A 57,671-nucleotide genomic window follows, 5' to 3' on the forward strand; every position below is an offset into this window, starting at 1 on the left:
TAGAGGACTACATACACTACTACAATCATTCGCGAATCAGGCTGAAGCTAAGTGGCCTGAGCCCTGTGGAATACAGGACTCAAGCACGGCGGGCATAGAAGGCGTCCAACATTTCGGGGTCAGATCAAAATTAGGTGGACACCATCGCCTTTGGCGTCGGGGTCAGGAAGGTGAGTTGGCCGGACGGTTACGATGCATCGTCCCACAAGCTGATGGACGGTGGGACGATGGTCGGCCGGGTGCTGAACGCAAGACCGATGGGCAAACCTGCGCATGGCAATTTCCGGGTGTAGTCACAGCAGTTTGGCGGTTGCATCTTCCACTGACATGAGTGGTGCCTGACTCATCCCCGACCCCTGCAGAGTTGCACAGATTTGAGATGAGGGTCTATGACGCGCGTCCAACTGTTCTGTCAGGATTCCTTCCCAAGCAGTTCTACACGCGCCTGTCGAGCCGGGCAAACAGCAGACCAGTGTGCCATTTGCTAGTCCAGCCAACGCTCGACTCGACTCTGCACGGTAGAAGTGCAAATACTGAGGATGGATATCACCCTAAACAACTCACCAAAACCATCGATTTGCTTATCTAGCAAACAGCTCAATGCTTCAGGCGTACTATCGCGGCGAGTTAAGCCAGTTCCCCCAGTAATCAACACAACCTGAATCTGATCGTCAGCGATCCACGTCGCGACCTGAGCACGGATTTTGTACAGATCATCTTTGAGCAGGTTACGCTCACTCAGAATATGAGCCGCCTCCGGCAATCGACCAACAAGCAACTGTCCAGAAGTATCGTTGGGATATTATCGAGTATCACTGACAGTCAGCACCGCTATACTTAACGGTGTAAACAACGCATCCGATTTCACACTAACTTCATTCTCCGCCAGGCGGCAATGAAAACAATTCCCACAGAATAAAGCGCTAAAGCAGTCGCTGTCTAATCGTTCTGACCAACCATTCCATCGAACGCATCTATCGAGATATTTTTTCAGAAAATGACTGAGCCATAAGCGATTTTTCACTGATAGGGCCAACTGATTGATTGGTCGAGACTTACTATTGGACGGACACGAAAGGCAGTGAGATCCTCTACAAACCTAATTATCCGTACTCTAAACAATGATACTTACGCACTCCATCGCAGCATCATGTGCTCCCTGCTCAGTGTTACTACTTGCTGGTGGGCGTGGGGCGCGTATGGGCGGGCAAGATAAAGGGCTGCTGCCTTGGAAAGGCAAACCGCTCATCGAGCATGTACAGGCTATCGTTCGCCCCTTCACCGATGATTTGATCATCTCCTGCAACCGTAATGACATTACGTATCGGACCTATGCCGATCAATTGGTCAAGGACTCACAGAAGAACTTCCCAGGACCTCTGGCTGGTGTCCTGGCAGGTCTGGCTGCTGCGCATCATGGCTGGCTATTGGTTCTCGCCTGCGATGCACCGAAAATAGACGCTCCCCTAATCAAGGCCCTGCTTGAAGCCCGCTCTGCATTCGCCTCACCGCTGATGGTGCAGCAGGGCGAAAAATGGCAACCCATGTTTAGTATGATCCCCAAGGTATTATTGGCGGGGCTACAGCAAGACTGGAATGATGGCGAACGAAGCTTATTACGTGCTCTTTTGAGGCGCTACCCAAAGGCGTTGAGATGTGCCGAGGACGATCCACGCCTGAGTAATTTCAACACCCCCGAGCTACTTAGTTAAGCTCTATCTGTGCCCATCAAAAATTGCACACTATTTCCCTAAGAGGGGTCGGCTCACGCTTTTCAAGCACTCCGTAGGCCCTGAACACCTGAGTCAACACTGAAATTATTTTTATCCCTCAGCAGATGCTATTTTGGACATCAAACAGCTCAAGTTTCTCATCGCATTGAAATAGACTCGTCACTTCGGACAGGCTGCTACGCGTTGCACACTACTCAGCCGACACTGCAATGCGCCTGTACAATCTTGAGGACTAACTAGGTCTGAAACTTGTCACTTGAGGTCAGCGCCTTGATGGTTTCACCAAGGCTGGTGAACGAGTATTAGCACGGGTAAGAACACTGCTGGCGGCCCACGATGCCTTGTTCGCCGAAGCCGCTGCGTGCCGTGGCCAGTTAGTAGGTAATTTACGCCTACGTCACGCCCCACTTAGCGGTTTTAATTCCAATACGTTTACCGAGCTCAAGTTCAGTCTGTCATCTATTAGTTCAGACCGCCTCATCGAGGGCGTTGGCAATAATCGATTAGATCTTGGTATCTGTTATATTGAACATGTGAGCCCGGCCTATTTTGACTGTTCTTGAAATAGGAAAGACTCACCTAGGCTTGCTGTATGACAATCGCCACTTCCATTTCGAAGGAACAGAAATGAGCTGGCGGGGATTCCACCGAGTTGCCACTGGGGACGATCAGCAATGGGATGCACTATCGAAGATTCGTCGACCTGAGTTTCCGAAGTTGCGAGCTTAACCTACAACCAATGCTCGAAATCGACTCGTCCTTTCAGTTGTTCCAAGCAGCTCACGAAGGCTTTTGCTGTGCCAGCATGCCACTAGACACGGGCTAGGCAAGCCCTCTTCAGAGCTTAGCTTTCATCGATCTGCCAGATGCAAGTGCTCTCGTACCATTGGGCGTCGTTATGCGTAAAACCGAGCCTCGCTCAGTAATCGCCGAGAAGTGTTTTGCCGAAGCAAGAATGCTTTTCACACTAAAGAACTGACAGAAGGTGAATTTGGTTTTATTTATACGCTGCTGCCTGGCAGCCAGCGGCGTAATTTTTAACGTTCAGATTGAAAAAATGGCACTATAATTTCTTTAAAATTAATGACTTATGAATACTTTCGATGCTTGATAGATAACAACAATCACTATATCAAAACAAGCGATTGGACGCGATGCTCGGCTGTTCATAACGTGATCAGAATCTAGGGTATCGAGTGTTTTGACATGCCTTACCGAATCGATGAGCCTTCTGATCAGAACGATGCAAATGCACCGGCACCTAAGCCTCTGACCGTGAGGTATCATGAGTATGGTTCGCCCGCACTTGTCTTAGACGCGGCCTTAGAATCTGAAATCGCTTTAGCCATCACTTATAATGGTCTGAATCAGGCCGTAATGATGGTGTCCCCTGGCAACATCGAGGATTTCATCCGAGGTTTCAGCGTTAGCAACGACTTCGTTGAAGGTCTGAACGAAATCTACGATATCCGTCTCTCTCATTTTGATCAGGGTTGTCAGGCAGATGTACAGATCTTAAGTCGCGCGTTCTGGGCACTGAAAGACCACCGGCGGCAATTGGCGGGCACTAGTGGCTGTGGATTATGCGGAGTTGAGGCGCTGGAGCAAGGACTTCCAAAACTTGATATTCTCCCCCTCACCACCCGTCCTCCTGCAGCACACTTCATAGGCCTACGTGCGCGTATAGAGAAAGCGCAGATAGTGGGTAAAAGCAGTGGCGCTCTGCATGCGGCGCTATACTTCGATGCTAACGGCCTAGCACTTTTATGTAGAGAAGATATCGGACGCCATAACGCTCTGGATAAATTGATAGGTGCTGTACAACATACGCAAATCGATGCTCGTTGCGGTTTCATTGTAGTGACATGCCGATGCAGCCTTGAGCTAATTCACAAAGCGGCAAGGGTTAAATTTGGAACCTTGGTCAGCTTGTCAGCACCAACGTCATTAACCGTGCAATGGGCTCTAAAGTACCGCCTCAATTTAATTCATGTCCCTTATCGAAGCGTACCTCGGATTCATAGCCCAATAGAATTTGGGTCCGCCAATAATAAACGCAGACTTAAATTTAACTTTCAGCATACCTAACCAAGCTCAGTCTGATGATTTTGACATGACCTGAGTATATTCAACTGGTGATTGGTGAAAGGTTTTCGATCCGTTTGAATGCATCAACCTAGTCGTTGGCCTCATCAGGAAAGGGGTGTTTATGCTTATCAGTAGTTATAACAGCGTTTTAGTCGCTTTTTCTCTGATTGTTGCCATTCTTGCCTCTTACACGGCTCTCAACATGGCGAGTCGCGTATCCAGTTCAACCGGAGGCTCATCAGTTTTATGGCTGATCGGCGGATCGTTCGCGATGGGGTTTGGTATCTGGTCGATGCATTTTATCGGAATGCTCGCATTTAATCTGCCAATATCCTTAGGGTATGACGTACCACTTACACTGCTGTCGTTACTGATTGCCATAGCCTCATCAGCTTTTGCCCTCTGGCTGGTCTGTCTGGAGGATCTACCTTGGGCTCGGCTCTGCTTAGGTGGTTTGCTTATGGGAATCGGCATTGCTGCCATGCATTACACCGGGATGGCAGCAATGTTGATGACGCCGAGTGTGATCTATGTACCCTGGATATTTTTCCTATCTATTGCTATTGCGATTCTTGCTTCGGGGGCCGCCCTTTGGATTGCTTTCCGTCTACGTAAAATGTCAAAAGGGACTGCGTATGCACGTATAGGTGCGTCACTCTTAATGGGTTGCGCCATTGTCGGTATGCATTACACCGGGATGGCGGCTGCGCAGTTTCCTACTGGCAGTTTCTGTGGCGCGTCGAACAACGGGATCGATACTAAGTGGTTAGCAGTACTGGTGATCGTAGTAAGCCTGGCGGTATTCGCCATCGCGCTGATAATTTCCATGTTGGATGTACGCACTAATCTGTTAGCAACCTCACTCGATAATGCCAACAGTGAACTGATTCAGCTAGCATTGCATGACAATCTTACCAAGTTACCCAATCGTGTCCTGCTGAATGATCGATTAGGACAAACTATTCAAAAAGCTGGGCGAGAAAATCGCTATTTCTCAGTGTTATTCATGGATTTGGATGGTTTCAAGACCATCAATGATGTGTACGGACATCACGTTGGCGACCTGCTCCTGATAGAAGTCTCACGGCGAATTTTACACACCAAACGCTGCGAGGATACCGTCGCACGCTTAGGTGGCGACGAGTTCGTGCTATTGATTGATCCGGGGGATCCTGAAGATACAGCGGCGCTGGCACAAAGGCTGATTGAGAACATTGGCACCCCCTATAATATCTCTCATCATACCCTACACATATCAGCGAGCATTGGTATTGCATTGTTCCCTAATGATGGACTTACCGCGCACGAGTTAATGATCAGTGCAGATGCTGCGATGTACCACGCCAAGGAAATGGGTCGGAACGGTTACTGCTTCTTCGAAAGCGCGATGAACATCAACGCCCATGAGCAGATGCAACTTCAACATGACATGCGCAAGGCACTTGAGCAAGACGAATTCCTGCTGTACTACCAACCTAAAATGCTCGCCCCCAACGGTCCGATGATCGGCGTCGAAGCTTTGTTACGTTGGCGAAGTCCTGAACTCGGCCTAATCCCGCCCGATCGATTTCTACCACTTGCGGAAAGAACCGGTTTGATTATTCCCATTGGAAATTGGGTAATTGACGAAGCCTGTCGACAAATACGTGAATGGCACGACGAAGGCCATCAGGACTGGAGTATTGCGATAAATTTATCCACAGTTCAGCTGGGGTATCCCGGTCTAGTGAAAGTCGTGCGTGAAGCACTGGAGCGTCATTCGCTTAATCCCCAACACCTGATTCTTGAGGTTACAGAATCTACGGCCATGCGGGATGCTGAGGCTAACCTGGTGATATTAGAGCAACTATCAGCATTGGGACTGAGCATTTCCATCGACGATTTTGGGACTGGCTACTCAAGCCTGCTCTATTTGAAACGATTACCCGCCGATGAACTGAAAATCGACCGCGGATTTATAACCGAGTTGGCTCAAGGTAATGATGACGCAGCGATTGTTTCAGCAATTATTGCACTTGGGCATACGCTAGGACTGAAAATTGTGGCTGAGGGTGTGGAGACAGTAGAGCAACAGGAGTTACTTACCCGTTTAGGTTGCAATACGTTACAAGGATTTTTGCTTGGCAGTCCTTTACCAGCTGATCTGCTGCTCAAAAGCCTGACTGTAGCGACACGTGCCGACCACGCGGTGAAAGATTGAACTGCTTCAAACTAGTTTTCACTTCAAATCGCTTAGGGGCTAGCCCAACATAACGCTATACCATTTGGGACTGCCCCCATCCATTACCCAGCGCTGCAGTAGGAGCGGCAGTTACCTACTCCACATAGATCCTTAAGTGCGAAACTGCCGCATACTGCCTCTGCTTAGAGCTTGTGACGCGACATCTTCCTCTGGGTACGGGGTGTCTTGGGATTTAGATTAACCGGTAGGCAAGTCATCGCCTGTGCAGAGTCACAGCCTAGCGTTAGGCTACCGCCGCTGACCAGTCGTCGTAGCCCCAGCAGGACTGGGCTCCCTGCAAAACCACTAAAAGGAGACACATCTGCAACCGTTCTAGACTAAAGAAAGAGCGCACCAACCAATCATGGACGCTTGACCAGAAATACTACGTACGAACACAGGAGAGCGTTATGCCTTGGTATGCCTGGTTGATTATTGCCATTGCGTTTTTATCGATCATCGGAGGTTTGCTGATTCTGCGAGATACCGCGCATAGGATTGAGTTGACCGTTGAACAGCGTAAACGAGTGGAGGAGCGTAATGCCGAAATGGACGCTAGGGACGCTGAAAGCGTCGAAAAGCGCTAACGAATCTTGAGCCGTCGAACCTGGAATACCGTGCCGTTTGACGCCTCTCGGACACCTGCCTATGCTTAAATTTCACCCCTTCCTCTCCTAGATTGGCTCCAAAGCATGCTTTCGCCTCGACACCGATAATCACAATGAAAAGGTACGGCAAAAGTGGACATACCAAACAATGAGCTAGTCGACAGCTTCAATCGCAAAATCACGTACCTCAGGATGTCGGTGACTGATCGCTGTGATTTTCGTTGTGTTTACTGCATGGCAGAAGACATGCAATTTCTACCTCGTCAGAGCATTTTGACGCTGGAAGAACTATTCCAAATAGCACAGCAATTCGTGGCTTTGGGCGTGCAGAAAATTCGACTGACGGGCGGAGAGCCACTGGTACGAAACGGTATTGTTAAATTGAGTGGTCAGATCGCCGCGTTACCAGGTTTGAGAGAGCTGTGCATGAGTACTAATGGCTCACAACTCCCCCACATGGCGAAGCCCTTGCGTGATGCTGGCGTATCTCGCCTGAACATCAGCTTGGACAGCTTAAATAGCCAGCTTTTCAAATCACTGACAAGAACAGGCGATCTGAGCCGCGTGATTGCTGGAATCGACGCCGCCCTTGCCGCCGACTTTCGCCACACCAAACTTAACTGTGTAGTGCTCAAGGGGCGTAATGATACGGAAGTGGTCGACCTGGTGCGATTTGCCATCGATAGACAGCTAGACATTTCCTTCATTGAAGAAATGCCACTGGGCGTCATCACTGAACACCAACGCAATGAGTCCTACTGTTCAAGTGACGAGGTTCGAGCGCGTCTGAGCGAAGTCTTCACTTTGATCGAGTCAGCCGAATCCACCCAAGGCCCATCCAGTTACTGGCGGATCGCAGAAGCACCCAATATCAGAATTGGCTTCATTTCACCCCATAGCCATAACTTTTGCGGGAGCTGTAATCGAGTGAGAGTAACGGTCGAGGGGCGACTGCTGCTGTGCCTGGGTAACGAACACTCAAGCGATCTGAAACAGATTCTTCGCAGCTACCCCGCAGATGGCGAACGGCTCGACAGAGCCATCCGTGACGCTATGAAGCTGAAGCCCTACAGCCATCATTTCGAGACCAATGGCGACGTGCAGATTCTGCGCTTCATGAACATGACGGGTGGTTAACTTCCAATCCTTTCATTCGCTTGCGGGGCAACCATGATCGTTCATCCCAAACCAAACATGCTAAACGTTCTGGTTACGTTGAAAGGATCTATCGCTAAACGTATCGTTCGGCGAAGCATCATGGTCACCGTCCTGGCTTCCATCATCGTATTGATTGAAAGCATGCATCCTGCTTTCTTCTCAGGCGTCAACGCCACACCTTTCACTCTGCTAGGCCTGTCACTGTCCATCTTCATGAGCTTTCGCAATTCCGCTTGTTACGATCGGTGGTGGGAGGGACGCAAGGAATGGGGAAGAATCATCATCGAAGTACGCTCTTTCATCCGCGAGAGTTTTGTCATTCAGGACACTGAGTTAAGGGAAAGGATGCTGTTGGGATTGTGTGGGTTCGCTCATGCGCTTAACGCAAGGCTTCGCAATGAAGATGAGCTGAAAGCTGCTCGACCTTGGGTACCAGGCCTTCTGATCAAGATCACCCCGACCTTCAACATCAGCGATGGCATTTTGCAAGAAACCGGAAGGGAGTGTTCACGCCTGGCTCAAGAAAACATAATCAGTGAATGGCGATATGTGACGCTGGAGCAGCGATTAACCGGCTTGTGTGAGGCCCAGGCAATTTGCGAGCGTATAAAAAATACCCCCCTTCCCTTTCCATACACATTGCTCCTGCACCGCACTATCTATCTCTTTTGCATACTGCTGCCCTTTGCGCTGGCCGAACCTTTGGGGTGGATTGCGCCAATTTTCACTGCGATAGTCAGCTATACATTTTTTGGACTCGATGCCATCGGAGATGAGTTGGAGGATCCTTTTGGACGGGATGAAAACGATCTCCCCACTGATGCCCTCGTTCGAGCGATTGAACGAGATATCTTGAGTGCCATTGGCCGTACCCATGTCCCCCCTCCACTCCAACCTGTTGACTATGTCCTAAGCTAAAAGGCGGTCTGTGAACCACCTGAACTTTTCGGCTAGCAATACCTTGATGAAAAGCGAAGCAGGCCTGTGATCAATACATCCTCAGGCCCGCTCCTCAGTCGATATTGGTTTTACGTCAAGTTCCAGTGCCCGCCGTAGAAGCTAAATCATCGGGTTGCTTTGGCTGATCTGCCGGCGGGCTAGTCTTTTCAGAAGCCTTCGGTTCATCAACCTGCACCTTGTTGAAGATCACTTCATCGCGCCCCTTGTCATAACCCAGCTCAACGCTGTCGCCGGCTTTGAGCTTGTCAGCAAGCATCTCTTTGGCAAGTCGCGTTTCGACGGTTTGGCGAATCTGCCGTTTCAATTCGCGTGCGCCAAATTCGGGCTGGTAGCCAACATCGGCCAGGTGGTCAACAAGCGAGTCATTGATTTTCAACGTGATGTCCTGCGCTGCGGCGGTTCGAGTCACACGGTCGAGCTGGATGCCCACGATGGCCCGGATATTGTCGCGGCTCAAGGCATGGAACACGATGATGTCGTCGATACGATTCAGGAACTCGGGACGGAAATGCCCTTTGAGCACGTCCATCAGCTCATCGCGCAAGGCTTTATCAGTGAGACGCTCATCCTCCGGACGTTCCAGGTTCTGCATGATTACAGAAGAACCCAGGTTGCTGGTGGCAATGATGATGGTGTTGCTGAAATCCACGACGCGCCCCTTGCCATCGGTCAATCGACCATCATCGAACACCTGCAGCAGTACGTTGCTGACATCGGGATGCGCTTTTTCGATTTCGTCGAGCAGAATCACGCTGTAGGGCTTGCGGCGTACGCGCTCGGTCAACTGCCCGCCCTCGTCGTAACCGACGTATCCGGGTGGTGCACCGATCAGCCGGGCCACCGCATGCTTCTCCATGTACTCGGACATATCGATACGAATAATCGACTGTTCGTCGCCAAATACAGTCTCTGCCAGCGCCTTGGCCAACTCGGTTTTACCGACCCCGGTAGGGCCGAGGAAAAGAAACGTTGCAATCGGCCGATTGGCTTGCCCCAACCCGGCACGCGATAGACGTACGGCGTCACTGACGGCGAGAACAGCGTCCTCCTGACCCACCAGGCGATCACGCAGAGTGTCTTCCATCTTGAGCAGCTTTTGCCGCTCTTCTTGCGTCAGCTCGCTGACAGGGATGCCCGTAAGGCGCGAAACAACATCAGCAATCGAGGCCATCGTGACCTCCAGGGTTTCAGACCCGGTCTTGCGCTGCCAAGCCTCGGTTTCCTCCTCCAGCTGTGCTTGTTTCTGGTTGATGCGCTCCTCAAAACCCTTAGCCTCATCAAAGCGTTTGCGCGAAGTCGAATAATCCTGCTCGCGTTTCAACTGGGTGATTTCAGCTTCGAGTTCCTGGATGCTCGCGGGTCTTGAGCTGGAGCTGATGCGAACACGCGCAGCCGCCTGATCGATCAGATCAATCGCCTTGTCCGGCAAGAAGCGCGAAGTGATGTAACGATCCGATAGTTCTGCCGCAGCGACGAAGGCTTCATCCGCAAACGTGACCTGATGGTGCGCCTCAAGCTTGTCGCGCAGGCCACGCAAGATAATGATGGTTTGATCGACCGTAGGCTCTGGTACCAGCACCGGTTGAAAGCGTCGTTCAAGCGCGGCATCTTTTTCGATGTGCTTTTGGTACTCATTGAGCGTCGTCGCGCCGATAAGGCTGAGCTCGCCTCGAGCCAATGCAGGCTTCAGAACGTTGGCAATGTCCAGGCCGCCCTCTTCTGCCCCAGCCCCGACGATGGTGTGCAGCTCGTCGATAAACAAAACCAGCTCCGAGCTTTTCGCAGTTACCTCATCCAGCAGTTGCTTGGCCCGTTCCTCGAACTCCCCACGGTATTTGGAGCCCGCCACCATTGAGTTCAGATTCACCTCAACCAGTCGTCGACCACGCAGAATCTCAGGAACATCACCTTTTACGATGCGCTGTGCGAGGCCTTCTACAATTGCTGTCTTACCGACTCCGGGTTCTCCAATGAGCACCGGATTGTTCTTCCTACGGCGGGCGAGCACCTCAATGGTGTTTTCGATTTCCTGCGCACGCCCAAGTACCGGATCAAGCTTGCCCTCACGGGCCAACGCCGTTAGGTCTCGACCGAACTTGTCGAGCGTCGGCGTCCCAGTCGGGGTATCTACCCGGCCATCCTCGGCGCCTTTGCCCACGACCTTGACCACTTTCTGCCGCAAGGCTTCGGGGGTGACTCCATATTTTTTTAACAGTGTGCCGGCGATACTCTCCGGTACCGCCGACAACCCAATCAACAAATGCTCCGGGCCTACGTATGAATGTCCGAGGTCTCGGGACGCCTGGAACGCAAAATTGAAGACTTTCTTCAGACGTGGTGAAACGGTCATCTGATCGACTGGCGACTCGGCACTGCCGCGCTGCGCGTGTTGGTCGATGTAGCCCTTGATTTCGTCGGGAGAGAGCTTCAACTCCTTGAGCAATGCCGTGCCCACATCGGTATCCGCCAACACATACAGCAGGTGCTCGGTGTCGAGTTCGCTGCGGTTGAGTTCCTGGGCCTTCTCTGCAGCGCGCTGGAGGATTTCCATCGTCTGGGAGCTGAAGGCGTCGGTTGCGTCTACGGACTCTCTGGGCACCTGTGCAGAAAGCCTTAGATCATCATCTCCTTGATCCGAGCGGCCGCCCACGCTGTCAAAGAAACGGGACATACCACCGCCCAGCAATGAGTCAAACGGATTCAGCATGCTTTGATGACGGACGAGTTGGCGGTAATCGTGATCGCAAATGGACATTGTTTTTGCTTGGCCATTTTGCGATACCGTCACCCGCGCAACGGCTGGTCTCGCATTACATATTTCGCAGAGTGTAGCCATGATGAGTTGTCTCCAAGGGTGGATAACACGGGCTCAATCAAATGGATCTACTTCCTTGTAAAGGTACCTACCGAATCCAGGTATGAAATCCGCGTTGCAGTGAGATTATTCATAAACCCTTTGCAGGGAGTGGTTGCATCATTTCTTGAGGAGCAGCCACCCGATCAAGATAGTAGGGTTCTCATCAAAGCGCTCTATGAGTCATCAGCGATGCCGACGAACGAGATTTTTAGACGTTTTAGCTCTCCCCGCACGTTGAGGGTCAGATACGCGATTGACCCGCCTTGGAGCGAGCAACGCTAAAAAGGAAAGAAGGTTTTCCGTCGAACCTATTTTCAAGCATCAGTTCGAGTGGCTCAGGTGAGCGCGTGTAACCGATGAAAAGAGTCCCAAACTCACCTGCACCAGGCCGTCCAAACGCCATGTTGTCACGCAAGATTTTCACCTCCTCGCCCTCCTTCGTAATCGTCGTCAAAGAGCTGTGCGAATTGCTCACACACCACATAGTCCCAGCTACTCTTGTCAAGTAAGGTGCGGGCCTGCTTTTTTGCGCGCCTGAATCCATAGAAGTGAAAGGCATTCGAATTGCATTTTTTAACCTCTATTAATAGATATTGAGGCCAGACTCGGATCAGATCATTCGCCTTACCAGCATCATGGATACTCCCCTGGCAACCCAATACCCGTTATCGAGACAGAAAGCTCACCCAGCGATCAGCAGCATCTTGCGCCTCTTTAAACGCCTGCTCATAACTCTCCCAATGAGCTCCCTCGACAAAGGCTTCGGGGGAAGTTGACCCTGTCAGGGTCAGCGTAGCCCCGACAGGTATATCGAGCGGCGGACTCCAACTGAAGCCAATCTGTACCACAATTCCTTTTTTTGTCTTGTATTCAACGGGATGTGTTTTATCAATACGTTCCGACATGTTGCTCTCCTTGATCCGGCGCCACCTTGAGCGCCGGACTTTTATGGGGTGAAATGCCCTCTTAATGGCTGGTCATACCGGCCATGTGCATCATCCAGCGAAAACCACTGGCTACGATGCCGAGTGCGACCACACTGGCGAACCAAATAGCGATCAGCCAAAACACCCGCTGGTACCAGGGGCCTGGCTTATGTTGGTTTTGCGACACTTCAGAGCGTTCCATGGGTCAACTCCATCGTCAGGGCCGTCGTGGCGGCCAACATGATCAGCCCACCTAAAAACAGCAGGCTCAACTGCGCCACCTGTTTGTAAAAAGGCAGCGGTTTTTCAGCCTTAATGGTAGCCATCGCCAATCCTCACTTTTCCGCGGAACACGTAGTAACTCCAGCAGGTGTACATCAGGATGATCGGCAAGATGAACAGGGTACCGATCAGGATGAACAACTGACTGGAAGGTGGCGATGCGGCATCCCACAGGCTGATGGACGGCGGCACGATGTTCGGCCAGATGCTGAAGGCCAGGCCGATGTAACCCAGGAAGACCAGCACCAGGGTGAATACGAACGGCCAGTGGGAGTGATGTTGACGCAACGTCTTCAGCAGCCCGACCAGCGCGAGTACGCCCAGTAGCATCAGCCCTCCGAAGACCACGATGTGCGCATGGGAGAACCAGCGCGTGGCGATTTCTGGATGCAGCCAGGGTGTCCACACGCACAGCACGGCCACCACTGCCATCAGGGCGAACGCCAAATAGCGGCTGAACAGGCGCATCCGCGATTCAAGCATGCCTTCGGTCTTGACCAGCAACCAGGTGCTGCCCAGCAGTGCGTAGGCCACTACAAGCCCCACGCCGCAGAACAGCGGGAATGGCGACAGCCAGTCCAGCGTGCCTCCGGCAAACTGGCGATTCAGTACCGGGATGCCGGCAATGTAGGTGCCGATCACCACGCCCTGGCAAAAGGTTGCCAGGAACGAGCCGCCGATGAACGCCATGTCCCAGATGTGCCGCTTCTGCGGGCTGGCCTTGAAGCGAAATTCAAACGCCACACCGCGAAAGATCAGCCCCGCCAGCATGAAGATCAGCGGCAGGTACAGCGCCTCCAGGATCACCGAATACGCCAGTGGAAACGCACCGTACAACGCTGCCCCGCCGAGGATCAGCCAGGTCTCGTTGCCGTCCCACACCGGCGCAACGGTGTTCATCATCACGTCGCGCTCCTGCTCGTCCGGGATCAACGGAAAAAGAATGCCCAACCCCAGGTCGAAGCCATCCATGATCACGTACATCATCACCCCGAAGGCAATGATCACGCCCCAGATCAACGACAGGTCTATACCTTGAATGCCCATGTGTAATCCCCTTGATCAGTTGATGTGGTCGCCGGACGCCAGCGTCTCGGTGACAGCGGACAGGGGACGGCGTGGCGTGCGCTCCTGGCCGGGGCCGCCCTGAGGCGGATGGTCGTGATGGGGCTGCGGGCCCTTGCGTACCAGCTTCATCATGTAGCCGATACCCACGGCAAATACCGAGAAGTAGATCACCACAAACAACGCCAGCGAGATGCTCAACTGCGTGACGGTGTGATTGGACGCTGCATCGGCAGTGCGCAGCAGCCCGTAGACCACCCACGGCTGGCGACCGACCTCGGTGGTGATCCACCCGGCCAGCATTGCGATAAGACCGGTTGGCCCCATGAACAACACCAGGCGCAGGAACAGGCGGTTGCGATACAGCGCGCCATTTCGACGCAATGCAAGCCCCAGCAATCCGGTGAAGATCATCAACATCCCGAGCCCGGCCATGATCCGGAAGCTAAAGAAAATGATCGTTGAGTTCGGCCGATCCTCTTTAGGGAAGCTCTTGAGCGCCGGGATCTGTTTATCCAGGCTGTGGGTCAGGATGAGGCTGCCCAGGTAAGGGACTTCGATCGCATAACGGGTCTTTTCGGCGTCCATGTCGGGAATGCCGAACAGCACCAGCGGCGTCGCCTCGTTACCGACGTTCTCCCAGTGCCCTTCGATAGCGGCAATTTTCGCCGGTTGATGCTCCAGGGTGTTCAGGCCATGGGCGTCACCGACCACCGCCTGGATTGGCGCCACGATCAACGCCATCCACATCGCCATCGAAAGCATCTTGCGCACCGGTGGCGTGTCGTTCTTGCGCAGCAGATGCCAGGCGGCCGACGAACCGACAAAGAACGCGGTGGCGACAAACGCCGCAATGGCCATGTGCGCCAAACGGAACGGGAACGACGGGTTGAAGACGATGGCGAACCAGTCCAACGGCATGACCCGTCCGTCAACGATGGAAAACCCCTGTGGTGTCTGCATCCAGCTGTTGGAGGCCAGAATCCAGAACGTGGAGATCAACGTACCGATGGCAACCATGACCGTGGAAAAGAAGTGCAACCCACGCCCTACTCGGTTCCAGCCAAACAGCATTACGCCCAGGAAGCCCGCCTCTAGGAAGAATGCAGTCAACACTTCATAGGTAAGCAACGGCCCGGTGATGCTCCCGGCAAAGTCAGAAAACCGACTCCAGTTGGTGCCGAACTCGTAAGCCATGACCAGGCCCGACACCACGCCCATGCCGAAGTTGACGGCGAAGATTTTCGACCAGAAGTGATACAGGTCCTTGTAGACCGAGTTGTTGGTTTTCAGCCACAACCCTTCAAGCACGGCCAGGAAACTGGCCAGGCCGATGGTGATGGCGGGGAAGATAATGTGAAACGAGACCGTGAACGCGAATTGAATTCGCGCCAGGTCCAGCGCCTCAAGATTGAACATGACGATACCCTCATAGTGGTCAAGCCCGGTTGCCTTGGGCCTCGCGGCCCGTGACGCACGGTGTCCAGTGATCAGCAAAACCCGGGGCGACGCTCAGGCCACCCCGGTCCGGCTCAAGCGCCGAGGGACTGAATCAGGTTGCTGGCCGGCGCAGGTTCAAGCCGAATGGCGATGAACTTCGACGTCGGGGTATAGGTGCGGTCGCCATAGCTTTCCAACGGCACCAACGGGTTGGTTTCCGGGTAATAGGCAGCGGCCTGGCCGGCTGGAATATCGTAGGCAATCAACGTGAAGCCGCTGACCCGACGCTCCCGGCCATCGCCCCACAGCGACACCATGTCGACCTTTTGCCCTGGCTCGTAGCCCAGCTTGCGAATGTCCTGCTCATTGACGAACACCACATCGCGCATGCCATAAACGCCGCGATAGCGGTCATCGAGCCCGTACAACGTGGTGTTGTACTGGTCGTGGGAACGCATGGTCTGCAGGATCAGGTCCGGCTTGACGTCGAGGTTGCGTACGCCTTCGCTGACCAAGTGAGCGGGCAGCACGCTAGAGGCGAACTGGGCTTTACCGCTGGCGGTTTTCCAAATGCGTTGCGCCGCGTTGTTGCCCAGGTGGAAGCCGCCAGGGTGCAGCAGTTTTTTGTTGAAGTTTTTGAAGCCGGGAATGGTGTCGGCGATTAAGTCACGGATACGGCTGTAGTCAGCCACCGCCCAAAGCCAGTCGATCGGATGTTTGCCCAGCGTTGCATTGGCGATCCCGGCGATAATGGCCGGCTCCGAGCGCATCAATGAAGACTTGGGTTTGAGCTGGCCATGGGAAATGTGCACCATGCTGAAGGTGTCTTCCACCGTCACGCCTTGCGGCCCCTCTTCCTGCATGTCGATATCGGTACGGCCCAGGCACGGCAGGATCAGGGCTTCGCGACCGGTCACCAAATGGCTGCGGTTGAGCTTGGTGGCGATATGCACGGTCAGGTCGCAATTGCGCAACGCGGCATGGGTGCGTGGGGTGTCCGGCGTCGCCTGCGCGAAGTTGCCGCCCAGGCCAATGAACACTTTGGAGCGCCCATCTTCCATGGCTGCAATCGCCATTACCGTGTTGTGGCCATGGCGACGTGGCACCTTGAAATCAAAGCGTGCTTCCAGCGCATTGATCAACTCCGGTGGCGCCAGCTCGTTGATTCCCATGGTGCGGTCGCCCTGCACATTACTGTGCCCACGCACTGGCGACAGCCCTGCCCCCGGCCGGCCGATATTGCCGCGCAACAGCTGCACGTTGATGATTTCCTGCACGGTCACCACCGAGTGCGTGTGCTGGGTCACGCCCATCGCCCAGCACATGATGACGCGTTTGGCGCGGCGGTACATGCGCGCAGCGAGCTCGATGTCGGCGAGGCTCAGGCCGGATTGCTCGACAATGTGTTCCCACGAAGTGGCGTCCACTTCCGCCAGGTAGCTCTCGAGGCCCGAGGTGTGTTCGGCAATGAATGCACGGTCGAATACGGCCTCGCCATTGTTCTCCAGCGCATCACGCTCCCATTCCAGCAGGAACTTGGCGATGCCACGAAACGCGGCCATGTCGCCCCCCAGGGCCGGACGGAAGTACGCCGACGAGGTGGGTTCGGAGCCGTTGGTGAGCATCTCCAGCGGATGCTGCGGGTGCTGGAAACGTTCCAGACCACGCTCTTTGAGCGGGTTGAAACAAATCACCTGGGCGCCCCGCTTCACCGCCTCGCGCAGTGGTTCGAGCATGCGTGGGTGATTGGTGCCCGGGTTCTGCCCGATGACGAAAATCGCATCAGCCTCCTCCAGGTCATCAAACGTCACCGTGCCTTTGCCTACGCCGACGCTGTCGTCCATGCCCAGGCCGCTGGCCTCATGGCACATGTTCGAGCAATCGGGAAAGTTGTTGGTACCGTAGGCGCGAACGAACAGTTGATACAGATAAGCGGCTTCGTTACTGGCGCGGCCCGAGGTATAGAACTCTGCCTGATCCGGCGACGTCAGCTCCTTGAGGTGCTTGGCGATCAAGGCAAAGGCGTCGTCCCAACTGGTTTCGACATAACGGTCCAGCGAGGCGTCGTAACGCATCGGGTGCGTCAGGCGCCCCTGATATTCAAGCCAATAATCACTTTGCGCCGCCAACTGCGACACGGTGTATTTATTGAAGAATGCCGGGTTGACCAGGCGCCCGGTGGCTTCCCAGTTAACCGCCTTGGCGCCGTTCTCGCAGAACTTGACCATACCGTTTTCCGGCGACTCGCCCCACGCACAACCCGGGCAGTCAAAGCCGCCATTCTGGTTGGTCTTGAGCATCGCGCGGATGTTCTTGAACGCGTTTTCACTGCCCAGCCAGTTTTTCGTCACCGCAATCAGTGCGCCCCAACCTGCAGCCGCCCCCTTGTACGGTTTATAACGCTCAACTTCGCTCATGGTATTTCTCCAAGACTTCACACGTAGGCGGCGGCCTAACTTAAAGCCCTTATTAATGGTTTTTTTTCAGGCATCGCAAAACGCAAAAATATTTATAAATAACTAAACATCATTTGCGCCGACCCGTTTCACGGGCTCTACTTCGGGTTACGCGTTCAGACTATGCGCGCCTAAATTCCCTGTCTAATCATAAATAATGACCACATCATCGAAACCATCTATCAATATGAATAGTCTGTTTTTTCAACAAGATACAACCATAAAACCGCAGCAAAAATACAAATAAATCCTCATAGATTTCGTCGATCAGCCGGTTACTAATAGTGATTAGACGAACTTCAAAAACAACATTAGCCTCAACACAAACAAGGCTCTTATTCCTATCGAGCCCCCAAAAAACCAGCGCCCTGACTACGCTCAATGAGTCGCTGCCGGAGGTTTTAATGACCGACCAGATCTTGATGGATAGTTTTTCTCGCCGGGTCGACTACCTCAGGATGTCGGTGACCGACCGCTGCGATTTCCGCTGTGTGTATTGCATGGCTGAAGACATGGAATTCCTGCCGCGCCAGCGCATCCTCACGTTGGAAGAGCTTTATCAGTTAGCTGAAAGTTTTGTGACGCTTGGCACGCGAAAAATCCGCCTGACCGGCGGCGAACCCTTGATCCGCCCGGGCGTGGTTGAGCTGTGCCGGCGCATCGCGGCGCTTCCCGGCCTTCGCGAGTTGTGCATGACCACCAACGGCTCACAGCTGGGCAAGCTGGCCGCACCGTTGTTCGATGCCGGGCTCAAACGCCTGAACATCAGCCTCGACAGCCTGGACCCAAAGCGCTTTCGCGAACTGACGCGCACCGGTGACTTGGCCAAGGTGATCGCCGGTATCGACGCGGCGAATGCGGCGGGTTTTCAACGCACCAAACTCAATTGCGTGGTGATGAAGGGGCGTAACGATCACGAAATCAACGACCTCGTGGCGTTCGCCATCGACCGGGGCGTGGATATTTCGTTTATCGAAGAAATGCCCTTGGGCGTCATCAGCGAACACAGCCGTGCCGAGGCGTTCTACTCCAGCGCGCAAGTGCGCGAGCGTATCGCCGAGCGCTATACCCTGATCGACTCTGCGGAATCGACCCAAGGCCCTTCACGTTACTGGCGCCTGGCCGAGGCGCCGCATATTCGCCTGGGCTTCATTTCCCCGCACAGCCACAACTTCTGCGGCACGTGCAACCGCGTGCGACTGACCGTTGAAGGCCGGCTGCTACTGTGCCTGGGCAACGAGCATTCGGTCGATCTCAAGGAGGTCCTGCGCCGTTATCCAGGTGAGCCGCAACGACTGGAGAGTGCCATTCTCGACTCGATGAAACTCAAGCCCTACCGGCATAACTTCGAGCTCAACGATGAGGTGCAGGTTGTCCGTTTCATGAACATGACGGGCGGTTAACCGCCCGGTTTTCCCTCTTTTTGCAGAAGGCTGTAGCGCATGATCGTCCGAGCCAAACCCAACCTGATCGGTGTCTTGATTTCGCTAAAGGGCTCCGTCGCCCGGCGCATCGCACAACGCAGCCTGCTGGTGACACTGCTGGCCTCGGCGATCGTGCTGGTCGAGACCCTGCACCCAGCCTACTTTTCCAGGGTCAACGCCACACCGTTCACGCTGTTGGGCTTGTCACTGTCGATCTTCATGAGCTTTCGCAACAATGCCTGCTATGACCGCTGGTACGAAGGGCGCAAAGCGCTCGGCGTGATGGTGACGCAGGTGCGCGCAATGATTCGCGAAACCCAAGTCATTAAGGATGCCAGCCAGCGCCGTGACATCCTGCGCAACCTGTGTGGATTCGCCCACGCGTTGAATGCCAGGCTGCGTCATGAAGACGAGTTGAGCGTGGCGGAGCCTTGGCTGGACCGGCTGCCCTCAGTCAACACGCCCAACATTCCTGAAAGCATCATTGGCCGCGTCACCCAGCAATGCTCGACGCTGGCCGAGTCGGGGAACATCAGCGAATGGCGCTACCAGGTGATGGCCGGGCACTTGAGCGACCTGACCCGTACACAAACGGTTTGCGAGCGCATCAAAAGTACCCCGCTGCCCTTCCCCTACACGCTGTTGTTGCACCGCACCAGCTACATGTTTTGCATCTTGCTGCCCTTCGCAATGGCCGAGCCATTGGGTTGGCTGACGCCACTCTTCACCGCGATCGTGAGCTACACGTTTTTTGGCCTGGATGCGATTGGCGATGAGCTGGAAGACCCCTTTGGTTATGACGAAAACGACCTGCCGACCAATGCCATCGTGCGCACTATTGAACGCGAAGTCCTCCACGCCAATGGCGCGACAGAACTGCCTCCCGTGCTGCAACCCATCGATTTCATTCTGAACTGATCCGAGGTCCCCCATGCACGAACACCCACACTCACTGACACATCTGGACGCTGCCGGCCGGGCTAGCATGGTCGACGTCACTGACAAGATAGCCACCACCCGTGAAGCCCAGGCCCAGGCTTGGGTGCGTATGCAGCCGTCGACCTTGGAGTTGATCCAGCACAATGGACACCCCAAGGGCGACGTTTTTGCGGTCGCGCGTATCGCCGGGATCATGGCGGCAAAGAAAACCCATGAACTGATCCCGCTCTGCCACCCGTTGATGCTCAGTTCGATTCACCTCGAACTGCAGGCCGTCGAACCCGACCGTGTGAGGATCGTCAGTACCTGCCGGCTCACCGGCCAGACCGGCGTCGAACTCGAAGCCCTGACCGCAGCCAGCGTGGCAGCCTTGACGATCTATGACATGTGCAAGGCGGTGGACCGGGGGATGATCATTGACCGTATCCAGTTGCTGAAGAAAGAGGGCGGCAAGTCGGGGACTTTTATCGCCGGTGAAGCCCAATGATCCTGGTCAGCTACTTTGCGCGTTATCGCGATCAACTGGGCAGCGGTGGCGAAAAAATCACGCTGGATGAGTCTTTGCGCACCATTGAGGACGTCAGGCAACGACTGTGTGCCCGAGGTGAGATCTGGCAGCAAGTGCTGGGTGAGTCCAGCCTGATGTGCGCGCTGAATCAAGAACTGTGTACGCCAAACGCGGTGATAGAAGACTTCGACGAAATTGCGTTCTTCCCACCCGTGACCGGAGGTTGATCCATGCCTGTGCAGGTTCAGACGGCGCTTTTCGATCTGGGTGAACTGACCCGCAGCGTCCACGCCGAAGACCCAGGCGTCGGCGCCGTGGCCACGTTCGTGGGTTATGTGCGCGATATCAACCAAGGGGACCAGGTCAGCGAATTATTCCTTGAACATTACCCGGGCATGACCGAGCGCTCCTTGCAATTGATCGTCGATCAAGCCCATGAGCGCTGGCCATTGCAACGGGTGAGCATCGTGCACCGTGTAGGCGCGTTGAAGGTCGGTGAGCCCATTGTCTTTGTCGGCGTGGCAAGTGAACATCGGCAGGCCGCCTTTGACGCCTGTGCATTCCTGATGGACTACCTAAAGACTCGCGCGCCGTTCTGGAAGCGTGAACAGACGCCGGCGGGTGAGCGTTGGGTCGAGGAAAGGGAAAGTGATCGGTTGGCGCAGGAGCGCTGGGCGGTCTAGAGGCTTGTTGTGGCGAGGGAGCTTGCTCGCCACAGTCAGCGCACCTGACTCGCCTTAGAACAAGTCGCAGAACGGAATAAAGCGTGCCGTGTCACCCGCTTGCAGCGTTTGGCCTTCAGGAATTTCAACCAGCCCATCTGCCCACGAAGCGCCCAGCAACACGCCTGAACTCTGGTTGGGATATAACACTGCCTTGCCCTCCTCCAGCCTGGCCCGCAGGTATTCCCGGCGATTGCCAGCTTTAGGCCAGTCAAAAGTGATGCTAACCATGAAGCTCAGTGGCGTGACGTCCTCGACCCCCTGGATACGCAACAGGTATGCCCGCGCCAGTAGCCCGAATGTCACCAACGCCGAGGTCGGGTTACCGGGCAGGCCGATCATGGGCACATTGCCAAAGTAGCCCACGGTCAAGGGTTTGCCCGGCTTGATCGCGAGTTTCCAGAATAATGGCTTGCCGCATTCGCGCAGCACCTGACCGAGGCAATCGGCATCCCCGGCCGAGACGCCACCGGTGGTGAGGATCAAATCGGTGGCATGTTGCAGTTGTTCCAGCTTGAGCCGGGTGCGTTGCGGCTGGTCGGGAAGAATGCCGCCATCGATGACCTCGCATCCCAACGCACCCAGCCAATGGCTGAGCAAGGTGCGATTGCTGTTGTAGATGCAGCCGGGCTTCAGGGGCGTACCCGGCTCGGCCAGTTCGTCGCCCGTAGACAGCAATGCCACCCGTGGCCGCCGTACCACCGGCACATGGGTACAGCCCTGCGCCGCCGCGATGGCCAACTCGAAAGGCCCGAGCCGCTTGCCGGCCGCGAGCAACACCTGGCCTGCCCGGTTCTCCTGGCCTTGCGGGCGGATGTTCTGGCCCACGCTCAGCGGCTGCGTGAAGCGCACGCGGCCATCTTCCAGCACTTGGGCGTTTTCCTGCATCTGGACGCAATTAGCCCCGGCAGGCACCGGTGCGCCGGTGAAGATGCGAGCGCAGGTGCCAGGCAGCAGCGCCTCAGGTGCAACGCCGGCGAAAATCTGTTGCGACACCGCCAGCGGCTCGCCCGTCCAATCGCCGACGTTCAGGGCATAGCCATCCATGGCACTGTTCGGCCACGGCGGCAGATCCAGGGTCGCAATCAGGTCATTGGCCAGCACGCGTTGCCGTGCTTCGCTCAACACCACCAGTTCGCTGTCTTGCAGACGTTGCACCTGCGCCATGGCCAGCAGCGAGGCAATAGCCTCCTCCACCGACATCAGCGGCGAACGGCTCACCCTCGTGTCCCGCACAATGCCACCGACTTGAGGTGCGGCACGAAATTGCACGGCCGGTGGCGCGCATCTAGTTGCTCGGCGAGAATGCCTTCCCATGCCGTCCGGCAGGCACCCGTCGAGCCTGGCAGGCAGCACACCAGCGTGCCGTTGGCCAGCCCGGCCAAGGCACGGCTCTGTACCGTGGAAGTGCCGATATCGAGGATTGAGATTGCGCGGAACAACTCACCAAAACCATCAATCTGCTTATCCAGCAAACAGCTCACCGCCTCGGGCGTGCTGTCGCGGCCGGTGAAGCCGGTGCCGCCGGTAATCAACACCACTTGAATCTGCTCGCTGGCGATCCAAGTCGCGACCTGCGCGCGGATCTTGTACAGGTCATCCTTGAGCAGGTTGCGCTCACTGAGGCTGTGCCCGGCTTCCAGCAGCCGGCTGACCAGCAGTTGCCCTGAGGTATCATTGGCATATTCCCGGGTATCACTGACAGTCAACACCGCAATATTCAACGGTACAAACAATGCATCCGACGTTACGCTCATGTCATTCTCCGGCAGGCCATCATCAAAATAATTGCCTGAGGCTAAAGCGCTCAAACGATGACTGTCTAATCGTTACGGCTTACCGGGTTATCGAGCCTCTCTATCGCTGGTTTTTCTGCGTGCCTTTGGTTGGTTATCGAGTGAATCGATCATGCCTTCAATACGGGTTATTGGACGCGCTGGCCCTACAATGAGATCGTCTGCGTATCTCTTTCGCTGTGGTCCGTGAATATCGACACTGGCACTCATTAGGACCTCTTACTTTTTCCCAGGCAGGTGCCTTAAATGGACATAAAGCAACTCAAATTCCTGATCGCGTTGGAACAGACCCGCCACTTCGGCCAGGCCGCTGCGCGTTGTCACATCACCCAGCCGACCCTGTCGATGCGCTTGCGCAACCTGGAGGATGAATTGGGCCTGGAGTTGGTCAGCCGAGGCCAACGGTTCGAAGGTTTCACCCAAGCCGGTGATCGTGTGTTGGCCTGGGCCCGCACCTTGCTCGCCGCCCATGACGGGTTGTTCGCTGAAGCCGCTGCGTGTCGTGGCCAGTTAGTGGGTAACTTGCGCCTGGGTCTGGTGCCGCTTAGCGGCTTCAACCCGATCAGTTACATCCAAAGGCTCTCTCACACCTTCCCGGAACTCAAGTTCAGCCTGTCGTCCATGAGCTCTGACAAGATCATCGAAGCCTTGGGCACCAACCAGCTGGACTTGGGCGTGTGTTACCTGGACCACGTCAACCCCAATTACCTGGACTTTTTCGAACTGGGCGAGACTCGCGTCGGCCTGCTATACGACACCCGCCACTTCCATTTTGAAGGCACGGAAATGAGCTGGGAAGACGCCGCCGAATTGCCTCTGGGGATGATCAGCAACGGCATGCACTATCGAAAATCCATTGACCTGAGTTTTCGCAGCCGCGGCCTCGACCCCCAGCCCATACTCGAAAGCGATTCGACGTACCAACTGTTCCAGGCGATCCACGAAGGTTTTTGCTGCGCGATCATGCCGTTGGGCAGCGGCCTGAAAAACCCCATCGAGAATCTAGCGTTTATCAACCTGCCGGATGCGAGTGTGCTCGCACCACTGGGCATGGTGATGCGTAAAACCGAACCGCGCTCGGCCATCGCCGAAAAGTGTTTTGCAGAAGCTAAACAGCTGTTTGCCACCCAGGGCTCAAACTAGCGTATCGGAGGTTTACTCATGATTTGCCGAATCGAGCAGTCCGTTGAACCAAGCGATGCCAATGCCCCGGCCCCACAGCCGGTCAACGTGTCCTATCGAGAATATGACGAAGACGCCCAGGTTGCCCAAGCGGCGCTGGCGGCGGAAATCGCCCTGGCCATTATCTACAACGGCTTGAGCCAGGCGGTGATGATGGTTTCACCCGGCAATATCGAAGACTTCATCCGGGGCTTCAGCGTGAGCAACGCAATCGTCGATAGCCTGGATGAAATCTACGACATTCAACTCACGCACTTTGACCAAGCTTGCCAGGCCGACGTACAGATCTCGAGCCGGGCGTTCTGGGCGTTGAAAGATCATCGACGGCAAATGGCGGGCACCAGCGGTTGCGGTTTGTGTGGAGTGGAGGCGCTGGAGCAGGCCCTGCCGCAACTGGAGAGTCTGCAGCCGGCGCCCCTGCCGCCAAAGCAACACCTCAAGGGCCTGCGGGAGCGTATCGAAGAAGCCCAGATAATGGGAAAAAGCACGGGCGCCCTGCACGCGGCCTTGCACTTCGGTGCTGAAGGCACAGCCCTGCTGTGCCGTGAGGATATCGGTCGCCACAATGCGCTGGATAAATTGATCGGGGCCATGCAACACGCCGGAGTCGATGCCCGCAGCGGCTTCACGGTGGTCACCAGCCGTTGCAGTCTGGAGCTGATTCACAAAGCGGTCAGGGCCCGCTTCGGCACCCTGGTCAGCTTGTCGGCGCCCACCGTGTTAACGGTGCAGTGGGCGCGCAAGCACCACCTCAACCTGATCCATGTGCCTCACCGAAACGCGCCGCGGATCTACAGCCCGGCCTAACTCAATTGTGCTGCGAACACACCACCCTCACCGGTATCGATTTGTAGGACGGCGTACCACTGCCCACGTCGATTTAGTCCAGCGGCACCTTGGTTGGCCTACGGGTTTACGGACACCAGGTACCTTGCGCTTAATCTCCAGGATCACTCCACAGACAAACTCATCACCGAAGGGCGGGAGCCGATAGATGCCTAGGTGCTGCCACGACAGAGCAGCCTTCTACGGAGTATTGACTCACGTCTGATGATGCGTGTTCTAGAACCTAGGCCGCTTGCAACAAGGCGTCAAGGCAGACCCTGAAGCATACGCCTGGCATCGGTTTCACTCAGGGTGTAGTCGAAGAATTGCTGATAGAAGGTGATCGTCCTTTGGACCATGTCGATGTCACTGAACAGATCAGGGTGAAGCTGTTGCGCCGCCCATTCGATTTGCAGCGCCACTTCGGTGCCATAGCGGTCCCACGGGAATACCCCTGCCGGGTTGCGCAGCACGCGGCGTTGCTGAACGGCCGTCAATTGAGCCAATAGTGAGGCTTGCGCGGCTTGCTTGAGTTCCCCCGCGCCGGCCGCCACTATCACCACATCCGGTTGCCAGGCCAGCAGTTGCTCAGCCGATACCACTTGCAGGTTGCCCTTGAGCCCAACTGCCGCATTCCGCCCTCCGGCCAGCTTGATCCAGTCGTCGATCAACGTGTCGCTGCCGTCCACTTTCAGCGGGTTGATCGAATTGATGTGCAACACCCGCGGGCGCTGCTCGGTGGCAAGGCCTGCGACCTTGCGCCCTACTCTGCCAAGTTCGGCATCGAGGTAGGCGTTGTACGCCTTGGCGCGCGCGAGGGGCCGGGCACCACCGAGCGCCTGAGCAGTCGTCAGGAGCGAGTGCTGCAAGCCAGGCAAATCGGTGAACCCCATGCGCATGACAGGCAGGCCAGCCTGCTCGTAAGCCCGCGCCTGTGGATCGCTGGCCAAGGTGAAGACCAGGTCGACACGCTCGGCCAACAGGCTCTCTACGTTGAATGCCGTGGCGTCTACGCTAAGCGCGTGGTTCAGGCTCGGCAGTAGCCTGAACATCCAGGGCTGGCTGCGCGCATGGTTGACGGTGGCGACGATGCGGTCACCGGCGCCCAGTGTCATCAGTAACACGTGATGGGCGTACCAGGCATCGGCAATACGCCGGGGCTTGCCCGACAGGCTGACGGACCGACCACTGTCATCGATGACCTGCCGGGCCTGTGTATCGGCTTGTTGGGCTTCAGGTGCAGGCGCCGCGCGAGCCATCAGGCTGGTCATTAGCAGCCCGATAACCAGCGTTTTGCACCGCGCCATGCCCCTCAATTACAGATCCACCTGAATAGAGGCTTGTACCATTCGTGGTAGACCGGGTGAAGCGCTGGACTGCCCTGCCCCGGTGTAGCCGTTTAAACCGCCAGGGACGATGTTGGTCCAATAATGCTCATTGCCGACGTTGGTCATTTCCAGGCGATAGACGGTATCGCGCTGCATGAAACGCGTGCTGTAACTGGTACCGATGTCAAACGTCTGATAACTGCCAACCCAATGATCGTTGCTATCATCGGTTGGGCGGGCACCGGCGTAGCGGGCGTTGAGGTTGACGGCCAGCCCGGGCACCTGATCAATACGGTATTCGGTCAACAGGCTGGCGGTTACTCGTGACAACCCGACGATACGAGTATTTTCCGTATTGGCATCCCCCGTTGATAGCAGCTTGGGGTCCAGCCAGGTGATACCGCCATACATCTTCAAATCGGTGGTGATGTTACCGTCGGCCAGGAATTCAAGACCACGATTGCGCTGCTCACCGGCAACGGCATAAACGTTATCCGCTTGCGTGTAGGCAAAAGGACGCTTGATCTGAAACGCCGCGAGCGACAGGTTGACGCCACTGACCACCCATTTTCCGCCCACCTCCCACATCCGGCTGCGATACGGAGCCAAAATACTGCCGACGTTGCTACTGCCCGCGGCTGCACTGTCGCCTTGTTGCAGGCTGTCAGCGTAAGTGAGGTAGAGCGTGAGGTCGTCGATGGGTTTGTAGATCAGGCTGCTGGCGCTGCTGATGCCCGAGTCTTCGGAAGACGTGTGCACCCCTTTCAACGTGTAGTTATCCGCCGTCAAATGGCTTTGGCTACCGCTGAGCATCAGGCTCCATTGGGGAGTGAACGTCAGGGTGTCGGCGACGATGAGCGAGCGTTGTTGAGTGTTGGCCGAATGATAACGTTGAGTGAAATCCGGGTAGTCGGGCTCGGCAAAGTTAGCGGGGTTGCTCAGGGAGCCTGTGCCCAGCGTCTGGGCGCTACCGGCGACCGGGTTGTAGTTGTCCCAGTCGAACCCGGTCAGGCCAAAGGTCAGTTCATGCCGGACCGGCCCGGTATTCACGCTGCCGTTGAGGCTGGCCAGGTAACTGTTGATCGTGAAGCGGCTGGCGGTGATGCTCGAGACCGAGGTGCGGTAAACACCGCTGTTATTGATCAGGGTGTTGGTCACCCCGGTCGATTCACGGTCGGCGATCTGGCGCAGTGCGCCAACATCGAGCTTCCAGTTGCCATCGAAGTCGTGCTTGAAGTGTGCGCTGGCGGTGTCGGTGGTGTTGTTGTCACCTGCGTAGCTCTGCCCCAGATTGTTGCGCGTAGGGTCAGGTGCGTTGGGCAATGTCACACCGGAAGCCACGGCGAACTTCCCCGGAAAACCTTTGGCGAGGTAGTTGTAGTGACTGAAGTTAGTCTCGATAACGCTGTCGTCGCTGAGCTGGAAATCCGTCGCCAAACTCACCAACTGCCGCCGCAAGGTACTACCAGGCGCGTAGCCATGGCCTTGTTCGTCGACAAGATTGACGCGGTATTTGATCTTGCCAGCGGGGTCGAACGGGCCACTGAGGTCGGCGGTTTTCAACCAGCTCAGGCCGGTGCCGACCCCGACAGTGACGCGGTTAAGGGTGTAATCAGTCGGGCGCTTGGAAAGCAGGTTGAACGTTCCGGCCGGGTTCGCCGGGCCATACAGGGAGCCGGAGAGACCACTGAGCACTTCAACGCCGCCAAGTTGTTCGGCTGGGTAATCGGTGGTCGAGACGATATTGAGCCCATCAAGCCGGCTGTTCTGCACCACGCTGCCTTGAAAGCCTCGGGTCTGGGGGCGTACGCCATCAGCCTGCACTGACGGCAGATAACGGATGATGTCCTTGAAGCTTTTCAGTTGCTGGCTGTCGATCAGATCGCGAGAAACCACGCTGAGCGAATACGGCACATCCTGTAGGCGCCGCTCGCCCAGTGGACCCAGTGTCGCACTCTTGTCTCGAGCCTGCTGGGTGAGAATGTCGTCGGCATTGATGTCGATGGGCGCCAGTTGCAGTGTTTCAGCATGGGCAAACGGCACCGTTACGCTGAACAGCAACGGGACCACCGTCAAGTGGGGTGAGGTAAAGCGTTGCATGGATAAATGACTCAACAGGGAAGGAAAAAACGGTGGCCGGCGGTATCGATCTGCCGGACTGCGACCTGGTAAAGGCGCTGCATGAGGTCGCTGTCGATGACGGCACTGGGCGGCCCATCAGCAATCAGTCGCCCCTCGTGCAACACCAGCACGCGGTTGGCCGACGCCAGCGCTTGCTCTGGGCGGTGGCTGCTCGACAGGACGCTCAGGCCCTGGCCAGCGAGACGTTGCAGCAGCGCGAGCAAGCGCAGTTGATGGCCGTAATCGAGCCCGGTGACGGGCTCGTCGAGGATGATCAGGCGCGCCCGTTGCACCATGGCGCGGGCAATCAGCACCAACTGGCGTTCGCCTCCGGACAACTCTGTATAGGGCCGCTCAAGCAGGTGCTCGATCTCCAACTCGTTCAAGGCGTGCTGAACGGCATCTGCGTCGACAGCGCCTGGGGCCTGCCCAAGCCCCGTGACAGGCAGGCGCCCCTGGGCAACGATCTGCGCGACGCTAAAAGGAAAGCTGGGCACATGACTCTGGGGCACATACGCAAGTTGCCGAGCCACGGCGCGACGGCTCAAGGCCGTAATCGGCTGACCGTCCAACAGCACCTGGCCCGCAGCGGGTTTGAGTAAGCCCAGCAGCAGGCGTAGCAAACTGCTCTTACCGGCGCCGTTAGCCCCCAGTAACGCAATATTGTCCCCCGGTTCGATGCTCAATGAGAGGTCATCGAGAATGAGACGACGCCCTATGTAAAAGCTCAACCGGTGTGTCGCCAACAGGGTCATAGCCAGCCTCTACGCACGCGATGCAACACCAGTACAAAGGCAACGGCACCGAAAAGTTCGGTCACGATACCCAGCGGGATTTCCCCGCTCGACACACTCCGTGCAGTACCGTCGGCCGCGAGCAGGAAGACTCCACCCAGGCAGGCGCTGACGGGCAACAAACGAAGATTGCCGGGGCCGACCAGTAACCGAGCCAGGTGCGGCACGAGCAAGCCGATCCAACCGACCATCCCGGCCAGGCTGACGGTCATCGCACAGATCAACGTGGCCAGCACAATCACGCCATAGCGAATCTTCTGAACCGGTACGCCCAGGCTGTAGGCCTCGTCATCGCTAAGAGACAGGGCATCAATGACACGCCCTCCCAGGCACAGCAGCCCGATTGCCAGCGCCAGCACCGGTGCAATCCAGATGAGTGTGTGTTGGTCGACCGAGCTGAGACTTCCCAGTAACCAATAGACAATGCCTGGCAGTTGATCGACCGGATCAGCCATGTACTGAGTGATGGACAGCAACGCGGTGAACAACGCGTTGGCAACGATGCCACCGAGCACCAACAGCAGAATGGAAGAGGTCTGGAACAGATGTGCGATCCCCACGCCCACGGCCACGGCGACCAATCCGGTCGTACAGGCGAGCAAGGCGATGGGCAACGGATCCCAGTGCAGGAGGATTCCCTGGGCGGCACCGAAAGCACAGCCACTGAGTACCCCCAGCAAGCCCGGCGACACCAGCGGGTTACGAAAGACGGCTTGATACGCCGCCCCCGAGACTGACAGCCCCGCTCCCACCAATAGCCCGGCAAGGACACGAGGCAGGCGCGCGTCGATGATCAGGCTGTGTACCAACTGATAACGTTCGGTGGGCATCTCGCCAAGGCCAGCCATCGTCATGACGAATTGGCACAACTCACCCACTGAGATCGCATAGCGCCCTAACAATAAGGCGAGCAACGTCGCAGCCACCAATAGAAAGAAACTGAGCCAGGGTAGAGACACACGGGGAAAGTAGAACATCAGCCACTCGATATTGCGCTATGTAGAAAAGTATATAGCGATTGACGTCCTTCCACTCTGTGAAATCCCTGTCATGGAACGTTTGCATCCCGTGACAGAGCGGGACGTGGCCGATCGCTTGATGCCCAGTAGTGTCAAGTTGTCATGCTTTGCGTCAAACCTTGAACCGCGCGACCAGCGCTTCCAGCTCATGCCCCAGCCGCGCCAACTCGATACTTGACGAAGCGGTCTGGTCGCTGGCACTGGCTGTTTGTTCGGAAATATCGCGCACCGTGATCACGCTGCGATTGATCTCTTCGGCCACTGCACTTTGCTGCTCGGCAGCCGCAGCAATCTGCTGATTCATCAGTTGGATGGTCGATACCGTACGGGTAATATTTTCCAGCGACGTACCCGCTCGGCGAGTGAACTCAACACTGTGCTCACTCAATAGCAAGCTCGCTTCCATACTTGAAGACACCGCGTGAGTGCCACTTTGAACACCGGCCACCAGGCTTTCAATTTCCTCAGTGGAGCGTTGGGTACGCAAAGCCAGGCTACGCACTTCATCCGCTACCACGGCGAACCCGCGCCCCGCTTCACCAGCCCGAGCCGCCTCGATCGCAGCGTTGAGCGCGAGTAGATTGGTTTGCTGGGCGACAGCCTTGATGACGTCCAGCACGCCTCCGATTTTATCGCTTTGCTCTTTCAGATGAGCTACCGCCTCGGCTGAACGTCTCACCTCCAAGGCCAACCGCTCGATCTGCTCGATGGCTTCACCCACGACCTGATCGCCTTCCCGTGCATGCTGATCGGCCATCGTCGTAGCTTCACACGCCTCTTCGGCATTCAGTGCCACGGCTTGCACCGTGGAGGTCATTTCGTTCATGGCAGTGGCGACATGATCAGTCTCGACTCTCTGGCCGTTGACACCAGCACTGGTGTGTTTAGTGACAGCGGACAGTTCCTCCGCCGCACTGGCAATCTGGATAACGCTGCCGCTGATACCTCCGATCAGCTGACGCAAACGGCTGGTCATCTGTTGCAGACCGCTCTGCAACTGTCCCAGTTCGTCGCAACGGTCGACCACGACGTCCTGGCTCAAGTCGCCAGACGCAATCCGATCAACGTTTGTCAGCACGTGCCGTAGGGGTGTGACAATCTGCCGACTGATGACCCAAGCCACCACCACGCTTAGCAGCAACGCCAGCAGCGCCACACTGACGAGCAGGGCTTTGGCAAACGACGAATCGGTATCACGCTGCCTGTTTTGTGAGGCGATCAACTGGCCCGTGGTGTCGAGCAGGATGTCACCTTGTGCACTCATACGCGCAAACACTGGCGCCAGATCAACGCCCGGCTGACTCACGGTACCGAGTGCCTCGCGATACGCTTTGACGGCCGCAATCTGCTCATCAATCAACCCCTCATCGCGGGGGGCTGCCAGCAGCACGCGAGCAGCGCTCAAGTGCTCAGACAGCTTATCGAGCGTCTGTAGAATCAAATGAACACTGTCCCCCTGGGGGTTGAGCTCCATGCGCACACGATGAACACGCAGCTCCATCGTCATATCACTGACGCGAGCAATGCTCTCTACTTTAATACTGCGTTCGGTGAGTACATTAATCGCGACCCAGCCAGTAACGACCAGTAACAAGGAGAACCCCAGCACCAGGCCGAACCCCCAACTCAGCTTAGCGCTGACGCGGATGTTACGGATCCAACCAGACATAAATACTCCAGACAATGAAAAAAACGCGCTTGGATGGCCGAAGACGCTCGCTCATGGGCAGACAACTAGTCAACTTCAGAGGGCGCTGATCGCGTATTACAACTCTATAAGACAAACGCCCCTGCAGCGCAAAGGCGTAACTTTAGTATTAATTTAGTACTTGGAAGTGCTGTGGCAAGGGGCGGTTATTATTAGAGATATGACAGAATGCAAAATCACTGATCGATAATAACTGGCATGCCCTCGGCAGTGCCTCAAGTTCAGAGTGGCCACGAATGCCAATTGACTTCCAGCCCAGTATCATCGTAGAACTATTGCGATGTACAAGGGCGACACCCGTGTGCGCACTATTATCTTTTTCGCACCATAGCGAAACGGCAGCCGCCATGACGGCATCTAAATGCTTTCCCCCCAAGGCCTTTGCGTAAGAAGAGCGCTCTAGCCAACGATATAATTTGAGATGCTGTGCCCAATCAAAAATCTGGCCACTGTAGTTGACGTGACGAATAAAGTCGCGAAATAGCTTCTCGCCTTGTGCGTCATCCAGCGTCAATAACTCCGGGCACAAATCAAATAGGGTGTTCTGATACATCAGCAAGCCCTTTGCTTTTCGATATCTAGCATCTCTCATTAACTACCACCTCTTGGGCGAACCGATTGCCGCTAATGATCAATCGCACTGTAATTTTATCGCCCCCCATTCGCCACTTGTGTCGGCGTCAAGGAGGGGCGAGCTGAGTGCGAAAGTGCCCGCCGATCGTCATTCGGAGGCATCACTGATATATTCTCGAGCATTACAAATGGTCAAAGTATAAATATTCAACGTCGCAAATAGCTAATACGCAATATTGCCTACCGACAAGGAAAACAAAATAATATCTCTAGGTTAATACCCTGCAACCATACTGTCTAATCATTCTGATCGACCAGCCTATCAATCGACTCTATCACCCCCTCGTGCAGCACTTCGGCTCAGTGATAGAGCTGGCTGATCGCCTATTAAATATTAATGATTAGACGTTCAAGAGAAGCACTCGAATTATATAAAGATATCTCAATGGAACTCACGCCTTGAAAGGAGCCCCTGAATTTCGGTTGCCCTCCTGTCTATTGGCTTAGCGTTTTGGAAGCGCGACATAAACAATAAGGGCGTGCTTGTAATAATTATTGTCGGCCACCTATCATTGTACGTGCTCGTGGAATTGCATTTTCGCTCAGAAACCTATCCACTCAGAATACTTTTCGGCTCCTGACTTGCAGGGGCCGATACCGTCAGCTAGTCATCCTGAAGTCTATTAATCGAGGTGCATTTTACTGTGTCAGGGAGATACCGATGAGTCCCGATTTAAAATCCCTATGGCGGCGGGAACGTGCACGACGTGAAGCATTGTTGCATTTGAAAAGTCTATGTCCCGGTGATGCTCAAGCGTAACCGTATTTGGCAGTGCTCGATGAAATCGGTAGCCAAGACCGAGCACAGCCGATTGGTGAGGCATATGCATGTGTCAGAATCACAAGTCGAGGGAGTTGATGGCTACCCTTTCGTGATTGTGCGTGACCAGCATATCCCGCAGCCTTGGCGAATGAGATTTGAAGCTGCGAGTACGCTTTCGAATCGGCTGCGTGAAGGCTGCTATGCCCACGATTGGCACCGCTTCCTGCGGCTATGGCTACACGAAACGAATCACTTGGCTGCTCACAGAAAAGACGCCAGGAGTGATTGAGTTCGACTTGAACATAAAAGATTTGAGGCGCCACGTTTCCCGCCAAACCGAAAACGTATACAACCGACGCACCGTCACCCCGCTTTTGCGAGTAACCAACACACATTAAACGCACCAGCTCCAGTGACAACTTGCCGACAGCAGCCTCCAGCATCGCGTTCATGGCGTCAGACGAAACGGTGTAAAGGTCAGTACGCGTTTACATGATTATGCTCCCAAGACCGTAAGAAGTGATGCCCCGCTTAGTCACCCCACTGTCCTAGACTAATAGCCAGTTCGGTAATCCCCGGCGTTAAGTCAAATTACGCAACCACTGCAAGAAGCCCTTTTTCGTTGGCACTACCGGCGCTTCCTGAGTCAGGTTCTGCGCCGTATGTAGTCTGAAGTCCAGCAGGTTTTTCATCGCCTCACTAATGTCGTTGCGCACATCCAGGTAAGGCTTGAGGTACTCCTTCTCAATCCGATACAGCGTGCAATAGGTCTTGGCCGTGAAGTCCGCCGATACCGCCAGGTCAGACAAGACCCCACCCTCGCCAATCACTTCCTCCGGGCCCATGCGCCCAGCTTCGAATTTGTGCCCGTCTTTGCTCAACATCACCGAGACCACGCCGGATTCAATGATAAACAGATGGTCACTGACCTCTCCGGCTGGCAAGATCATCTCGCCGGCACGGAAGGTTTGCAGGGTCATATTCTGGCTGAAGTTTTCCTTCTCCTCCTGACGCAAGGTGGAGAAGATATTCGAGCTTTCCAGCAGTGCCCGTGCCCGCGATGTGGCTGCCGGTGTCGCCCCCTCGGAGGCCGACAGCAAGCTCACACCGGCCGCCGCAAGATGCCGATAGGCTAGGTCGTAGAGCTGGTTGCGCACTTCACGTTTCTGCCCCCTGGCCAGCACAAAACCACTGATTTCATATTCCACCCCGTCGCTGGTGGAGGTCTTGAAAGCGACACTGGGCGCCGGGTCGACCAAGAGTGGCCGGCAACCTTGCATGGCCCGCTCCAGGGCTTCTATCACCACTTGCGGTCGTGCATGGGGGCTGACTTGCACGCTGACCACCAGACCGAACATATTCGCCGGGCGCGAGAAGTTGATGATTTTGGCCTTGGCCGCCAACGAGTTGGGAATCACCGCCATGCTGCCCTGGGAGGTTTGCAGCCGCGTGGCGCGCCAGTCGATGTCAGTGACTCGGCCTTCGGTGCCATCGATGGAGATCCAGTCATCCACTTGATAGGGCTTGGTGGTGTTGAGCACGATACCGGAAAACACGTCATTTAACGTGCTTTGCAACGCCAGGCCGACGATGATCGCCACGGCGCCGGAAGTGGCTAGCACGCCCTTGACCGGCAGGTCGAGTACGTAGGCCATGGCGGCGACGATCGCAATCAGGAAGATCGCCGCGCCCATCAGCTCTTGCAGCAACCGCCCACCATGTTCGACCCGCTGCATCATCACCACGCCCAGTAACACCGTAAGGGTGCGCGCGGCGTACAGCCACCAACCGATCTGCAATGCCGTGGCCGCCAGGTGCAACGACACGTCCTCCGCCCAGGGCGCAACCTGCATTGGGTTCATACCCTCGTTGAACAGCAAGGTGCTAAATACGGCGAAGATCACCAACCGTACCGCCAGCTTCAAGTTGCTGGCATCGGCGGCGATCAGCCGCCACAGGAGAATGTCAGTCAGGATCAGCGTCAGGGCGCAGAACATCGGGTGATCAGAAACAAATGAGAGCATTCAGGCGACTCTTGAGTGAATGAAATTCCGGCATGCGGGGATGAAAGGTACATCGATTGCAACACCATAGCCCTTAAGAAAACTTGAGACTAGACAGGGATGGATCTCGTCGAGCACCTCCATCAGCGCCCGCTGCGCGGGTTTTCTAGGCCGGTCCAGGCCACACAGGCCAAGAAAGGTAACCAATACTTCTTCGGGGTGAAGGCGTATATCTGCGCCGATGTAGAGTCGGGACTAGTTCATCATGTTCAGGGCACTGCGGCGAATGTGGCCGATGTCACGCAGGTCGCCGAGCTGTTACATGGAGAAGAAAACGCGGTTTATGCAGACGCTGGATACACCGGTGTCGAGAAGCGTAAAGAGCATAAAAATCGTGAGGTCATCTGGCAAATCGCGGCGCGGTGCAGCCACGTAGTCCATGCTGAATAAACGCAGCATGCTCTACAAGGCCAAGCGCAAGATTGAGTACTGCAAAGCTCAGATACTGGCCAAGGTCGAGCATCCGTTTCGGGTGATGAAGCGTCAGTTTGGCTACGTGAAAGTGCGCTTCCATGGGCTGATGAAAAACACGTTTCAACTGAACACGCTGTTCGCCCCATCGAATCTGTGGACGGCTCGAAAACAGCTGATGGGTAGGGGTGAGTTGTGCTCTTAACACTGGAGAGCGGGCGAAAACGCCCTCCCTGTACGACGCATCATTCGATTTTCAGCGAATAATGCTGTATGTCGAGTGAATTTTCGACTTGCCGCACACGCGGAAAGTTGATCGGAGCATCCTTAGAAGTGGAAATATTATACTAAATCGCAGTGCTAATAACCCCGACCTTTGCAGGGAGTGCTTGCGTTATTTTCCTGAGGAACAGCCACCCGATCGAAATAGTAGGGCGCTCATCAAAGCGCTCTATGAGTCATCAGCGATGCCGACGAACGAGAGTTGTAGACGCTTTAGCTCTCTCTGCACGTTGAGGATCAGATAACGCGATTGACCCGGCTTGGAGAGAGCAAAGCTAATAAGGACAGAGGGTTTTCCGTCAGCTAGCGATCAGCCAACTCCTCAAGTAAATCCAACGACGGCACGAAAAAAAGGTTGCCTGTGACAGCCGTACTGAAGTCGAGCAGCCTGTCGTAATTCCCTGGTGGTTTGCCGACGAACATATTTTCAAGCATCTGTTCAAGTGGTTCGGGTGAACGAGCATAACCGATGAAAAAAGTCCCAAACTCACCTGCACCAGGTCGTCCAAACGGCATGTTGTCACGTAAGATTTTCACCTCCTCACCATCCTTCGTAATCGTCGTCAAAGAGCTGTGCGAATTGCTCGGTTTGACCGACTCATCCAGCTCGATGTCGGAAAGCTTTTTCCGCCCGATCACATGCTCCTGCGCTTCGACAGATAACTGATTCCATGCCACCATGTTGTGCAGATACTTCTGTACCAGCACGTAGCTTCCTCCACTGAAAGCAGGGTCTTCATCCCCCACTATCGTAAAGTTGGCTGCCTTGCGACCTACTGGGTTTTCGGTGCCATCAACAAATCCAATGATGCTGCGCATGTCGAAATATCGAAATCCATGAACCTCATCAATGACCGTGATGGCATCGCCTAGCACAGAAGTGAACTGCGTCACCAACTCAAAACAAAGATCCATCTGATCTGCACGAATATGCAAAAGGATATCGCCCGGAGTGGATATAGCGCGTCGCCCGTCGACACCAAACTCGCGAAACCCATGCAATGAAACTGGACGCGGACTTGCGAACAAAACGTCCCAAGCACTGGAGGAAAATCCACAGACACACGAAAGATTGCCCGCAGGGACTCGCTTGCCGACAGAGCGTGTTATCGCTGCAATATCAGCGCACCAGTTCTTCACTTTTTCTGCGGACTCTTTTCCAGCCTTGAGGGTTGCCACGATGAAAATAGCGCTGCTGGTAGTCGGGCTACACACCGCTTGTGGTTCAGGAGCATCGGTGCTCATCATTGAAATATTCCCCATAGAAGCTTCACCTAGTGGAGCAAAAAAAGGAGGCGCAAAACGCGCCTCCTTCAATTTGAGAAAGACCAACCGGATACCGTTACGTGATCAATTCAGCTCCGAGCGTATCACACGCACGGGCACCGACTTGTACGACGGCGTTCCACTGTCCTTGTCGATGTAGTCCAAAGGTACCAGCGTGTTCGCCTCGGGATAATATGCTCCCACTGAACCAGCCGATATTTTGTACTCAATAGCCGTTATTTTTTCGTATCGCAGCTTACGTCCAGAAACGACCGTTTCGATATCCACCAAATCCCCATGAGCCAAGCCTCTCGCCGCGAGGTCGGCTGGGTTCATGAACAACACATCCCTACGCCCGAAGACGCCACGATAACGATCGTCCAGCGCATAGATCGTCGTGTTGTATTGGTCATGGCTACGCAGAGTAATCAGCCGTAACACATCATCACCATCGACCTGCTTATCCTCATGTAAGCCAGGAAACACGAAGAACTCGGCCTTTCCCGATGGCGTCATCCAGATACGCTCCGTAGCCGGTAGCGGCATGCGAAAACCACCGGGAACGCGAATACGTTCGTTGTAGTTATCAAAGCCTGGAATGGTTTTTTCAATCAAGTCGCGAATCTTGTCATAGTCAGCCGAGAGCTCCATCCACGGCACTTTGCTATCAGGCAACGCGGCCGTCGCCATACCCGCCACGATGGCTGGCTCTGAACGCAAAAATTCGGACGCCGGCGTCAACTTGCCGGCTGATGCATGAACCATCGACATCGAATCTTCGACGGTAATTGATTGGCGCTCTCCGTTCTGTACATCGAGTTCGGTGCGGCCCAGGCAAGGAAACAGATACGTTTCCTTGGAAACCAGCAAGTGGGTGCGATTGAGTTTTGTACCGATGTGCACAGTCAAATCCAGTTTACCCATCGCCGGGAAACACTGGCCTGGATCAGGCAATGCGACGACAAAGTTTCCTCCAAGACAAAGCAGTGCTTTTGACTCGCCGGCAATCATCGCTTGCATGGCCTGCACTGAGTCGTGACCGTGCTCCGTCGGAGGTTTAAAACCCAGCACTTCTTCAATCTTGCCGAGGAACTCACTGGAAGGTTTCTCGGTAATACCTACTGTTCGGTTTCCTTGTACATTGGAATGCCCGCGCAGCGGACATATGCCTGCGCCGGGCTTGCCGATGTTGCCTCGCAGCATCAGAAGATCGCATATCAGTCTTACATTGGCGGTTCCTTCGTTGTGCTGGGTTATCCCCATTCCATACGTTACGATGGTGGCATTGGATTTCGCATAGGCCGCCGCGACTTTTTCCATGTCAGCTTTGATTAATCCGCTGGCAAATTCGATATCGGGCCATTCGGTGGCCAACAAGTCTGCCTTGAGCGCCTCGAAACCGTTGGTATGCTTTTCAATAAAATCATAATCAAGCACTTGCCCTACCGACTCTTCCATTTCCAACAGTGACTTCATTACACCTTTAATCGCTGCCGCATCACCACCGGCCTTGACCTGCAAATAAGTAGAGGCAATACGTGTTGAACCATAAGTTGCCATTTCAATCATGTCTTGCGGGTCGGCAAATCGCTCTAGTGCTCGCTCTCGCAATGGATTCATTACCATGATTGGAACTTTACGCCGGGAAATTTCGTGCAGCGTCCCCATCATTCTTGGGTGGTTGGTGCCTGGATTATGTCCGATAGAAATAACCAGTTCACACAGTTCGAAATCGTCCAATGACACGGCCCCTTTACCCATGCCAATTGAGCGCGGCAAACCTACACTAGTTGGCTCATGGCACATGTTCGAGCAATCTGGAAAGTTGTTGGTACCTAAATTACGTGCAAACAGTTGCCACAAGTAGGCCGCCTCATTGGATGCTCTGCCTGACGTGTAAAATTCGACTTGGTTGGGTGGCAGTCCGCGTAATATTTCACCGATTCGCGCAAATGCGGTCTCCCACTCGACCGGCTGGTATGTATCAGTCGTCCGGTCGTAAACCATCGGGTGAGTCAGTCGCCCTAAATCCTCCAGTTCGAAGTCGGTACGTTTAAGCAGGGTGGCAACCGGATGTTTGGCAAAAAACTCAGGGGGGACACGTTTGTTGGTGGCCTCCCAAGTGACTGCTTTCGCGCCGTTTTCGCAGAACTGGAAGGTTGATTTGTGCTCTTTATCTGGCCATGCACAACCAGGGCAATCAAATCCATCCGGCTGATTGGTTCTCATTAACGTAAGAGGAGCCTTCAGCGTATCCATCTGCTCACGCACTGCCGTCGCAGTGGCCTTAAGTGCACCCCAACCTCCTGCAGGGCCATCGTAATTTCGAACACCGGGTACTTTTCGCTTAATCGCCATGATCGCTCCACATACGACTCATAACCAAGGAGGTGAGAGCCAATAGATGCATATTTCCTGCCGCTATAATACGGCATTACGTAACTTTCACCCTCTTAGCGAGAGGTAAACGTCACAACCACACAGCACAAAACAAATAGACAACTCAGAACCCTACTTGAGAGCTCCTCTCATTAGTCAAGAAAAATATTTGCTCATGATTTTCGACAGTGATCTAGAATCTAGGCGGCATGCATCACCATGTCAAGGCAAAGGAAAGCCAATAACCCGGGCCAGCGTAGTTGCCTTCCCAGCTGTATTCCCAGGCAAATTTGCACCCTTCCTGAGAGGCAGAAAAGCATGGACATAATCGATTCGACTGCAATTGATTTAGCGCGAATTCAGTTCGCGTTTACTGTTGGCGTCCACATCGTTTTCCCTGCAATAACAATTGGCTTGGCCAGCTTCCTTACGGTGCTGGAGGGTTTGTGGCTTAAAACCGGACGAGATGTATATCAGGACCTTTACACTTTTTGGGTAAAGATCTTCGCGCTGAATTTCGGTATGGGCGTGGTTTCTGGACTGGTCATGGCCTATCAGTTCGGAACAAACTGGAGTGGCTTTTCCTATTTTGCCGGCAGCATCACTGGGCCTTTGTTAACGTACGAAGTACTCACCGCCTTTTTTCTTGAAGCAGGTTTTCTAGGCGTTATGCTCTTCGGCTGGGAAAAGGTTGGCCGTGGACTGCATTTCTTTGCTACGGCCATGGTGTCGTTGGGTACCCTCATTTCAACGTTCTGGATCCTTTCATCTAACAGCTGGATGCATACGCCACAGGGATTCGAAATCGTTGGTGGTCGTGCGGTACCTGTGGACTGGCTGGCGGTGGTGTTCAACCCCTCATTCCCGTTCCGACTTGCTCACATGGCCATCGCAGCATTCTTGGCGACTGCTTTTTTTGTGGGTGCATCAGGCGCCTGGCACCTGTTGCGCGGTCACGACACGCCGGCAGCGCGCACTATGTTGTCGATGGCTGCGTGGATGGCACTGATCGTGGCGCCGATTCAGGCGGTGGTCGGAGACGCTCACGGATTGAATACGCTCGAACACCAACCTGCGAAAATCGCCGCCATCGAAGGCCACTGGGAAAACGTTCCTGGTGAGCCCTCGCCTCTTATTCTGGCGGGATGGCCGGACATGAAAGCGGAAAAAACCCGCTACGCGATTGAAATTCCAGTGCTGGGCAGCTTGATTCTCACCCACAGCCTCGACAAGCAGATTCCGGCGCTCAAGTCATTCCCGCCAGAAGACCGACCTAATTCAACCGTGATTTTCTGGACGTTCAGATTGATGGTCAGTATGGGAATGCTGATGATCCTTGCCGGACTACTGAGCCTGTGGCTGCGGCGCGGACAGAAGCTATACACCTCACGTCCGTTTTTGGCATTTTGGCTCTGCATGGGCCCCTCTGGACTCATTGCGTTGTTGGCAGGATGGGTGACTACCGAAATGGGCCGTCAGCCATGGGTGGTGTACGGCCTGCTGCGAACGGTTGACGCGGTGTCCCCACTGACCGTTTCACAAGTCAGCATTAGCTTGGTGCTGTTCGTCCTTGTTTACTTCGCCCTCTTCGGTGCAGGCATCGCTTACATGCTCAAACTCGTGCACAAAGGGCCGCAGGCTCACGGGGCGGAACCCGCGCCTGAAGGCGGCGCAGGTCAACAACGAACACCTGCCAGGCCACTATCGGCTGCAGATGAAAAATGATGTTCAGACACCTTTCCGAGTTTGAGGAGCGAGCGCTATGGGCGGCATCGACCTGAGTTTGATTTGGGCATTGATCATCATCTTCGGCGTCATGATGTATGTCGTGATGGATGGCTTTGATCTAGGCGTGGGATTGCTCTTTCTTGCGATCAAAGACAAAGAAGAGCGAGATGTCATGATGAACACGGTTGCACCCGTATGGGATGGCAACGAGACGTGGCTGGTACTCGGGGGCGCCGGGCTTTTCGGAGCGTTTCCCTTGGCTTATTCAGTCATTCTCAGCGCGCTGTATTTGCCCCTGATCATCATGTTGCTGGGCCTGATTTTTCGGGGTGTCGCCTTCGAGTTCCGGTTCAAGGCCAGTGAGCGCAATCGGCATTGGTGGGATAAGGCTTTCGTCGGCGGTTCTATCGTTGCCACTTTCAGCCAAGGCGTTGCGCTCGGTGCCTTCCTTGACGGCATCCCAGTCGTCAACAATGCCTACGCAGGTGGCAGTCTCGACTGGCTTCGTCCCTTCCCGCTGTTTTGTGGTTTCGCACTGCTGATAGCCTATGCCCAGTTGGGAAGCACCTGGCTGATCATGAAAACTGAAGGCAGATTGCAGGAGGATATGTACCGATTTTCGTCCTACTTCATCTATGCCCTGTTGTTCGTCATTGCAGTGATCAGCATCTGGACCCCGCTCGCCCATCCGGAGATCGCGCAACGTTGGTTCACGATGCCTAACCTGCTCTATTTCCTGCCTGTACCACTGCTGTTGCTGTTCTGTTTCATTGCCACATTGATCACGCTGGCGCATCGAGCAACCGCAAGTCCGTTTCTGTTGACACTGCTCGTAATTTTCCTTGGCTACAGTGGCTTGGGCATCAGCATTTGGCCCAATATCGTACCGCCGTCCATTTCTATGTGGCAGGCGGCCTCGCCGGTGGCAAGCCAGCTGTTTGCGCTGATCGGAGCACTGTTTACGCTTCCCTTCATTCTGGTCTATACCGCGTGGAGCTATTACGTTTTCAGAGGTAAAGTTAAATTGGGTGAAGGCTATCACCACTAGGTGCCAAGCTTGGTAGGTCCGGGTGTCCAATTTTGAGTGCGCGGCTAAATAGATGGCCTCAGTTGGACACCTTCCCCCTTTCACTGCCCTTCGCTGACATACAACCCAATCGCTTTATCCTGGCTGAACAGAAAGCCACACGACACACGGCAGATAAAGTTCATGGCAAAATACTATGTGTTCTTTATCCCGACCCTGTTGATGGCTATCCACCTCGTTACGCAAGAGATGAGATTCCAACCATCACTACGTATGCCAATGGCCAGACAACGCCGACACCAATGGGGCCTCTCGGGTTAAAACCCGGTGAACTGGTGGGCTGTGTTTCAGGGGAGTTGGGGCTTCGCAATTATTTGGAACGGGGCGGCCATGAGCTCATTGTGATCAGCGACAGGACGGGCCAAACTCTGAGTTCGAACGTCTCCTGCCTGACGCCGAGGTGGTTATATCTCAAACATTCTGGCCTGCTTATTTGACCGCCGAAAGAAGCAAATTGGTGGAGCGCGATGCTCTTGTCAGAGCTTTGGAGTCAGGACATATCGCAGGTTATGCAGCAGACGTCTGGCTTCCTCAGCCGGCATCACCCGAACATCCCTGGCGGACTATGCCGTTCAACGGTATGACACCTCATATGTCCGGAACCTCGCTCTCGGCGCAAGCACGTTATGCTGCGGGCACACTGGACGTTCCAGCCACTGGGCGTAGGAGATGATCAACCCCCATCCGAAATCTCGGGCATGGCTGAGTTTCTCGGCACCCGGGACTCTGAGAGGGCCCTTCGATTGACCACGGTGTCGATTGGCACTTGATGGGTCATTGCACACTGCGTGAAATTTTCCGACCTGGGGTCTCTCAACTTCCAGTGCATTCGTCAATTTTGGGAGGCTTTCCGAATTTGGCTTGGGGTGGACACCATCGCCTTAAGCGATGGCATAAGGGTGTGTTGGCCGGACGGTTAGAGCGCCAGTTAAAGCTGGCGGAGGATAGTCGATGAAAGCTCGATACTGGTAAGAAATGGCGTATCAACCAGACTCCGAGTCATGCATGTTGCACCGTGAGGTGCAGGGTGAAACCGATGGGCCAGCCATTGAGCCGCGTAATCAGGAATTCGGGGTGCCGATGCTGTTAACCGAAGCAGAAGGCAATACGGAGCATGGCGCTATACGCCAGTCATGCTCTGATCCCGCGCGGTCGGAGACCCTGTGCACGTCAGGAAGTCCTTCGCACAGAAACTGGGAGATATCAGCGGTGCCCGGTGCGCAAGTATCGGGCGGAGCAGGAAAGGCCAAAAGCCGTAACCCTGCTGTTCACGCCGCTGAGAAGTCGGATACGTCCGTAGTACCTGAGAAGCCGTTGAACAAGGGGCTAAGCCCTGCGGAGATGGTGGAGGAAAGGGACGTAGCCAAGGGAAACACCGACACGTTCCCCGCGCCCCGGACACAGAGCCGGATCAGTTGCGCGTCGATGGGACTTGAAGGTGTACGGGAAGCAGCCCGAAGGAACAAGGGCATGCAGTTCACGGCATTGCTGCACCACATCACACCGCAGTTATTGGCGCAGAGCTTCTATGCACTTCGCCGTGATGCTGCGGTGGGTGTGGACGGCATGTCGTCGCGAGAATATGAGGAAGGTCTTCTCCAGCGGGTGACCGATCTGCACGCAAGGCTCCACAGCGGGGCCTATCGAGCAACGCCTCGGGGCGAGTCTATATCCCCAAAGCCGACGGCAGGCTACGTCCGCGGGGTATTGCCTCTCTGGAGGATAAGATCGTACAGCAGGCGGTCGTTACCGTTCTGAATGCGATCTATGAAGAGGACTTTCTGGGATTCTCGTATGGGTTCCGGTCGGGACGTAGCCAGCACGATGCGCTGGATGCGTTGACGGTCGCGCTCAAGGGTCAGAAAGTGAACTGGATACTCGATGCGGATATCACGGCGTTCTTTGATGAGATCGACCAACATCAAGAAGTCAAGCATAGCCCGCCTTTGAGCTGTGTAAGACTCATGTTTTCAATAGGATAAAGCTTTCGAGACATTAATAAATCTCGACAAGTGCCCGTCAGATTTCAACGGGCAAAACCCCTGTTGGCGTCACACCTGGGCAAATCCTCCATCCACGAACATTTCACTGCCGGTCATGAAGCTGCTCTCATCCGATGCCAGGAACAATGCTGCGGCCGCAGCTTCTGCTGCCTGGCCGATTCGTCCCAGTGGAACCTGTGCAGTCATGTCGTCAATGATCGCATCCTTCTGGCCAGTGCCTGACAACGCCAGGTCCAGGCCAGGCGTCGCGATCGGCCCGGGCGAAAGTACGTTGACACGAATGCCAGTGCCTTTGTGGTCCAGCGCCCAGCTTCTGGCGAAATTACGCAGCGCGGCCTTAGTGGCGCTGTATACGCTGAACGCCGGTGTGCCCATGGTGCCTGTGGTTGAACCGGTCAAGATGACAGAGCCTCCAGTGCTCATCAGTGCCAAAGCCTTTTGCACGGTGAACAACGTGCCCTTGACGTTGATGCCGAACGTACGGTCAAACGATTCCTCCGTGATCGAACCAATCGGCTGAAAATCCCCCAGGCCCGCAAAGGAGTTGGAGCGTGATGAGATCATCGCCCGCGTCGACTACCAGGAAATCCCGCCGAAGGTTGAATACTCGCTGACGCCATTAGGGCGCTCGCTGGCCACGGCATTGGGGACGCTGTGTGTGGGGGGAACAGAACACATGGACGCTGTGGAACGCATCAGCGAGCGTCGCATGGCTGCCCTCGCCCGTCTTGAAAGCCGCTCCTCGATATAATCTAATTGCATAACTCAACTAAATGTCTATTTAGTTGAGTTATATAAGCGCCAATCAATAACCGCTCGCCGCCGTCGTTGCCCCACCGACTATCGCAATGCCCGAACTGCTGCCCAGACGCGTAGCTCCGGCCTCGATCATCTTCACCGCCGTCGGATAATCACGCACGCCACCGGAGGCTTTTACGCCAACGCCGGCGCCCACGGTTTTGCGCATCAGCGCCACGTCTTCTGCAGTCGCACCGCTACGGCTGAACCCGGTGGACGTCTTCACGAACGCCACACCCAGGTCCCGGCAGATTTCACACGCCTGGACTTTCTGTTCGTCGCTCAACAGGCAGGTTTCCAGGATGACCTTCAACGGCACAGCGCCGCAGGCCCTGTGAACCGCGGCGATGTCTTCACGCACCGCCTCAAGCAGCCCTTCCTTCAGCCAGCCGATATTGAGCACCATGTCGATCTCCCCTGCCCCGGCGGCAATCGCCCGTTCAGCTTCAAAGGCCTTGGTGTCGCTCAAGCCGGCGCCCAGTGGAAAGCCCACCACCGCACAGATCACCACGTTGTTGTCAGTCAGGCATGAGGCGGCGTAAGGCACTTGCGCGGAGTTCAGGCACACTGAATAAAAACCATGCTGCATGGCCTCCTCGCACAAGGTGCGAATTTGCTCACGGGAGGCGTCGGGCGCCAGTAAGGTGTGATCGATGTACTTGGCCAATGCTGCGGGTTGAAGAGAGTTCATTTAACGTGCCCTTGCCTGTATGTTGCCAATGATCGTGGGACGCGCTTGTCACAATGCCCACATTAATGCGTTACAATAATATCATTAAATGTTACTTATCTAACACAAACAATCAAGCCCTGGAATACGCGTGGACAGTAAAAAAGCCGAGCGACTCAAGCTTATCCAACAAGCTTTGCAGGACCAGAACGCCATCCACCTGCGGGAAATGGCTGCGCTGCTGGAAGTGTCCGAGATGACCCTGCGCCGCGATCTCAACCACTTCACCGAGCACGTACGCCTGCTGGGTGGCTACATCACCCGGGTCAGCGGCGAGGCCGGCGATTACCGCGTAGCCGACCAGGACACACGCCACGTCGAGGAGAAACGCCGTATCGGCAAGCTCGCCGCGCGGCTGATACAGCCCGGCGACACGGTGTTTTTCGACTGCGGCACCACCTCGCCCTTTGTTATTGATTTCATCCCCGATGAGTTGGAGTTCACCGCGGTGTGCAGTTCGTTGAACGTGCTGCTCAAACTGCAGAACAAAGCCAACTGCCACATCGTGTTGTGCGGCGGTACCTTTCACCGCAAGAACCAGGTCTTTGAAAGCAGCGCCGAAAGCAGCATCCTCGACAGCGTGCGCCTGACCTGGGCCTTCGTGACTGCCGCCGGCGTCAGTCAGGCGTTCGGCGTGACGTGCTTCAACTTCAATGAAGTCGAGGTCAAACAAAAGGTCCTGCGCCAGGCCCAGCAGCGCGTGTTGCTGGCCGACTTCAGCAAGTTCGACACGGTGCGCACCGCCCACTTCGCCAACCTGGAAGACTTCCAGTACGTGGTCAGCGACAAGAAAATCCCGCGCGCTTATAAAGAAGCCATCCAGGCCAGCGGCGCGCAGTTGCTGATCTAACCCAGTAATGTCTGCCGTTCCTGCGCATTCAAATAGCCGGTGGTCACGCTGAACGAGGCGCTGGCCCCGGCCGCCAGGCACCTTACGTGGCCTTTGGCTTTCTCGGCGTTATAGCCCTCGGGTTCGCAGGTCGATGGCAGCACGAACGCCGCCACTTGCTGATCCGGCGTGTACAGAATCCAGCGTGCAGCGTGCGCGAATTGTTCGGGGCGGTAACGGGTGTAGAACGCCGTACCAGCCGGATGATCCAGTAAGAAATGTGCGTAGCCCGTGGCGTCTGTGCCCACGTCGTCGAAGAAAAACACGATCTCAGGGTCGTACAGCGCAGGCGTGTCGAGGCTGGCCAACTGGGTTGGATGCTCGGCCAGTTGCGCCATGTAGGCGCTCCAGTCCGGCGTCGGCTTGACGTGGTCCGGCACACTGGTGCGCAGGCGCAAGCGCTGCATGCCCAGTGGCTCGACGAATCGAGCGTCGTCCACGTACGCGTAGTTCATGTGGGCCATGTACATCAGGTCCATCGGCTTGCCGGCCAGGTTCGTCACGTCCATGTCGATATCGAACAAGGCTGAGTCGGCGCGCAGCGTTACGCTCGGGCTCGCCCGGTACCGATCGCCGAATCCCTTGGCATAGTGATACGAACCGCCCAGGCGCACAAAGCCCTCGCCGAGTTCCAGCCAGGCCGAGTCCATGGGCGCGCAGGGCATTTCACCGTGCAAGGCATGCGTGTCATCCGGCGACGGGCATCCGTTGCGCAACAGGCCACTGTGAAACATGAAGCAACCGTAAGTGTCGATGACCGTCGGGCTTGGCCTGGGCTCGTCGAACAGGTTGCGCATGGTCAGGTCGCAGCCGTCAAATTCGGCCGACCAGATCATCTGCCCTTGATACGGCAACACGACCAGACGTCCACGGCTGTTCTCCAGGCTCACCGCCAACACGCCAGACGCATAAGTCCATGCGCTGACCTTGAAATCCTCAGACTGCAAAAGCACCCTTTCCTGCTCGGCAAACACCGCCCGGTACAACGGGATGCGCGTATTCATGAGGCCACCGCCGCGGCTGCACGTGAGGGCAACGTGCCCGGCTGGCGCAGGCATTTGACCGCGTACATCACAATCACGATAAAGCACAGCAGCGGTACGCTATAGGCCAGCTGCATGTTGCCGCCACTGGCGTCGGACAACAGGCCCTGGATGATCGGAATCACCCCGCCGCCGACGATGCTCATCACCAGCAATGAACCGCCGACACCCGTGTCCTCACCCAGGCCATCGATGGTCAGGCCGTAGATGGTCGGCCAGCACGGGCCGAGAAAAATACTCACGCCGACCGCGGCGTATACCGCAGAAATGTTCGGCACCAGAATGGTGTAGGCCAGCAGCACAATGCACAGCACCCCGTAGATCGCCAAGACCTTGGCCGGGTGCAGGCGCCGCATCAATAGATTGGCGATCAACTTGCCGACAAAATAGGCGGCAAAGGTGGTCAGCAGAAACCATGAAGCGCTGCGCTCATTCATGCCGCCCATTTGCATGGCCAGGCGAATGGTGAAACTCCACACGCCCACCTGTGCGCCCACATACAGAAATTGCGCGAGCACGCCAAAGGTAAACCGCGGGTTACGCCACAGCCGCCCCAGGCTTTTGCGCAAGCTGCCAGACGTATTGTCGACAGGTGCATTGCCCTTGCAGGCCGGGAAACGAGTAATGGCGATCAGGATGAACATCAACACCAGCACGGCGATCATCCACTTGTAGGGCAACAGCGTGGACTGGATCATTTGCAATTGTTGCACCGCCGCATCGGTGACACTCATCTGCTTGAGCTGTGCAGTGGTGGCATCGGTGTCCTTGAACATCACAAAGCTGCCCACATAAACCCCGGCCATGGCGCCGAACGGGTGAAAGGTCTGCGAGATGTTCAAGCGCCGCGTCCCGGTTTCCCGTGGGCCCATCAACGTCGAGTAGGTGTTGCAGGCGGTTTCCAGGAACGACAGCCCGGCCGCGATCACAAACAGTGCCAGCAGGAACATGCCGTACTTGGCCGTCGACGCCGCCGGGAAAAACAGCAAACAGCCGAGCATGTACAGCGACAGGCCGATCAGGATCGTACTTTTGTAGCTCAGGCGGCGCACCACCATCGCTGCCGGAATCGCCACAAAAAAGTAGCCCAGGTAAAACGCAGACTGCACAAAGGCGGTTTGGAAATCGCTGAGCAAAAACGCTTTCTTGAAGTGTGCGATCAGCACGTCGTTCATGCTCGCCGCCGCGGCCCACAACGCGAAGATGCTGCACAGCAGAATAAAAGCGAACCAGGGCGTGCGGTTCAGGTAGAACCCATCGGGTGTCTGTTGCAGCGCAGGTTTGTTCATTATTGTTCTCCGGGCTGGATTAAGGAGCCGAGTTAGACGGCGTGGCGCTGTTGCTGGAAGCGCGTGAACGCTTCGCTGTCGGGATAGGAGGTCTGCGTACCCAGCGCCGTCACCGAGCACGCGGAATACGCCACCGCCTGCTCCATGGCATGGCGAATATCGCCATCGCGGTTCCAGTGCTCGATGAAACACCCGATAAAGGCGTCGCCAGCACCGGTGGTGTCCCGGGCGACCACCCGCTGGCCCGGCACCTGGAAGGTGCCCTCCTCGCCCACGTACAACGCCCCCTGCTCGCCGAGCGTGACGATGACGTGGCGAATGCCGCTGGCCACCAGGGTTTGCGCAGCGGCGCGGGCCGAATCCGGTGAGTCCACGGTGAGGCCCGTGATCAGCGCCAGCTCCGATTCGTTAGGGACCAGAAAATCCAGTTTTGCCAGATGGTCGGTATCCAGGCCAGGCAGCGCCGGCGCTGGATTGAGCAGCACCGCAATGCCATGTCGGTGGGCGAATTCGATGGCGTAGTAAACCGTCTGCAGGTTGATCTCCAGCTGCAACACAATCAGCGTGCACTCACGCAAATCAGCCGCCGCCGCCTCGATGTCCGCCGGCGACAAATACGCATTGGCGCCTTTGACGATCAGGATGCTGTTGTGGGAGTCGGTGCGCACAAAAATCGGCGCCACACCACTGGAAACGCCGGGCACCCGTTGCACATAACGAGTGTCGATGCCAAAGCGCTGGAAGTTGGCCAGGGTGTTGTCGGCAAACATGTCGTCGCCGACCTTGCTCAGCATCAATACATCGGCCCCAAGCTTGGCTGCCGCCACCGCCTGGTTGGCACCCTTGCCGCCGCAACCGAGGGCAAACCCCGGCGCTTCGAGGGTTTCGCCCTGGGCCGGCATGCGGTCGATGTAGGTAATCAGATCCACCATATTGCTGCCGATGACTGCGATCTTGCTCATTGCTATTCCACCTTGTTGCAGCACGACCAGGCAGGTCGTGGCGCTTTTGTTTTGTTATTTAAATAACATTAAGTGTGATTATTCAATCTATTTTTCAGCGCAAAGATCAATGGTCAGCCCGAATGGGCGGCCTCGACAGGCTCAAGGCCAAAAATGTAGCCCCTGTGTAAACGCCACCTTGTAACCCCTCGGGCGGCTCTCTAAGCTGGCCGATCTTTCGCCGTCACCCGGAACACCCCATGTCTCGAAGCATCGCCCACCTCGCCCTGTTGCTGGGGTTGATCACCGCCATCGGCCCCTTCGCCATCGACAGTTACTTGCCCGCTCTGCCCACCCTTGGCGCCAGCCTGCAGGCCTCGCCGGCGGCGGTGCAGATGAGCCTGACGGTGTTCTTCATGATCATCGGCGTGTGCCAGCTGTTCTATGGCCCCCTCAGCGATGTGTACGGGCGCAAGCCGCCGATCTACGCCGGCCTGGTGATTTTTGCCGTGGCCAGTGTCGGCTGTGCCCTGGCACCGAGCATCGAAGTACTGATCGGCTTTCGCGCCCTGCAAGCCTTCGGCGCGTGCGCCGGCATGGTCATCCCGCGGGCGATTGTTCGTGACCTGTACACCGGCCACGAAGCCGCGCGCCTGATGGCCTTGCTGATGCTGGTGATGAGCGTGTCGCCGATCCTGGCGCCGTTGGCCGGCAGCGTGGTGATTTCACTCTGGAGTTGGCGCGAAGTGTTTGCCGTACTGGCTGTGGTGTCCGTGCTGTGCCTGGTGATGATCATTGTGCAGTTGCCGGAAACCCATCCGGCCGAGCGCCGATTGGGCAAGACCCTGGGCACCGCCATCGGCAGTTACGGCGCACTGCTGCGCGACCCGGTGTTTATCGGCTTGGCGGTGGTCAGCGGCTTCGGACTGGCGACCTTCTTTGTGTTCATCGGCAGCGCGCCGTTTGTGTACATCGAATATTTCGGCCTGACGCCGACGCAATTCAGCCTGTGCTTTGCGCTCAATGCCGCGTCGTTCTTCGCCATGAGCCAAATGACCGCGCGCCTGAGCGCGCGCTTTGGTCTGGCGCCGGTGATTCGTTGGTCGGTCATGGCGGTGGCGGCGATCATGGTGCTGCTGGCCACCACCACGCTGTGGGGCAATCACCTGGCGGTAATGATGACGCTGCTGTTTATCGGCTTTGGCTTTCTCGGCCTGCTGTTGCCAGCGGCCGGCGTGTTGTCCCTGGAGGACCACGGCGCCGTTGCGGGTTCCGCGTCGGCCCTGTTGGGCGCTATCCAGATGATCACCGCTGCCGCGTCCATGACCCTGATCGGGTTGTACGCCGACCATACGCCGGCACCGATGTTGATCGGCATCGCCCTGTGCGCAGTCGCGGCCATGCTGACCACCTGGTGGACACTGCGCCGCTTGCCCGTGCATCTACAGCCTTCGCCACGCAGCTGATACGCATCGTCATCCCAGCAGCAAACGCCCTGAATGCACGATACCCATCAGGGCCACGGCCAGCAGCACCAGGCACGCCACGCGGTTGATAGTCGCGCGATATTTCAGCGCGAACGCCTGGCGTGCGAGGGCGATGTACCCCGCCAGCACCGCAAAGTCGATAAGCACCCACAACCCGGTCAACCACGCCACGCTGGCACTGAACGAGTCCGCCGCATGGATGAATTGAGGAAAGAAGGCGACGAAGAAAATGATGTCCTTGGGGTTGGAAATTCCCACCAGAAAACCCGTGCCGACACCGCTGCGCGCGCAGCGGGTCTGGACACCTGGCCCAGGTGGATAACGCAGCCCCTGGACCGCCAGGTACAAGATGAACAGGCAGCCCACAAAGCTGATCGCGCTCAGCAAGCCTGGACTGACGGAAAAACTCCCCGACAAAATCAGTACCGCTACCAGAGCCAGGATCAGCGACGCCAGGTTGGTGCCCGCCGCCGTCAACAGCGCGCGCCGGCTTCCGGATTGCAGGCTGGTAGTGATGATCAGCGCCACCACCGGCCCGGGCGTGACAATCAGGGCCACTACGCTGAAGACATAAATCAGAAGTAACGAGCTATTCATCGTGCTTAAACGCCTTGTGAAGTGAGGCGTGTGAGCTTGCGCCAGGCCGCGCGCGTTGAAAAACGTAAAAGCCTGTGCCCTACTATGAGTTTTAATCACAATGACTGCCCCTCCATGGCCGAACGCCTTCCACCACTGTATGCCCTGCGCGCCTTTGAAGTGGCGGCCCGCACGTCTTCGTTTACACGCGCGGCGCAAGCCTTGTCGTTGACTCCAAGTGCGGTCAGCCGCCATATCAAAACCCTCGAGGGCCTCCTCAACTGTCGCTTGTTCGAACGCCTCGGGCCTCGACTGCAACTCACCGTTGCGGGCGAACGGCTTGCGCAGGAACTCAAGGTCGGCTTTCGCATCATCGAACAGGCGTGCGCGCCTTTCCGGGCTGGCACTGGCGATTTACGTTTGAAGGCTCCATCGACGCTGACCATGCGCTGGCTGCTGCACACGCTGGACCTCCTCAAGCTCAGCGCGCCTGAAATGGCGATACAGCTGGCAAGTGTCTGGATGGATTTCGACAGCGTGGACTTTTACGCAGAGCCTTACGACTGCGCGATTTTGCTCGGCAACGGTCAGTTCGGCGCCGATGTGCACGCACACAAACTGTTTGATGAATGGTTGATCCCCATTTGCGCGCCCGGCTGGGTGCACACTGACCTGGCCGAGGCCGAACTCATCCACCCCACTGCCGACCGCAGGGACTGGCGACGCTGGCTGGCCGCCCAACCGTCTGACGCGCGTATCGACCTGGACCGTGGCAAGGTCTTCGATACGCTAGACCAGGCGATTTCGGCTGCCATACGCGGCCATGGTGTCTCGATCGGCGACCTGCACCTGGTGGCCAACGATGTGCGCGACGGCCTGATCACGCTGCCCTGCGCAACGGCCGTCGCCTCGGGTGATGGCTACTATCTGGTCTGGCCCAGAGCGAGCCGCCACGCCCACACGTTGCGTGAACTGTACGAGCGCCTGAGCCGGCTCGTTCCGACGCTGGAGCTGCCAGGCCTTGAGTTCTTGCCTGCGGCTGGCTGAAAACCATTCGTCGGGCTTGCCCGACATTCACTACAACTATCGCCGCCGGCAAAACTACTAACTCCATAGCACCCTTGAAGACCTATGGAGACTGAGATGACTGACTACCCTCGCCCACCCTTCGCCCCCCAAGCCCAATCCGTACCCGGCTTCCAGAAGAAAATGGACCCGTACCCCGACTGCGGCGAGAAGAGCTACAAGGGCTCGGGCCGGCTGGCCAACAAAATCGCACTGATCACCGGTGCCGACAGCGGCATTGGCCGCGCCGTCGCCATTGCGTTTGCCCGTGAAGGCGCCGATGTGGCCATCGCTTACCTGGACGAGCATGAGGACGCCAAGGAGACCGCACGCTGGGTTGAAGAAGCGGGCCGCCAGTGCCTGTTGCTGCCCGGCGATATTGCCCAAAAGGCCACGTGCCAGGCGCTGGTCGACAAGACCGTCGAACAGTTCGGGCGCATCGACGTGCTGGTCAACAACGCCGCGTTCCAGATGACCCACGAAACCCTCGAAGAGATCGAAGACGAGGAATGGGTGCGGACCTTCGATATCAACATCACCGCGATGTTTCGCATCTGCAAGGCCGCCCTGCCCCACATGAAAGCCGGCAGTTCGATCATCAATACCAGTTCGGTCAATTCCGACATGCCCAAGCCAACGCTGTTGGCCTATGCCGCCACCAAGGGCGCCATTGCCAATTTCACCGGCGGCCTGGCGCAATTGCTGGGTGACAAAGGCATTCGGGTCAACAGCGTAGCGCCGGGCCCGATCTGGACACCGCTGATCGTAGCGACCATGACGGACAAAGACGTGCAGAGCTTTGGCAGCGAAACCCCACTGGGGCGCCCCGGCCAGCCGGTAGAAGTGGCGCCGATCTATGTGTTGCTGGCCTCGGATGAAGCCAGCTATATCTCCGGTTCGCGCTACGCGGTCACCGGCGGCAAGCCAATCCTTTAAACCCCGTACACCACCAAGTAACGAAGGGGGCTTGCTCCCGATAGCGCTGGGTCAGTCAGTGAGTCGCTGACCCTGCATCTTCGGAAGCAAGCCCCCTCTCACATGGTTGACTGAAGTTATAAATCAAACCGGTCCACGGCGCGCCGCCGCTCATTGTCGTCGCGTACGTCATAGCTGGCGGTAGTCTGGATATTGCTGTGGTGCGCGAGTTTCTGCGCGATTGACAGGTCATGCTCCTCAATCACCCGGGTGATGAACGAACGCCTGAAGTCATGCGGCATGATTTTCACGCCAACCTGTTCGCCGCGTTGACGGGCGATGTAATAAATCGCGTGTTTGGTAATGCGCTCACGGGTGATATGGCTGCCCCGGCGAATGCGGTTGAACAGGAACGTATCGTCCTGCTCGCCGTCCTTGAGCTGCTCGCGACGAAAGTCCAGCCAGGCTGTCAGCTTTTCAAATGCCCAGGCGGGCGCGTACTTGATCAACGCCTTGTTGCCTTTGCCGGTCACGCGCAGGCTGCGTTCCTCGAAGTTGATCTGCGCCAGGTCGAGGTTCACCGACTCTGACTTGCGCATGCCCGAGCCATACAAAATGCCGATCACCGCCGCATCCCGCAGGCCCTGAGGGCGCGGGTCGGCAGCGCAGACTTCCATCAGTTCGCGAATCAGGCTGCGGCGCAAATTGCGCCCCTGGCCCAGCCGGGTCCCGGGCGCCGCCTTGACCGAGCGCATCTTGAGCAGGTGGTCCTGGCTGATCAGGCTCATGCGCCAGGCTTCGTTCATCACCCCACGCACGGCATTCACATACAGCGAAGAGGTGTTGGGCGCGTAGCCGTCCTCGCGCAGCGCGGCGACCAGGGAAATCACGTGTTCCGGTTGCAGCAGGTGCCAGTCGATGTCTTCGAGGTTGATGTCTTCGAAGCCCAGGCGGTCGGCGGCGTCCTGCAGCACGTAGCGCATGGTCAGTTGGCTGGAGGGCGCGAGGCGAGTGAGGTAAAGGGTCAGCGGGTTGCGGATGGACTCAGTCAAGGTAGATCAGCCTTTGGATTAAATACCTCGATCAAGCCATTGTTTAATCGAGGTATTTAGTGAATTGGCGAAGGCCGAGTCTAGCGCAGGACCGGCCCTGGCACCAAATCACGGGGCCGTTTCGTCATCCCCGGTAGCGTCGTCGGGCTGAGGCTGGGTCTGGGATTGACTCCACTCGGTGTCCTGCTTCTGCATCAGCGCGAACCAATGCTGGCGCATGAACGCCAGGTAACTGTCCGGCGCCTTGGCAAAGTCCTTTTCATCGCCATAGCAGCCCGGCAGAGGTAACTCGGTGCCCTGCTCCTTGTACTGACTGACCAGCGCCTGCTGCGCCGCCACGCTGCAATCCTTGGGCAGCGGCATGCCCCGCAAGGCGCCGGCTTCCTCGTCCCACCAGCTCGCCCCAACGCGATCGACGCCGCGCAGGCGGTACTTCTGGGATTTGCCAACGTGCATGATCAGTTTGAATTCGTTCGGGCTGACATCGCTGGTGCACGTGCGCGAATAGCCCACCGTGGCCTGGGTGATGCCGTCGCCGGTGAGGTCGGTGACTTTGGTGGCCGCCATGTCAAAACGCAGCGCGGCGTCGAACTGGCAATGCTGCACATCGTCATAGAGCATCCACACGCGCTTGGGATGATCGCCAGCGAGCAGGTATTGCGCGGCGTAGACGAACGCCGACTGGGTGCCATCGTCATCGCGTTCGCTGACCTGTTCGGCGAGCACCAGCAGGTTCTTGCCCTGGCTGTCGTCCCAGGTGTAGGCCGCGACCTGTTTGCCGCGCACTTCGACGCCTTCGGGCACCTGATCGACAGAGGTGAGCGCCACGCCATCATCGGCGCGCACGGTCGTGACGCAGGCCACAGCCATCAACAATCCCATCAACGCAGGCCGCAACTGGCCGCGTAAAAGCTGCACGCTATTCATCCGAGTACCCTGGCAAGAGATGGCTTACTTTACCGGCACTTGAGGGGCAATGCAGAGAAGTTTGTTGAATAAAACCGGCGGCACACTGCAAGCTGCAAAAAACGCCACGGTTTTACCGGTTCAAGGTATCCCCTGGCGCCTCAGTTACTTAGCTGAACCCTAGCTGTCTACCTGTCAAATAAACGAGTTTTTCATCCGCCTTTCATATTCGTTCAACATTTTTCCGCTTAATCTTGGCCCCAGGACTTGAGAACGAGGCGCGTGTTATCGGACTAACTTGTTGATTACGCTTTACCTTTGAGACATTTCGTCTTTACTACGCTTGCCCATGGAAGAAATTATTGCCAGTCTCAGGAAGGTCGAATGAACACCGCAAACCCACGCTATGTTTAATCAGTTTTCTGCACCTTCAGCCGCCGATGACTGCTGTTTTCACGCGCCAACCTGCTCTAGCCCCGAGGTCATGAATCTTTGAAACCCTACCCTATTCATTGCGTGTCGATCGTCATCCCGGTCTACAACGAACAAGAGAGCCTGCCTGAATTGCTGCGTCGCACAAGCGCAGCCTGCAAGCAACTGGCCTACGAATACGAAATCATCCTGGTCGATGATGGTAGTCGCGACAATTCGGCCCAATTGCTGGAAGACGCTGCCGCGCAAGAAGGCAGCCATGTAGTGGCGGTGATCCTCAACCGTAACTACGGCCAGCATGCGGCGATCATGGCCGGCTTCGAGCAGTGCCGTGGCGAAGTGGTAATTACCCTCGACGCCGACCTGCAAAACCCGCCGGAAGAAATCCCGCGCCTCGTCGAACAAGCCGCCCTGGGCTACGACGTGGTCGCCACCGTGCGCAATAACCGCCAGGACTCGGCGTTCCGCCGCTGGCCTTCGCGCCTGATCAACCTGGCCGTGCAACGCTCCACCGGCGTGGCCATGACCGACTACGGCTGCATGCTGCGCGCTTACCGGCGCACCATCGTCGACGCCATGCTGGCCTGCCGCGAGCGCAGCACCTTCATCCCGATCCTGGCCAACGGTTTTGCCCGCCACACCACGGAAATCCTGGTGCATCACGCCGAGCGTGAGCACGGCGAATCCAAATACAGCGCCATGCGCCTGATCAGCCTGATGTTCGACCTGCTGACGTGCATGACCACCACGCCGCTGCGCCTGCTGTCGATTGT

At 56.2% G+C, this 57,671-nt stretch carries 48 protein-coding genes and 6 pseudogenes (1 of these 54 running past the window's edge); 26 read left to right on the top strand and 28 right to left on the bottom strand.

Annotated features, from left to right (window positions below):
- Nucleotides 1-98: IS3 family transposase (locus AC19YS_RS28070; RefSeq protein WP_146186410.1), on the top strand; the 98-nt coding region annotated here is incomplete at its 5' end.
- A 245-nt stretch (nt 99-343) separates the two neighbouring features.
- Here the strand turns inward: AC19YS_RS28070 and moaB (AC19YS_RS28075) are convergent.
- Nucleotides 344-868, bottom strand: a pseudogene (moaB, locus tag AC19YS_RS28075) (molybdenum cofactor biosynthesis protein B).
- Nucleotides 869-1,121: 253 nt separating this feature from the next.
- Between moaB (AC19YS_RS28075) and mobA the strand changes: the two are divergent.
- The 7 genes and pseudogenes from mobA to AC19YS_RS28110 all read left to right on the top strand — a co-directional run bounded on the left by mobA (nt 1,122) and on the right by AC19YS_RS28110 (nt 8,726).
- Nucleotides 1,122-1,712 (top strand): molybdenum cofactor guanylyltransferase MobA, encoded by a 591-nt coding sequence (mobA, locus tag AC19YS_RS28080; protein WP_200625419.1) that lies wholly within the window; start codon nt 1,122-1,124, stop codon nt 1,710-1,712.
- 133 nt (nt 1,713-1,845) lie between these two features.
- A pseudogene (locus AC19YS_RS28085) lies at nt 1,846-2,712 on the top strand (LysR family transcriptional regulator).
- A 227-nt stretch (nt 2,713-2,939) separates the two neighbouring features.
- The gene (locus AC19YS_RS28090; RefSeq protein ID WP_500603144.1) at nt 2,940-3,821 is read left to right on the top strand and encodes a formate dehydrogenase accessory sulfurtransferase FdhD; all 882 of its coding nucleotides are present in this window, start codon (nt 2,940-2,942) and stop codon (nt 3,819-3,821) included.
- A 121-nt stretch (nt 3,822-3,942) separates the two neighbouring features.
- Entirely contained in the window at nt 3,943-6,021 is a 2,079-nt protein-coding gene (locus AC19YS_RS28095) for a putative bifunctional diguanylate cyclase/phosphodiesterase (protein WP_500603145.1), read from the top strand.
- A gap of 431 nt (nt 6,022-6,452) precedes the next feature.
- A complete protein-coding gene (locus AC19YS_RS28100) occupies nt 6,453-6,629 on the top strand; it encodes a DUF2897 family protein (RefSeq protein WP_200625422.1) in 177 nt (58 codons plus the stop codon).
- Nucleotides 6,630-6,788: 159 nt separating this feature from the next.
- Nucleotides 6,789-7,787: a GTP 3',8-cyclase MoaA gene (gene moaA / locus AC19YS_RS28105; protein ID WP_500603212.1), complete on the top strand. Its 999-nt coding sequence runs from the start codon at nt 6,789-6,791 to the stop codon at nt 7,785-7,787.
- A 33-nt stretch (nt 7,788-7,820) separates the two neighbouring features.
- On the top strand, nt 7,821-8,726 hold the full coding sequence (locus tag AC19YS_RS28110; protein WP_500603146.1) for a bestrophin family protein: 906 nt from the start codon (nt 7,821-7,823) through the stop codon (nt 8,724-8,726).
- A 115-nt stretch (nt 8,727-8,841) separates the two neighbouring features.
- Here AC19YS_RS28110 and AC19YS_RS28115 read toward each other — a convergent pair whose 3' ends face one another.
- The 8 genes and pseudogenes from AC19YS_RS28115 to AC19YS_RS28150 all read right to left on the bottom strand — a co-directional run bounded on the left by AC19YS_RS28115 (nt 8,842) and on the right by AC19YS_RS28150 (nt 17,755).
- Entirely contained in the window at nt 8,842-11,604 is a 2,763-nt protein-coding gene (locus tag AC19YS_RS28115) for an ATP-dependent Clp protease ATP-binding subunit (RefSeq protein WP_500603147.1), read from the bottom strand.
- 310 nt (nt 11,605-11,914) lie between these two features.
- Nucleotides 11,915-12,097: pseudogene (locus AC19YS_RS28120) on the bottom strand (Dyp-type peroxidase); the annotation flags it as partial.
- 193 nt (nt 12,098-12,290) lie between these two features.
- Nucleotides 12,291-12,530 carry a hypothetical protein gene (locus AC19YS_RS28125; protein WP_200625425.1) on the bottom strand — a complete coding sequence of 80 codons (240 nt, stop codon included), beginning with the start codon at nt 12,528-12,530 and terminating at the stop codon, nt 12,291-12,293.
- A 61-nt stretch (nt 12,531-12,591) separates the two neighbouring features.
- Complete coding sequence (locus tag AC19YS_RS28130) at nt 12,592-12,753, bottom strand: DUF2474 domain-containing protein (protein WP_200625426.1); 162 nt, start codon at nt 12,751-12,753, stop codon at nt 12,592-12,594.
- Nucleotides 12,740-12,877 carry a hypothetical protein gene (locus tag AC19YS_RS28135; RefSeq protein WP_200625427.1) on the bottom strand — a complete coding sequence of 46 codons (138 nt, stop codon included), beginning with the start codon at nt 12,875-12,877 and terminating at the stop codon, nt 12,740-12,742. The genes AC19YS_RS28130 and AC19YS_RS28135 overlap by 14 nt, the downstream gene beginning before the upstream one ends.
- On the bottom strand, nt 12,864-13,880 hold the full coding sequence (cydB, locus tag AC19YS_RS28140) for a cytochrome d ubiquinol oxidase subunit II (RefSeq protein WP_200625428.1): 1,017 nt from the start codon (nt 13,878-13,880) through the stop codon (nt 12,864-12,866). The genes AC19YS_RS28135 and cydB (AC19YS_RS28140) overlap by 14 nt, the downstream gene beginning before the upstream one ends.
- A gap of 15 nt (nt 13,881-13,895) precedes the next feature.
- Nucleotides 13,896-15,317 (bottom strand): cytochrome ubiquinol oxidase subunit I, encoded by a 1,422-nt coding sequence (locus AC19YS_RS28145; RefSeq protein ID WP_200625429.1) that lies wholly within the window; start codon nt 15,315-15,317, stop codon nt 13,896-13,898.
- A gap of 113 nt (nt 15,318-15,430) precedes the next feature.
- Nucleotides 15,431-17,755, bottom strand: a complete 2,325-nt coding sequence (locus tag AC19YS_RS28150) for an FdhF/YdeP family oxidoreductase (protein ID WP_500603148.1) — start codon at nt 17,753-17,755, stop codon at nt 15,431-15,433.
- A gap of 443 nt (nt 17,756-18,198) precedes the next feature.
- Here AC19YS_RS28150 and moaA (AC19YS_RS28155) point away from each other — a divergent pair, with 443 nt between their 5' ends.
- From moaA (AC19YS_RS28155) to moaE, 5 genes are read left to right on the top strand one after another with little or no spacing between them, the layout of a single operon-like run.
- Nucleotides 18,199-19,197 (top strand): GTP 3',8-cyclase MoaA, encoded by a 999-nt coding sequence (gene moaA / locus AC19YS_RS28155; protein WP_200625431.1) that lies wholly within the window; start codon nt 18,199-18,201, stop codon nt 19,195-19,197.
- A 39-nt stretch (nt 19,198-19,236) separates the two neighbouring features.
- Nucleotides 19,237-20,136: a bestrophin family protein gene (locus AC19YS_RS28160; RefSeq protein ID WP_200625432.1), complete on the top strand. Its 900-nt coding sequence runs from the start codon at nt 19,237-19,239 to the stop codon at nt 20,134-20,136.
- 13 nt (nt 20,137-20,149) lie between these two features.
- Nucleotides 20,150-20,644, top strand: coding sequence for a cyclic pyranopterin monophosphate synthase MoaC (moaC, locus tag AC19YS_RS28165; protein WP_200625433.1), 495 nt, complete (start codon nt 20,150-20,152; stop codon nt 20,642-20,644).
- A complete protein-coding gene (gene moaD / locus AC19YS_RS28170) occupies nt 20,641-20,892 on the top strand; it encodes a molybdopterin converting factor subunit 1 (protein WP_500603149.1) in 252 nt (83 codons plus the stop codon). Before moaC ends, moaD begins: the two co-directional genes overlap by 4 nt.
- A gap of 3 nt (nt 20,893-20,895) precedes the next feature.
- Nucleotides 20,896-21,348, top strand: a complete 453-nt coding sequence (moaE, locus tag AC19YS_RS28175) for a molybdopterin synthase catalytic subunit MoaE (RefSeq protein ID WP_500603150.1) — start codon at nt 20,896-20,898, stop codon at nt 21,346-21,348.
- Between the two features lie 54 nt (nt 21,349-21,402).
- Here the strand turns inward: moaE and AC19YS_RS28180 are convergent, their stop codons facing one another.
- Nucleotides 21,403-22,608, bottom strand: a complete 1,206-nt coding sequence (locus AC19YS_RS28180) for a molybdopterin molybdotransferase MoeA (RefSeq protein ID WP_500603151.1) — start codon at nt 22,606-22,608, stop codon at nt 21,403-21,405.
- Nucleotides 22,605-23,144 (bottom strand): molybdenum cofactor biosynthesis protein B, encoded by a 540-nt coding sequence (moaB, locus tag AC19YS_RS28185; protein ID WP_200625437.1) that lies wholly within the window; start codon nt 23,142-23,144, stop codon nt 22,605-22,607. The genes AC19YS_RS28180 and moaB (AC19YS_RS28185) overlap by 4 nt, the downstream gene beginning before the upstream one ends.
- A gap of 285 nt (nt 23,145-23,429) precedes the next feature.
- On the opposite strand from moaB (AC19YS_RS28185), the gene AC19YS_RS28190 reads away from it, so the two are divergent.
- The gene (locus tag AC19YS_RS28190) at nt 23,430-24,326 is read left to right on the top strand and encodes a LysR family transcriptional regulator (RefSeq protein WP_200625438.1); all 897 of its coding nucleotides are present in this window, start codon (nt 23,430-23,432) and stop codon (nt 24,324-24,326) included.
- An 18-nt stretch (nt 24,327-24,344) separates the two neighbouring features.
- Complete coding sequence (gene fdhD / locus AC19YS_RS28195; protein ID WP_500603152.1) at nt 24,345-25,172, top strand: formate dehydrogenase accessory sulfurtransferase FdhD; 828 nt, start codon at nt 24,345-24,347, stop codon at nt 25,170-25,172.
- Nucleotides 25,173-25,456: 284 nt separating this feature from the next.
- Here the strand turns inward: fdhD and AC19YS_RS28200 are convergent, their stop codons facing one another.
- The 7 genes from AC19YS_RS28200 to AC19YS_RS28230 all read right to left on the bottom strand — a co-directional run bounded on the left by AC19YS_RS28200 (nt 25,457) and on the right by AC19YS_RS28230 (nt 35,580).
- The gene (locus tag AC19YS_RS28200) at nt 25,457-26,461 is read right to left on the bottom strand and encodes an ABC transporter substrate-binding protein (protein ID WP_500603154.1); all 1,005 of its coding nucleotides are present in this window, start codon (nt 26,459-26,461) and stop codon (nt 25,457-25,459) included.
- 45 nt (nt 26,462-26,506) lie between these two features.
- Nucleotides 26,507-28,618: a TonB-dependent receptor gene (locus AC19YS_RS28205; RefSeq protein ID WP_200625441.1), complete on the bottom strand. Its 2,112-nt coding sequence runs from the start codon at nt 28,616-28,618 to the stop codon at nt 26,507-26,509.
- An 11-nt stretch (nt 28,619-28,629) separates the two neighbouring features.
- Entirely contained in the window at nt 28,630-29,394 is a 765-nt protein-coding gene (locus AC19YS_RS28210) for an ABC transporter ATP-binding protein (protein ID WP_500603155.1), read from the bottom strand.
- Nucleotides 29,391-30,410 (bottom strand): FecCD family ABC transporter permease, encoded by a 1,020-nt coding sequence (locus tag AC19YS_RS28215; protein WP_500603156.1) that lies wholly within the window; start codon nt 30,408-30,410, stop codon nt 29,391-29,393. Before AC19YS_RS28215 ends, AC19YS_RS28210 begins: the two co-directional genes overlap by 4 nt.
- A gap of 154 nt (nt 30,411-30,564) precedes the next feature.
- On the bottom strand, nt 30,565-32,121 hold the full coding sequence (locus AC19YS_RS28220) for a methyl-accepting chemotaxis protein (RefSeq protein ID WP_500603157.1): 1,557 nt from the start codon (nt 32,119-32,121) through the stop codon (nt 30,565-30,567).
- A gap of 148 nt (nt 32,122-32,269) precedes the next feature.
- Entirely contained in the window at nt 32,270-32,713 is a 444-nt protein-coding gene (locus AC19YS_RS28225; protein WP_500603158.1) for a hypothetical protein, read from the bottom strand.
- Nucleotides 32,714-34,137: 1,424 nt separating this feature from the next.
- A complete protein-coding gene (locus AC19YS_RS28230) occupies nt 34,138-35,580 on the bottom strand; it encodes a mechanosensitive ion channel family protein (RefSeq protein WP_200625446.1) in 1,443 nt (480 codons plus the stop codon).
- A 165-nt stretch (nt 35,581-35,745) separates the two neighbouring features.
- Here AC19YS_RS28230 and AC19YS_RS28235 point away from each other — a divergent pair.
- Nucleotides 35,746-36,235: pseudogene (locus tag AC19YS_RS28235) on the top strand (IS5 family transposase); the annotation flags it as partial.
- Between the two features lie 380 nt (nt 36,236-36,615).
- Here the strand turns inward: AC19YS_RS28235 and AC19YS_RS28240 are convergent.
- Both AC19YS_RS28240 and AC19YS_RS28245 read right to left on the bottom strand, forming a co-directional pair.
- Nucleotides 36,616-37,557: a Dyp-type peroxidase gene (locus AC19YS_RS28240; RefSeq protein WP_200625457.1), complete on the bottom strand. Its 942-nt coding sequence runs from the start codon at nt 37,555-37,557 to the stop codon at nt 36,616-36,618.
- 105 nt (nt 37,558-37,662) lie between these two features.
- Nucleotides 37,663-39,936: an FdhF/YdeP family oxidoreductase gene (locus AC19YS_RS28245; protein WP_500603160.1), complete on the bottom strand. Its 2,274-nt coding sequence runs from the start codon at nt 39,934-39,936 to the stop codon at nt 37,663-37,665.
- A gap of 339 nt (nt 39,937-40,275) precedes the next feature.
- Here AC19YS_RS28245 and AC19YS_RS28250 point away from each other — a divergent pair, with 339 nt between their 5' ends.
- The 4 genes from AC19YS_RS28250 to AC19YS_RS28265 all read left to right on the top strand — a co-directional run bounded on the left by AC19YS_RS28250 (nt 40,276) and on the right by AC19YS_RS28265 (nt 44,754).
- Complete coding sequence (locus AC19YS_RS28250; protein WP_200625447.1) at nt 40,276-41,682, top strand: cytochrome ubiquinol oxidase subunit I; 1,407 nt, start codon at nt 40,276-40,278, stop codon at nt 41,680-41,682.
- 37 nt (nt 41,683-41,719) lie between these two features.
- The gene (gene cydB, locus AC19YS_RS28255; protein WP_200625448.1) at nt 41,720-42,733 is read left to right on the top strand and encodes a cytochrome d ubiquinol oxidase subunit II; all 1,014 of its coding nucleotides are present in this window, start codon (nt 41,720-41,722) and stop codon (nt 42,731-42,733) included.
- Between the two features lie 496 nt (nt 42,734-43,229).
- Nucleotides 43,230-43,445 (top strand): NAD(P)-dependent oxidoreductase, encoded by a 216-nt coding sequence (locus AC19YS_RS28260; protein ID WP_442793546.1) that lies wholly within the window; start codon nt 43,230-43,232, stop codon nt 43,443-43,445.
- A 1,054-nt stretch (nt 43,446-44,499) separates the two neighbouring features.
- Nucleotides 44,500-44,754 (top strand): RNA-dependent RNA polymerase family protein, encoded by a 255-nt coding sequence (locus AC19YS_RS28265; RefSeq protein ID WP_445262341.1) that lies wholly within the window; start codon nt 44,500-44,502, stop codon nt 44,752-44,754.
- A gap of 69 nt (nt 44,755-44,823) precedes the next feature.
- Here the strand turns inward: AC19YS_RS28265 and AC19YS_RS28270 are convergent.
- Nucleotides 44,824-45,312, bottom strand: a pseudogene (locus AC19YS_RS28270) (SDR family oxidoreductase); the annotation flags it as partial.
- 1 nt (nt 45,313) lies between these two features.
- Here AC19YS_RS28270 and AC19YS_RS28275 point away from each other — a divergent pair.
- A pseudogene (locus AC19YS_RS28275) lies at nt 45,314-45,526 on the top strand (winged helix-turn-helix transcriptional regulator); the annotation flags it as partial.
- A gap of 54 nt (nt 45,527-45,580) precedes the next feature.
- Here the strand turns inward: AC19YS_RS28275 and deoC are convergent.
- Nucleotides 45,581-46,264: a deoxyribose-phosphate aldolase gene (gene deoC, locus AC19YS_RS28280; RefSeq protein WP_200625451.1), complete on the bottom strand. Its 684-nt coding sequence runs from the start codon at nt 46,262-46,264 to the stop codon at nt 45,581-45,583.
- A gap of 130 nt (nt 46,265-46,394) precedes the next feature.
- Between deoC and deoR the strand changes: the two genes are divergently transcribed.
- The gene (gene deoR, locus AC19YS_RS28285; protein WP_119740391.1) at nt 46,395-47,153 is read left to right on the top strand and encodes a DNA-binding transcriptional repressor DeoR; all 759 of its coding nucleotides are present in this window, start codon (nt 46,395-46,397) and stop codon (nt 47,151-47,153) included.
- On the opposite strand, the gene AC19YS_RS28290 is transcribed toward deoR, so the two are convergent.
- The 3 genes from AC19YS_RS28290 to rbsK are packed head-to-tail and all read right to left on the bottom strand — an operon-like array spanning nt 47,150 to nt 50,486.
- The gene (locus AC19YS_RS28290) at nt 47,150-48,196 is read right to left on the bottom strand and encodes an aldose 1-epimerase family protein (protein WP_500603161.1); all 1,047 of its coding nucleotides are present in this window, start codon (nt 48,194-48,196) and stop codon (nt 47,150-47,152) included. The two genes, deoR and AC19YS_RS28290, sit on opposite strands and share 4 nt — an antisense overlap.
- Nucleotides 48,193-49,524 (bottom strand): L-fucose:H+ symporter permease, encoded by a 1,332-nt coding sequence (gene fucP / locus AC19YS_RS28295; RefSeq protein ID WP_448201281.1) that lies wholly within the window; start codon nt 49,522-49,524, stop codon nt 48,193-48,195. Before fucP ends, AC19YS_RS28290 begins: the two co-directional genes overlap by 4 nt.
- Before the next feature lie 32 nt (nt 49,525-49,556).
- Nucleotides 49,557-50,486 (bottom strand): ribokinase, encoded by a 930-nt coding sequence (gene rbsK, locus AC19YS_RS28300; RefSeq protein WP_500603162.1) that lies wholly within the window; start codon nt 50,484-50,486, stop codon nt 49,557-49,559.
- A gap of 239 nt (nt 50,487-50,725) precedes the next feature.
- On the opposite strand from rbsK, the gene AC19YS_RS28305 reads away from it, so the two are divergent.
- Entirely contained in the window at nt 50,726-51,931 is a 1,206-nt protein-coding gene (locus tag AC19YS_RS28305) for a multidrug effflux MFS transporter (RefSeq protein WP_500603163.1), read from the top strand.
- Between the two features lie 9 nt (nt 51,932-51,940).
- On the opposite strand, the gene AC19YS_RS28310 is transcribed toward AC19YS_RS28305, so the two are convergent.
- Nucleotides 51,941-52,549, bottom strand: a complete 609-nt coding sequence (locus tag AC19YS_RS28310; RefSeq protein ID WP_500603164.1) for a LysE family translocator — start codon at nt 52,547-52,549, stop codon at nt 51,941-51,943.
- 114 nt (nt 52,550-52,663) lie between these two features.
- On the opposite strand from AC19YS_RS28310, the gene AC19YS_RS28315 reads away from it, so the two are divergent.
- Complete coding sequence (locus AC19YS_RS28315) at nt 52,664-53,575, top strand: LysR substrate-binding domain-containing protein (protein ID WP_200625224.1); 912 nt, start codon at nt 52,664-52,666, stop codon at nt 53,573-53,575.
- A 96-nt stretch (nt 53,576-53,671) separates the two neighbouring features.
- Nucleotides 53,672-54,529, top strand: coding sequence for an SDR family oxidoreductase (locus tag AC19YS_RS28320; protein ID WP_500603165.1), 858 nt, complete (start codon nt 53,672-53,674; stop codon nt 54,527-54,529).
- A gap of 116 nt (nt 54,530-54,645) precedes the next feature.
- Here the strand turns inward: AC19YS_RS28320 and AC19YS_RS28325 are convergent, their stop codons facing one another.
- Entirely contained in the window at nt 54,646-55,560 is a 915-nt protein-coding gene (locus AC19YS_RS28325; RefSeq protein WP_500603166.1) for a site-specific integrase, read from the bottom strand.
- Between the two features lie 108 nt (nt 55,561-55,668).
- Complete coding sequence (locus AC19YS_RS28330; RefSeq protein ID WP_119740374.1) at nt 55,669-56,487, bottom strand: M949_RS01915 family surface polysaccharide biosynthesis protein; 819 nt, start codon at nt 56,485-56,487, stop codon at nt 55,669-55,671.
- 471 nt (nt 56,488-56,958) lie between these two features.
- Between AC19YS_RS28330 and arnC the strand changes: the two genes are divergently transcribed.
- Nucleotides 56,959-57,671: the 5' portion of an undecaprenyl-phosphate 4-deoxy-4-formamido-L-arabinose transferase gene (gene arnC, locus AC19YS_RS28335; RefSeq protein ID WP_169366720.1), read on the top strand. Its footprint extends 328 nt past the window's final position; only the first 713 of its 1,041 coding nucleotides appear in the window; it begins with the start codon at nt 56,959-56,961; its stop codon lies off the right edge, out of view.

The sequence above is a fragment of the Pseudomonas sp. MF08831 genome (genome assembly GCF_059862645.1).

Excerpts from the sequence above, each read along its gene's own strand:
- moaE (WP_500603150.1), top strand. The coding sequence starts at position 20,896 with ATGCCTGTGCAGGTTCAGACGGCGCTTTTCGATCTGGGTGAACTGACC.
- AC19YS_RS28220 (WP_500603157.1), bottom strand. The coding sequence starts at position 32,121 with ATGTCTGGTTGGATCCGTAACATCCGCGTCAGCGCTAAGCTGAGTTGG.
- AC19YS_RS28250 (WP_200625447.1), top strand. The coding sequence starts at position 40,276 with ATGGACATAATCGATTCGACTGCAATTGATTTAGCGCGAATTCAGTTC.
- AC19YS_RS28205 (WP_200625441.1), bottom strand. The coding sequence starts at position 28,618 with ATGCAACGCTTTACCTCACCCCACTTGACGGTGGTCCCGTTGCTGTTC.
- AC19YS_RS28315 (WP_200625224.1), top strand. The coding sequence starts at position 52,664 with ATGGCCGAACGCCTTCCACCACTGTATGCCCTGCGCGCCTTTGAAGTG.
- AC19YS_RS28095 (WP_500603145.1), top strand. The coding sequence starts at position 3,943 with ATGCTTATCAGTAGTTATAACAGCGTTTTAGTCGCTTTTTCTCTGATT.
- AC19YS_RS28290 (WP_500603161.1), bottom strand. The coding sequence starts at position 48,196 with ATGAATACGCGCATCCCGTTGTACCGGGCGGTGTTTGCCGAGCAGGAA.
- cydB (WP_200625448.1), top strand. The coding sequence starts at position 41,720 with ATGGGCGGCATCGACCTGAGTTTGATTTGGGCATTGATCATCATCTTC.
- AC19YS_RS28090 (WP_500603144.1), top strand. The coding sequence starts at position 2,940 with ATGCCTTACCGAATCGATGAGCCTTCTGATCAGAACGATGCAAATGCA.
- mobA (WP_200625419.1), top strand. The coding sequence starts at position 1,122 with ATGATACTTACGCACTCCATCGCAGCATCATGTGCTCCCTGCTCAGTG.
- AC19YS_RS28215 (WP_500603156.1), bottom strand. The coding sequence starts at position 30,410 with ATGTTCTACTTTCCCCGTGTGTCTCTACCCTGGCTCAGTTTCTTTCTA.
- deoC (WP_200625451.1), bottom strand. The coding sequence starts at position 46,264 with ATGAACTCTCTTCAACCCGCAGCATTGGCCAAGTACATCGATCACACC.
- fucP (WP_448201281.1), bottom strand. The coding sequence starts at position 49,524 with ATGAACAAACCTGCGCTGCAACAGACACCCGATGGGTTCTACCTGAAC.
- AC19YS_RS28200 (WP_500603154.1), bottom strand. The coding sequence starts at position 26,461 with ATGACCAGCCTGATGGCTCGCGCGGCGCCTGCACCTGAAGCCCAACAA.
- AC19YS_RS28240 (WP_200625457.1), bottom strand. The coding sequence starts at position 37,557 with ATGAGCACCGATGCTCCTGAACCACAAGCGGTGTGTAGCCCGACTACC.
- fdhD (WP_500603152.1), top strand. The coding sequence starts at position 24,345 with ATGATTTGCCGAATCGAGCAGTCCGTTGAACCAAGCGATGCCAATGCC.
- AC19YS_RS28320 (WP_500603165.1), top strand. The coding sequence starts at position 53,672 with ATGACTGACTACCCTCGCCCACCCTTCGCCCCCCAAGCCCAATCCGTA.
- AC19YS_RS28305 (WP_500603163.1), top strand. The coding sequence starts at position 50,726 with ATGTCTCGAAGCATCGCCCACCTCGCCCTGTTGCTGGGGTTGATCACC.
- AC19YS_RS28130 (WP_200625426.1), bottom strand. The coding sequence starts at position 12,753 with ATGGAACGCTCTGAAGTGTCGCAAAACCAACATAAGCCAGGCCCCTGG.
- AC19YS_RS28135 (WP_200625427.1), bottom strand. The coding sequence starts at position 12,877 with ATGGCTACCATTAAGGCTGAAAAACCGCTGCCTTTTTACAAACAGGTG.
- AC19YS_RS28115 (WP_500603147.1), bottom strand. The coding sequence starts at position 11,604 with ATGGCTACACTCTGCGAAATATGTAATGCGAGACCAGCCGTTGCGCGG.
- AC19YS_RS28150 (WP_500603148.1), bottom strand. The coding sequence starts at position 17,755 with ATGAGCGAAGTTGAGCGTTATAAACCGTACAAGGGGGCGGCTGCAGGT.
- AC19YS_RS28100 (WP_200625422.1), top strand. The coding sequence starts at position 6,453 with ATGCCTTGGTATGCCTGGTTGATTATTGCCATTGCGTTTTTATCGATC.
- AC19YS_RS28160 (WP_200625432.1), top strand. The coding sequence starts at position 19,237 with ATGATCGTCCGAGCCAAACCCAACCTGATCGGTGTCTTGATTTCGCTA.
- moaC (WP_200625433.1), top strand. The coding sequence starts at position 20,150 with ATGCACGAACACCCACACTCACTGACACATCTGGACGCTGCCGGCCGG.
- AC19YS_RS28110 (WP_500603146.1), top strand. The coding sequence starts at position 7,821 with ATGATCGTTCATCCCAAACCAAACATGCTAAACGTTCTGGTTACGTTG.
- rbsK (WP_500603162.1), bottom strand. The coding sequence starts at position 50,486 with ATGAGCAAGATCGCAGTCATCGGCAGCAATATGGTGGATCTGATTACC.
- AC19YS_RS28145 (WP_200625429.1), bottom strand. The coding sequence starts at position 15,317 with ATGTTCAATCTTGAGGCGCTGGACCTGGCGCGAATTCAATTCGCGTTC.
- moaB (WP_200625437.1), bottom strand. The coding sequence starts at position 23,144 with ATGAGCGTAACGTCGGATGCATTGTTTGTACCGTTGAATATTGCGGTG.
- AC19YS_RS28125 (WP_200625425.1), bottom strand. The coding sequence starts at position 12,530 with ATGTCGGAACGTATTGATAAAACACATCCCGTTGAATACAAGACAAAA.
- AC19YS_RS28225 (WP_500603158.1), bottom strand. The coding sequence starts at position 32,713 with ATGTATCAGAACACCCTATTTGATTTGTGCCCGGAGTTATTGACGCTG.
- moaD (WP_500603149.1), top strand. The coding sequence starts at position 20,641 with ATGATCCTGGTCAGCTACTTTGCGCGTTATCGCGATCAACTGGGCAGC.
- AC19YS_RS28210 (WP_500603155.1), bottom strand. The coding sequence starts at position 29,394 with ATGACCCTGTTGGCGACACACCGGTTGAGCTTTTACATAGGGCGTCGT.
- moaA (WP_200625431.1), top strand. The coding sequence starts at position 18,199 with ATGACCGACCAGATCTTGATGGATAGTTTTTCTCGCCGGGTCGACTAC.
- cydB (WP_200625428.1), bottom strand. The coding sequence starts at position 13,880 with ATGGGCATTCAAGGTATAGACCTGTCGTTGATCTGGGGCGTGATCATT.
- AC19YS_RS28230 (WP_200625446.1), bottom strand. The coding sequence starts at position 35,580 with ATGCTCTCATTTGTTTCTGATCACCCGATGTTCTGCGCCCTGACGCTG.
- AC19YS_RS28310 (WP_500603164.1), bottom strand. The coding sequence starts at position 52,549 with ATGAATAGCTCGTTACTTCTGATTTATGTCTTCAGCGTAGTGGCCCTG.
- AC19YS_RS28245 (WP_500603160.1), bottom strand. The coding sequence starts at position 39,936 with ATGGCGATTAAGCGAAAAGTACCCGGTGTTCGAAATTACGATGGCCCT.
- AC19YS_RS28190 (WP_200625438.1), top strand. The coding sequence starts at position 23,430 with ATGGACATAAAGCAACTCAAATTCCTGATCGCGTTGGAACAGACCCGC.
- AC19YS_RS28330 (WP_119740374.1), bottom strand. The coding sequence starts at position 56,487 with ATGAATAGCGTGCAGCTTTTACGCGGCCAGTTGCGGCCTGCGTTGATG.